This window comes from Denitrificimonas halotolerans, from assembly GCF_034259425.1.
Lineage (GTDB): Bacteria > Pseudomonadota > Gammaproteobacteria > Pseudomonadales > Pseudomonadaceae > Denitrificimonas > Denitrificimonas halotolerans.
In genome coordinates, this window is sequence record NZ_JAXIVU010000002.1 from 115,343 (window position 1) to 173,013 (window position 57,671).

At 44.4% G+C, this 57,671-nt stretch carries 51 protein-coding genes and 1 tRNA gene (2 of these 52 running past the window's edge); 35 read left to right on the plus strand and 17 right to left on the minus strand.

Annotated features, from left to right (window positions below; all coding sequences use genetic code 11):
• The 6 genes from TOI97_RS02395 to TOI97_RS02420 form a co-directional block, all read right to left on the minus strand.
• Positions 1-156, minus strand: the 5' portion of a protein-coding gene (locus TOI97_RS02395; RefSeq protein WP_321552535.1) for an adenosine deaminase. It extends 795 nt beyond the left edge of the window; only the first 156 of its 951 coding nucleotides appear in the window; the start codon lies at positions 154-156; its stop codon lies beyond the left edge, outside the window.
• Between the two features lie 73 nt (positions 157-229).
• The gene (locus tag TOI97_RS02400; protein ID WP_321552536.1) at positions 230-1,024 is read right to left on the minus strand and encodes a thymidylate synthase; all 795 of its coding nucleotides are present in this window, start codon (positions 1,022-1,024) and stop codon (positions 230-232) included.
• The gene (gene lgt / locus TOI97_RS02405; protein WP_321552537.1) at positions 1,021-1,818 is read right to left on the minus strand and encodes a prolipoprotein diacylglyceryl transferase; all 798 of its coding nucleotides are present in this window, start codon (positions 1,816-1,818) and stop codon (positions 1,021-1,023) included. Before lgt ends, TOI97_RS02400 begins: the two co-directional genes overlap by 4 nt.
• A 9-nt stretch (positions 1,819-1,827) precedes the next feature.
• Positions 1,828-2,613, minus strand: a complete 786-nt coding sequence (locus TOI97_RS02410; RefSeq protein ID WP_321552538.1) for a sulfite exporter TauE/SafE family protein — start codon at positions 2,611-2,613, stop codon at positions 1,828-1,830.
• 74 nt (positions 2,614-2,687) lie between these two features.
• Positions 2,688-3,185, minus strand: coding sequence for a GNAT family N-acetyltransferase (locus TOI97_RS02415; protein ID WP_321552539.1), 498 nt, complete (start codon positions 3,183-3,185; stop codon positions 2,688-2,690).
• A gap of 105 nt (positions 3,186-3,290) precedes the next feature.
• Positions 3,291-4,604, minus strand: coding sequence for an MFS transporter (locus TOI97_RS02420; RefSeq protein WP_321552540.1), 1,314 nt, complete (start codon positions 4,602-4,604; stop codon positions 3,291-3,293).
• A gap of 776 nt (positions 4,605-5,380) precedes the next feature.
• Between TOI97_RS02420 and TOI97_RS02425 the strand changes: the two genes are divergently transcribed.
• From TOI97_RS02425 to TOI97_RS02450, 6 genes are all read left to right on the plus strand, one after another.
• Positions 5,381-5,581 carry a hypothetical protein gene (locus TOI97_RS02425; protein WP_321552541.1) on the plus strand — a complete coding sequence of 67 codons (201 nt, stop codon included), beginning with the start codon at positions 5,381-5,383 and terminating at the stop codon, positions 5,579-5,581.
• A gap of 6 nt (positions 5,582-5,587) precedes the next feature.
• Entirely contained in the window at positions 5,588-6,061 is a 474-nt protein-coding gene (locus tag TOI97_RS02430) for an RNA-guided endonuclease InsQ/TnpB family protein (protein ID WP_321552542.1), read from the plus strand.
• 113 nt (positions 6,062-6,174) lie between these two features.
• Positions 6,175-7,122 (plus strand): glycine--tRNA ligase subunit alpha, encoded by a 948-nt coding sequence (gene glyQ / locus TOI97_RS02435; RefSeq protein WP_321552543.1) that lies wholly within the window; start codon positions 6,175-6,177, stop codon positions 7,120-7,122.
• Complete coding sequence (gene glyS / locus TOI97_RS02440) at positions 7,119-9,173, plus strand: glycine--tRNA ligase subunit beta (protein ID WP_321552544.1); 2,055 nt, start codon at positions 7,119-7,121, stop codon at positions 9,171-9,173. Before glyQ ends, glyS begins: the two co-directional genes overlap by 4 nt.
• A 61-nt stretch (positions 9,174-9,234) precedes the next feature.
• Complete coding sequence (gene gmhB / locus TOI97_RS02445; RefSeq protein WP_321552545.1) at positions 9,235-9,765, plus strand: D-glycero-beta-D-manno-heptose 1,7-bisphosphate 7-phosphatase; 531 nt, start codon at positions 9,235-9,237, stop codon at positions 9,763-9,765.
• Between the two features lie 11 nt (positions 9,766-9,776).
• Positions 9,777-10,553, plus strand: a complete 777-nt coding sequence (locus TOI97_RS02450; protein ID WP_321552546.1) for a lysophospholipid acyltransferase family protein — start codon at positions 9,777-9,779, stop codon at positions 10,551-10,553.
• Between the two features lie 85 nt (positions 10,554-10,638).
• On the opposite strand, the gene TOI97_RS13295 is transcribed toward TOI97_RS02450, so the two are convergent.
• Positions 10,639-10,806 carry a hexameric tyrosine-coordinated heme protein gene (locus TOI97_RS13295; RefSeq protein ID WP_407651306.1) on the minus strand — a complete coding sequence of 56 codons (168 nt, stop codon included), beginning with the start codon at positions 10,804-10,806 and terminating at the stop codon, positions 10,639-10,641.
• Between the two features lie 202 nt (positions 10,807-11,008).
• Positions 11,009-11,230, minus strand: a complete 222-nt coding sequence (locus tag TOI97_RS02455) for a penicillin-binding protein (RefSeq protein ID WP_321552547.1) — start codon at positions 11,228-11,230, stop codon at positions 11,009-11,011.
• A gap of 237 nt (positions 11,231-11,467) precedes the next feature.
• On the opposite strand from TOI97_RS02455, the gene polA reads away from it, so the two are divergent.
• The 4 genes from polA to TOI97_RS02475 all read left to right on the plus strand — a co-directional run bounded on the left by polA (position 11,468) and on the right by TOI97_RS02475 (position 19,604).
• Complete coding sequence (polA, locus tag TOI97_RS02460; protein WP_321552548.1) at positions 11,468-14,248, plus strand: DNA polymerase I; 2,781 nt, start codon at positions 11,468-11,470, stop codon at positions 14,246-14,248.
• Between the two features lie 318 nt (positions 14,249-14,566).
• Positions 14,567-16,750, plus strand: a complete 2,184-nt coding sequence (locus TOI97_RS02465) for a malate synthase G (RefSeq protein WP_321552549.1) — start codon at positions 14,567-14,569, stop codon at positions 16,748-16,750.
• A gap of 221 nt (positions 16,751-16,971) precedes the next feature.
• Positions 16,972-18,909, plus strand: coding sequence for a putative nucleotidyltransferase substrate binding domain-containing protein (locus tag TOI97_RS02470; RefSeq protein WP_321552550.1), 1,938 nt, complete (start codon positions 16,972-16,974; stop codon positions 18,907-18,909).
• A complete protein-coding gene (locus TOI97_RS02475) occupies positions 18,906-19,604 on the plus strand; it encodes a 3'-5' exonuclease (protein ID WP_321552551.1) in 699 nt (232 codons plus the stop codon). Before TOI97_RS02470 ends, TOI97_RS02475 begins: the two co-directional genes overlap by 4 nt.
• A 55-nt stretch (positions 19,605-19,659) precedes the next feature.
• Here the strand turns inward: TOI97_RS02475 and gshA are convergent, their stop codons facing one another.
• Together gshA and TOI97_RS02485 are read right to left on the minus strand one after the other, a co-directional pair.
• On the minus strand, positions 19,660-21,228 hold the full coding sequence (gshA, locus tag TOI97_RS02480) for a glutamate--cysteine ligase (protein ID WP_321552552.1): 1,569 nt from the start codon (positions 21,226-21,228) through the stop codon (positions 19,660-19,662).
• Positions 21,229-21,348: 120 nt separating this feature from the next.
• Positions 21,349-23,664, minus strand: a complete 2,316-nt coding sequence (locus tag TOI97_RS02485; protein ID WP_321552553.1) for a Tex family protein — start codon at positions 23,662-23,664, stop codon at positions 21,349-21,351.
• A 186-nt stretch (positions 23,665-23,850) separates the two neighbouring features.
• On the opposite strand from TOI97_RS02485, the gene ompR reads away from it, so the two are divergent.
• The 5 genes from ompR (at position 23,851) to TOI97_RS02510 (ending at position 28,916) form a co-directional block, all read left to right on the plus strand.
• On the plus strand, positions 23,851-24,573 hold the full coding sequence (gene ompR, locus TOI97_RS02490; protein ID WP_321552554.1) for an osmolarity response regulator transcription factor OmpR: 723 nt from the start codon (positions 23,851-23,853) through the stop codon (positions 24,571-24,573).
• On the plus strand, positions 24,570-25,874 hold the full coding sequence (locus TOI97_RS02495) for an ATP-binding protein (RefSeq protein ID WP_321552555.1): 1,305 nt from the start codon (positions 24,570-24,572) through the stop codon (positions 25,872-25,874). The genes ompR and TOI97_RS02495 overlap by 4 nt, the downstream gene beginning before the upstream one ends.
• Before the next feature lie 32 nt (positions 25,875-25,906).
• Entirely contained in the window at positions 25,907-26,287 is a 381-nt protein-coding gene (locus tag TOI97_RS02500; RefSeq protein ID WP_321552556.1) for an RNA-binding S4 domain-containing protein, read from the plus strand.
• 89 nt (positions 26,288-26,376) lie between these two features.
• Positions 26,377-27,270: an Hsp33 family molecular chaperone HslO gene (hslO, locus tag TOI97_RS02505; RefSeq protein WP_321552557.1), complete on the plus strand. Its 894-nt coding sequence runs from the start codon at positions 26,377-26,379 to the stop codon at positions 27,268-27,270.
• Positions 27,271-27,374: 104 nt separating this feature from the next.
• Positions 27,375-28,916, plus strand: coding sequence for a phosphoenolpyruvate carboxykinase (locus tag TOI97_RS02510; protein WP_321552558.1), 1,542 nt, complete (start codon positions 27,375-27,377; stop codon positions 28,914-28,916).
• 84 nt (positions 28,917-29,000) lie between these two features.
• On the opposite strand, the gene zwf is transcribed toward TOI97_RS02510, so the two are convergent.
• Entirely contained in the window at positions 29,001-30,425 is a 1,425-nt protein-coding gene (gene zwf, locus TOI97_RS02515; protein WP_321552688.1) for a glucose-6-phosphate dehydrogenase, read from the minus strand.
• Between the two features lie 117 nt (positions 30,426-30,542).
• Here zwf and hexR point away from each other — a divergent pair, with 117 nt between their 5' ends.
• From hexR to TOI97_RS02550, 7 genes are all read left to right on the plus strand, one after another.
• Positions 30,543-31,412, plus strand: coding sequence for a transcriptional regulator HexR (hexR, locus tag TOI97_RS02520; RefSeq protein WP_321552559.1), 870 nt, complete (start codon positions 30,543-30,545; stop codon positions 31,410-31,412).
• A gap of 180 nt (positions 31,413-31,592) precedes the next feature.
• Positions 31,593-32,369, plus strand: a complete 777-nt coding sequence (locus TOI97_RS02525; RefSeq protein ID WP_321552560.1) for an ABC transporter ATP-binding protein — start codon at positions 31,593-31,595, stop codon at positions 32,367-32,369.
• Positions 32,370-32,379: 10 nt separating this feature from the next.
• Positions 32,380-33,135 carry an ABC transporter substrate-binding protein gene (locus tag TOI97_RS02530; protein WP_321552561.1) on the plus strand — a complete coding sequence of 252 codons (756 nt, stop codon included), beginning with the start codon at positions 32,380-32,382 and terminating at the stop codon, positions 33,133-33,135.
• Positions 33,136-33,212: 77 nt separating this feature from the next.
• Positions 33,213-33,908, plus strand: coding sequence for an ABC transporter permease (locus TOI97_RS02535; RefSeq protein ID WP_321552562.1), 696 nt, complete (start codon positions 33,213-33,215; stop codon positions 33,906-33,908).
• On the plus strand, positions 33,905-34,594 hold the full coding sequence (locus TOI97_RS02540) for an ABC transporter permease (protein WP_321552563.1): 690 nt from the start codon (positions 33,905-33,907) through the stop codon (positions 34,592-34,594). Before TOI97_RS02535 ends, TOI97_RS02540 begins: the two co-directional genes overlap by 4 nt.
• Positions 34,595-35,836, plus strand: coding sequence for a methyltransferase (locus TOI97_RS02545; RefSeq protein ID WP_321552564.1), 1,242 nt, complete (start codon positions 34,595-34,597; stop codon positions 35,834-35,836).
• Positions 35,837-35,968: 132 nt separating this feature from the next.
• A tRNA-Thr gene (locus tag TOI97_RS02550) sits at positions 35,969-36,044 on the plus strand.
• Between the two features lie 239 nt (positions 36,045-36,283).
• Here the strand turns inward: TOI97_RS02550 and TOI97_RS02555 are convergent.
• Together TOI97_RS02555 and mobH are read right to left on the minus strand one after the other, a co-directional pair.
• Positions 36,284-37,231, minus strand: a complete 948-nt coding sequence (locus TOI97_RS02555) for a tyrosine-type recombinase/integrase (RefSeq protein ID WP_321552565.1) — start codon at positions 37,229-37,231, stop codon at positions 36,284-36,286.
• Positions 37,232-37,243: 12 nt separating this feature from the next.
• Positions 37,244-39,217, minus strand: a complete 1,974-nt coding sequence (mobH, locus tag TOI97_RS02560; RefSeq protein WP_321552566.1) for a MobH family relaxase — start codon at positions 39,215-39,217, stop codon at positions 37,244-37,246.
• Positions 39,218-39,388: 171 nt separating this feature from the next.
• Here mobH and TOI97_RS02565 point away from each other — a divergent pair, with 171 nt between their 5' ends.
• A complete protein-coding gene (locus TOI97_RS02565) occupies positions 39,389-39,700 on the plus strand; it encodes an HU family DNA-binding protein (protein WP_407651299.1) in 312 nt (103 codons plus the stop codon).
• Positions 39,701-39,895: 195 nt separating this feature from the next.
• Here TOI97_RS02565 and TOI97_RS02570 read toward each other — a convergent pair whose 3' ends face one another.
• Entirely contained in the window at positions 39,896-40,603 is a 708-nt protein-coding gene (locus TOI97_RS02570; RefSeq protein WP_321552567.1) for a TraX family protein, read from the minus strand.
• Entirely contained in the window at positions 40,600-40,911 is a 312-nt protein-coding gene (locus TOI97_RS02575) for a hypothetical protein (protein ID WP_321552568.1), read from the minus strand. The genes TOI97_RS02570 and TOI97_RS02575 overlap by 4 nt, the downstream gene beginning before the upstream one ends.
• 208 nt (positions 40,912-41,119) lie before the next feature.
• Here TOI97_RS02575 and csrA point away from each other — a divergent pair, with 208 nt between their 5' ends.
• The 4 genes from csrA (at position 41,120) to TOI97_RS02595 (ending at position 43,959) form a co-directional block, all read left to right on the plus strand.
• Positions 41,120-41,308: a carbon storage regulator CsrA gene (gene csrA / locus TOI97_RS02580; RefSeq protein ID WP_321552569.1), complete on the plus strand. Its 189-nt coding sequence runs from the start codon at positions 41,120-41,122 to the stop codon at positions 41,306-41,308.
• Positions 41,309-41,785: 477 nt separating this feature from the next.
• Complete coding sequence (locus TOI97_RS02585; RefSeq protein ID WP_287812005.1) at positions 41,786-42,565, plus strand: DUF4393 domain-containing protein; 780 nt, start codon at positions 41,786-41,788, stop codon at positions 42,563-42,565.
• A gap of 118 nt (positions 42,566-42,683) precedes the next feature.
• Positions 42,684-43,076, plus strand: coding sequence for a TIR domain-containing protein (locus TOI97_RS02590; RefSeq protein WP_163127622.1), 393 nt, complete (start codon positions 42,684-42,686; stop codon positions 43,074-43,076).
• Between the two features lie 10 nt (positions 43,077-43,086).
• Positions 43,087-43,959, plus strand: a complete 873-nt coding sequence (locus tag TOI97_RS02595; protein ID WP_321552570.1) for a DUF4231 domain-containing protein — start codon at positions 43,087-43,089, stop codon at positions 43,957-43,959.
• A 77-nt stretch (positions 43,960-44,036) separates the two neighbouring features.
• Here the strand turns inward: TOI97_RS02595 and ltrA (TOI97_RS02600) are convergent, their stop codons facing one another.
• Positions 44,037-45,359, minus strand: a complete 1,323-nt coding sequence (gene ltrA / locus TOI97_RS02600; RefSeq protein ID WP_321552571.1) for a group II intron reverse transcriptase/maturase — start codon at positions 45,357-45,359, stop codon at positions 44,037-44,039.
• An 884-nt stretch (positions 45,360-46,243) separates the two neighbouring features.
• Between ltrA (TOI97_RS02600) and TOI97_RS02605 the strand changes: the two genes are divergently transcribed.
• The 8 genes from TOI97_RS02605 (at position 46,244) to TOI97_RS02640 (ending at position 56,569) form a co-directional block, all read left to right on the plus strand.
• On the plus strand, positions 46,244-46,375 hold the full coding sequence (locus TOI97_RS02605; protein ID WP_256326691.1) for a hypothetical protein: 132 nt from the start codon (positions 46,244-46,246) through the stop codon (positions 46,373-46,375).
• Positions 46,362-47,687, plus strand: a complete 1,326-nt coding sequence (ltrA, locus tag TOI97_RS02610; RefSeq protein WP_321552572.1) for a group II intron reverse transcriptase/maturase — start codon at positions 46,362-46,364, stop codon at positions 47,685-47,687. The genes TOI97_RS02605 and ltrA (TOI97_RS02610) overlap by 14 nt, the downstream gene beginning before the upstream one ends.
• Positions 47,688-47,877: 190 nt before the next feature.
• Entirely contained in the window at positions 47,878-52,620 is a 4,743-nt protein-coding gene (locus TOI97_RS02615) for a hypothetical protein (RefSeq protein WP_321552573.1), read from the plus strand.
• Positions 52,613-53,476 carry a hypothetical protein gene (locus TOI97_RS02620; protein ID WP_321552574.1) on the plus strand — a complete coding sequence of 288 codons (864 nt, stop codon included), beginning with the start codon at positions 52,613-52,615 and terminating at the stop codon, positions 53,474-53,476. The genes TOI97_RS02615 and TOI97_RS02620 overlap by 8 nt, the downstream gene beginning before the upstream one ends.
• A 120-nt stretch (positions 53,477-53,596) precedes the next feature.
• Positions 53,597-53,821: a hypothetical protein gene (locus TOI97_RS02625; RefSeq protein ID WP_321552575.1), complete on the plus strand. Its 225-nt coding sequence runs from the start codon at positions 53,597-53,599 to the stop codon at positions 53,819-53,821.
• Positions 53,822-54,137: 316 nt separating this feature from the next.
• Positions 54,138-55,046 (plus strand): TIR domain-containing protein, encoded by a 909-nt coding sequence (locus TOI97_RS02630; RefSeq protein ID WP_321552576.1) that lies wholly within the window; start codon positions 54,138-54,140, stop codon positions 55,044-55,046.
• 92 nt (positions 55,047-55,138) lie between these two features.
• Positions 55,139-55,561, plus strand: a complete 423-nt coding sequence (locus TOI97_RS02635; RefSeq protein ID WP_321552577.1) for a hypothetical protein — start codon at positions 55,139-55,141, stop codon at positions 55,559-55,561.
• 429 nt (positions 55,562-55,990) lie between these two features.
• On the plus strand, positions 55,991-56,569 hold the full coding sequence (locus TOI97_RS02640) for a recombinase family protein (RefSeq protein ID WP_321552578.1): 579 nt from the start codon (positions 55,991-55,993) through the stop codon (positions 56,567-56,569).
• 248 nt (positions 56,570-56,817) lie between these two features.
• Here TOI97_RS02640 and TOI97_RS02645 read toward each other — a convergent pair whose 3' ends face one another.
• Positions 56,818-57,671, minus strand: partial view of a type III restriction-modification system endonuclease gene (locus TOI97_RS02645; RefSeq protein WP_321552579.1) — the end only. Its footprint extends 2,158 nt past the window's final position; only the last 854 of its 3,012 coding nucleotides appear in the window; the start codon falls outside the window, past its right edge — the gene reads right to left on this strand; the stop codon is at positions 56,818-56,820.

The following is a 57,671-nucleotide window of genomic DNA, read 5'->3' on the forward strand; positions in this document are numbered from 1 at the left end:
ATTAAAGTTATAGGCATTGCGTAGGGTTTCGACTGAATCCCACGGCAGGGTGATCCTGTTGCGCTCCGCCAGCTGGAACATCAATTCGGGTTCCAAGGATCCCTCTAGATGCATATGTAATTCTGCTTTGGGGAGTGTGTTGAGCCAGTCGTACATAGATATCACCTGTCGTGCTGATCTAGAAGTTGGTTAACTAGTCTTGCGTTTAAGGATCGATCAAGTACGCGGTTTAGACCGCTACTTGAGCCTTAATATGTGGGTGCGATTGATAGTTACAAAGTTCAAAGTCTTCGAAAGTAAAATCAAAAATAGACCTTACCTCAGGGTTAATACGCATGCGGGGTAAAGCAAATGGTTTACGGTTCAACTGTTCTTCGGCTTGCTCCATATGGTTGGCATACAAGTGACAGTCGCCACCGCTCCAAATGAAATCGCCCAATTGTAAATCACATACTTGAGCAACCATCATGGTCAGCAAAGCATAGCTGGCAATATTGAAGGGCACGCCTAAGAAAATATCTGCAGAGCGCTGATACAGTTGGCAGCTTAATTTTCCGTCTGCTACGTAGAATTGAAACAGTGCGTGGCAGGGGGGTAATGCCATATTATCGACTAAGGCTGGATTCCAAGCGCTCACAATTAAACGGCGTGAGTCGGGATTACTTTTGATCATGTCAATCAGCTTACTGATTTGATCGATCGACTGACCGTTGGGGCTTGGCCAGTTACGCCATTGATAACCATACACAGGGCCTAAGTCACCATTTTCATCGGCCCACTCATCCCAAATGCGTACACCATTATCTTTCAGGTATTTGATATTAGTATCACCCTGTAAGAACCATAGCAGCTCATGGATGATGGATCTTAAATGGCATTTTTTTGTTGTGACCAACGGAAAGCCGGCATTTAAATCAAAACGCATTTGATAGCCGAAAACGCTACGGGTACCGGTACCGGTGCGGTCACTTTTATTCACACCAGAGTCACGTACATGGCGCATTAAATCGAGATATTGTTTCATGCTTGTGCTACCTCTTGACGTTTATAGGCATACATAATTAAACCGATTCCACCGAGTATCATTGGGATACATAGTAGTTGTCCCATGGTTAACCAATCAAAGGCTAAGTAACCAAGTTGTGGATCGGGTACACGGACAAATTCGACGATAAATCGGAAAATGCCATAACACAGTGCGAACATGCCGGAGATTGCCATAGTGGGTCGTGGCTTGCGTGAGTAGAGCCATAAAATGACAAATAGGGCAACGCCTTCTAAAGCGAACTGATACAACTGTGATGGGTGGCGAGCTAACTGTGCAGGGTCGGTTGGAAAGATCATGGCCCAAGATACATCTGTCGCTTTACCCCAAAGCTCGGCGTTAATAAAGTTGCCAATACGGCCTGCACCTAAACCGATAGGTACGAGTGGCGCGATAAAGTCCATGAGCTGGAAAAAGCTTTTCTTATGCTTTCGGCCAAAGAGCCAAACCGCTAGCATCACTCCAATAAACCCACCGTGGAAGGACATGCCACCTTCCCAAATGCGCAAAACTAATGCGGGGTTATCAATATAAGAAGCTAGGTCATAAAACAGAACATAACCTAAACGGCCACCCAAAATCACACCAAGGGCTACCCAGAATACGAGGTCGGATAGGGTGTCTTTGTTCCAATTGACATCAAAACGCTGTAAACGACGGCCAGCGAGCCACCAAGCACTGCCAATACCAATTAAGTACATTAAGCCGTACCAATGTATTTTGAGCGGCCCGAGGGCAACGGCTACGGGGTCAATATTGGGGTAGGTGAGCATGATTGTTCCTTAATTCAGTAAAAAACTGATACCAACCGCGGTCAGTAGCAGAGCAAATAAGCGTTTAAGTAGTAGTGGTGACAGTTTATGTGCCAGTTTGGCACCAAAACGAGCAAAAAATACTGATGTAATAGCGATACCTAGCAATGCGGGCAAGTAAACAAAGCCTAGGCTCCACTCAGGTAAGAGCTTGTCATTCCAACCTGTGATAATAAAAACAATGGCGCCTGCTAGGGCAATTGGAAAGCCACAGGCGGCAGATGTTGCTACAGCTTTTTGCATGGCAATACTGCGCCACACCAAAAATGGTACGGTAATAGATCCGCCACCAATACCGAAAATCGCCGAAGCCCATCCAATGATACTGCCTGCAGCAATCAGTTCAGGTTTTTTCGGTGTTGGCTGTGTGCCTTTAGGGGTTAAATTTAAAGCCAATTGAATGGCAATAATGATGGCAAAGGCGCCGATAATTTTTTGTAGGATAGGACCTTGAATCAATGCGGCGGTCAATCCACCAATAGCCGCCCCAGCGAGAATGCCTGGGGTGAGCCAGCGAAATAAATCCCATTGTACTGCACCGCGACGATGGTGTTCACGGATGGAATTAATGGATGTAAAGCTGATGGTTGCCAAGGAAGTGCCTACAGCTAAATGGGTGAGTATTTCTGGTGCAAAACCTTGAGCGCTAAAACTAAATACCAAAACTGGCACAATAATCAGTCCACCCCCTACACCAAATAAGCCAGCCAAGACGCCAGCGGCAGCGCCGAGCAATAAGTAGAGAAGAAATTCCATTGGGGTGTCCTTGTCAGTTGTTGATGCTAGTCGAAAATAAGGCTACAGCAGATGGGTTGTAGTCACTTGGAAAGTTATAGCGATCTTTGCATGTAGACTGCGGGCACGCCATAAGATTTGAGTGCACGCTTTTGTTGTTGATTGGTCAACAGTTGAGGTTTAAAACCTATGCGTTGCCAAAAAGATGCTGAGTTTTGCATTGAGACTAAGCTGCATTGTTGCAGACTAGCTTGACGGGCCATGCTCAGTTTATGCTTTACCAGGTCTGGTCCGACTCCGCGCTTGCGCGTGTAGGGCGCAACGGCGAAGTTGTGTAAGTATAAACAGTCACTGTGATCAGGCGAGTTAAACGTATCATCGAGTGCAGTAATAGCGCCAATTTGTGGGCGGTAACTGAATAAATAGCCACAGATGCCGTATTGATCTTTGGCAACGATGGCCAAATTAGATGCCTGTTTGAGGCGCTGTGCAATCACTGTGAGACTTTCTTGTAAGTTGTCATCGTAGGCCTTGCGTTGGATGTCTAACTCTTCAGGTAGATCACAAGGTTGCATAGTGCTTAATGTATACATAGCTATCATAATAAACAAAAGGCTTATTCTAGAGTGGATTCATGACGTTGTCAGTGATAATAGCCTCCTGTGTCGGCTGCTGAGACCTTTGTTGAAATAAGCTGTTTAGTAATGCTGTTCTTCTGACTCTTCAGCGACCTCACTGAGTGGACAGTCTTGCATCTGTTCTTGCACGTGACTTTCCTCTACGCGAGGGTCAAGTGCTGCGGCAAGAGGGGAGCTGCTAATACCGTCAGGCATTGATATATGTTGCAAAGGTGCTTCATCACTGACGCAAATAGCTTCAGTTTCAGATTCAGATTGTGGGTGACGCACTCGTAAGACAATCAGGAGTGCAAGAATACTGATTGAGGCGTAGAGCATACCTGGGCCATAGTGTTTCATGATGGCACCAATCACAAGTGGACTGATACTGGCGCCAATGCCGAAGGTGGTCAGTAAGACCGCTGTAAGCGAGACCCGTTTTTCGGCTTCCACATTGTCGTTTGCGAAGGCAACGGCTAAAGGGTATAGGCTAAAGAACAATACAGCGCTCAGGCCACTGCCAATAAAAATCAGCAGAATGGGTAAGTCAATCAAAATGGCTTGAGGTAGAGCCACTATCATGAGTGTTCCACTGATAAAACGAATGAGGGTTGGACGGTCAATACGGTCAGATAGCCAGCCTAATGGGGCTTGGATGAGTAAGCTTGCTACAATGCAGACACCCATAAACAGACCGATCATCTGCGTCGGCAAACCGATACGGCTAGCGTATAAAGGCGCTAAACCATAGAAGGCTCCGACCATAGCACCTGCAATTAAACTGGTGATCATAGAGGAAGGAACACGCTGAAAGAAATAACGTGGCTCCAAGGGGGCTGGATGCAAAGGGTCAGGGTGGATGCGACGAGTGAGGGCAACTGGGACTAAACACAGCGCAAAGCACAAGCCAACCAGTAATAGCAAGGTGATACTTAGCTCAGGGATGGCAACAAGTACCAGTTGGCCCAAAACTGAGCCCAAGTAGGACGCCATCATATAGCCGGAAAATACTACGCCGCGCTCTTCTGAGGTGCTTTGCTCGTTGAGCCAGCTTTCTAGCACCATATACATGGTCATCATGCCAAGACCAACGAGGACTCGTAATCCCAACCATGCGGGCAGGTTTTCAGTTAGACCATGAACTAAAACTGCACCGGTCACAATGCCGGCGCTAGCTACGTAAGCACGAATATGGCCCACTCGTGCGATTAAGCGGTGACCGATTTTTCCACCTAAGACCAGGCCTAGATAGAAACCAGTCATCAGTGCACCGACCCAAATACCGTCAGCTCGCTCAGCAACATGCAGGGCCAAATAAGTACTTAATAAACCAGAGCCCAGTAACATCAATAATGTAGCGAAATATAGGGACTTAAATGATTTCCAAACGGACATGCGGCTACCAACTTCAAGAGTGAAACTGCGAACGGTGTATGCTTTATAACTATCAGCTTTTCATAGGAAATCCTAGGGTGCTGATGAAGTCCAAGAATGTTTAGATTGGCACATTGAGCCAGAGGTTGCACATTTGTCTAACGGGTCAGTCGTTGACCGAGCTGTTCTGTGGGTAAGCCACACTGAGCATAGGTTTGATAACTGCGGGTTTGCACTGGTGCTTGTGAGAAATAAAGAGTCATCATGGGTGCATTATCTAGCTGATGCTGTGTGCCACAACTGTTGTGGAGGTCTTGCCCCTGAGTGCGCAGTCTTCACATGAAGCACTGTTAAGTCGCGCACGATACAAGGATAAATCTAAGCCTTCAATCATTGTTTGCGCCTTGTATAAATCAGTTACATATTCAGTATCAGTATGTATGAGTAAATAGCTTGATCTGCTAGTTGCACACATATTAATAAGCGATTCATTCAAGAGCATAGTGTTTTTTGTCAGTCTGCGATATGTACTCATAAACTCAAGGCACAGGTAAAGCACTGGGGCTATATAGTCAGACACTGTTAAGGATCTTGATTGCACACGTCAAGCGCCGTATGCCATGAAACAAGAGCTGTTTGAGCTGGTGGCAGTTGAGCTTCGTTGCTTCACTCTATTGGGCTTAAGGACTTAAGGAACAGTTGAGTAGGTCTGCAGGCATGGTTGAGGTAGCATCTCACGTACGGCCAGTTTCAATGAAGATGCCCGTGGCCGCTGGTACTTTAACGTGGTGGTGGATGTGGAGGTCGAGCCAAGCAAAGGCCAAGACCGTATCGGTATTGACCTTGGTTTGACCGACACTGCCACCTGCTCGGATGGCGCAAAACTGGAAGCGGGTTGCTTCTATCGTGGCCTTGAGGAAAAACTGGCCATAGCACAGCGGGCTAGAAATAAAACCCAAGTCAAAACCCTTCACGCCAAGATTGCTAACCGTAGATAAGACGCATTGCACAAGTTCAGTCGTAATCTAGTCAACCGCTGCGGTGAAATCTATGTGGGCAATGTCAGTAGCTTAAAACTCGTTAAAACCACGATGGCCAAGTCAGTGTTAGATGCTGGCTGGGGTCAATTAAAAACAATGCTGGACTATAAATGCGCTCACGCAGGCATTGTTTTTAAGGCAATTGACGAGGCATACACCACCCAAACCTGTTCGAGTCGCGGCAGCTTGCCCGAATCGAGGCCGAAAGGTATCGCAGGACTTGGAATAAGAGAATGGACGTGCAGCGGGTGTGGTGTCACCCACGATCGCAATATCAACGCGGCACAAAACATTCTTGCGGCCGGGCATGGTCGTCTAGCAGTAGGAATCCCCCGTTCTTTAGGTTGGGGGAGGATGTCAAGAGTTGCTTTCGCGATTTTAGATTCAATATGTTTATTTGGAGTAGTGCGACATAGACTGCTAGCTACAGCACCTTAATCCTTGGCATATTAAGAATCTGTATAACCGTGATGAATGTCCGCTGCGGGAATGCCCTTGATTGAGGTATACTCCTAGACTTTCTGCCCATCTTTTAATAGTGGATATATAACGTGACCCAGACAACCGCCGCCGTGCGTACCTTTCAAGATCTGATCCTCGCCTTGCAGAGCTTTTGGGCTGAGCAAGGCTGTGTGGTACTGCAACCTTATGATATGGAAGTGGGCGCTGGCACCTTCCATACTGCAACTTTCTTACGTGCTCTAGGTCCTGAAACCTGGAACGCTGCTTATGTACAACCGTCCCGCCGTCCAACTGACGGCCGCTATGGTGATAACCCCAATCGCTTGCAACATTATTATCAGTTCCAAGTGGTGCTCAAACCCAACCCAGATAATATTCAAGAACTCTATTTAGAGTCTTTGCGTCGTATTGGTATCGATCCTTTGGTACATGATGTGCGCTTTGTTGAAGATAACTGGGAGTCTCCGACCCTTGGTGCTTGGGGGCTGGGCTGGGAAATTTGGCTCAATGGTATGGAAGTGACTCAGTTCACTTACTTCCAACAGGTGGGAGGCATTGAGTGTTATCCCGTTACTGGTGAGATCACTTATGGCCTTGAGCGTTTAGCCATGTACATTCAGGGTGTAGATTCTGTTTATGACTTGATTTGGACTGACGGTCCATTTGGTCAGGTTACGTACGGTGATGTGTTTCATCAGAATGAAGTGGAGCAGTCCACTTATAATTTTGAACACGCTAATGTTGAAAAACTATTTGAGCAGTTTGAGTTTTATGAAAGTGAAGCCAGCCGTTTATGTTTGCTCAACTTACCTTTACCAAGCTATGAAATGGTTTTAAAAGCCTCGCATATCTTTAATCTGTTAGATGCCCGTCGTGCAATTTCTGTGACTGAACGTCAGCGTTATATTTTACGCGTTCGTACATTAGCGCGTGCAGTGGCGCAAAGTTATTTAGAGGCACGTGCCAAGTTAGGCTTCCCGATGGCACCGGATGCATTACGTGATGAAGTATTGGCAAAGTTGGAGATTGAAGAATGAGTGCACGTGACTTTTTAGTAGAGCTGGGCACTGAAGAACTGCCTCCTAAAGCCTTGAAAACCTTAGCCAGTGCCTTTCGTGATGGCATTACTCAAGGTTTAAAAGATGCAGGCCTTACCCATGCTGATGTGCAGGTGTATGCTGCGCCACGCCGTTTAGCGGTTTTGGTTGAACAATTGATTGAAGGTCAAGCAGATCGCACTCAAGTGATTGATGGTCCGCCAGTGCAAGTGGCATTTGATGAAGAGGGTGAGCCGACTAAGGCTGGCCTAGGTTTTGCTCGTAAATGTGGCGTGGATATAAGCGAAGTAGATCGCAGTGGTGCTAAGTTACGCTATGAACAGCATATTACTGGCCAAGCAACTACGGTCTTGTTGCCAAGCATTGTAGAGAATGCTTTAAATGCCTTGCCCATCCCTAAACGTATGCGTTGGGGAGCGCGTAAAGAAGAGTTTGTTCGCCCAACGCAATGGTTGGTCATGCTCTTTGGTGAAGAGGTTGTTGAGTGTACGATTCTCGCGCAAACCGCAGGTCGTGCTTCATATGGTCACCGCTTTCATCACAATGCAGAAGTGGTATTGAATCAGCCAAGTGATTACCTTGAGGCCTTGCGCAAAGCTTATGTGATTGCGGATTTCAACGAACGTCGAGCGTTAATTAAACAGCGTGTTGATGAGCTTGCGCAAGAGCAACAGGGTACAGCGATTGTACCGGAGTCCTTGTTGGATGAAGTCACCGCTTTGGTTGAGTGGCCAGTACCTTTAGTTTGCTCCTTTGAAGAACACTTCCTTGATGTGCCGCAGGAAGCTTTAATTATTACGATGCAAGATAATCAGAAATACTTCTGCTTGCTCGATAGTCATGGCGCTTTATTGCCGCGCTTTATCACCGTTTCGAACATTGAAAGTAAAGATCCGCAGCAAGTGATCTCGGGTAACGAAAAGGTTGTGCGTCCGCGCTTAACGGATGCTGAGTTTTTCTATTTGCAAGACCAAAAGCAGCCTTTGTCTGCTTTTAATGAGCGTTTAGAAAATGTGGTATTCCAAGCGCAGTTGGGTAGTGTATATGACAAGGCGGTACGCGTTTCTAAGCTCGCTGCGTTTATTGCTGGGAAAATCGGTGGTAACCCACAGCATGCTGAACGTGCGGGGTTATTGTCTAAGTGCGATTTGGCCACTGAAATGGTCGGCGAGTTCCCAGAAATGCAAGGAATTGCCGGTTACTACTATGCGAAAAATGACAACGAAGCTGGTGATATTGCCTTAGCGCTAAATGAGCAATATATGCCACGCGGGGCCGGTGCTGAATTGCCAACTAGTTTAACTGGTGCTGCGGTTGCAGTAGCAGATAAACTCGACACTTTAGTGGGGATTTTTGGTATCGGTATGTTGCCTACGGGGAGTAAAGACCCCTATGCTTTGCGCCGTGCAGCTCTAGGTGTGTTGCGCATTCTGATTGAAAAGCAACTGGATGTGGATATCTCTGAGCTAGTGGCTATGACCATTGCTCAGTATGGCGATAAAGTTCAGCGCGAAGGGTTGGCGGAACAGGTACAGGAATTTATCTTTGATCGCTTGCGTGCTCGCTATGAAGATGCTGGGGTTGATGTGGCTGTTTACCAAGCGGTACGCGCATTGCATCCAATGTCGCCACTTGACTTTGATCAGCGCGTGCAAGCAGTACAAGCCTTCCGTGCTTTACCTGAAGCCCAAGCATTAGCGGCGGTGAATAAACGCGTATCCAATTTGTTGGGTAAAAATAACACAGCTCAAGCTACAGAGGTGCAGGCACGTTATTTTGATAGCCCTGCTGAGTTTGCTCTATATGCTGCATTAAAACAGGCACAGCAAGCAGTTGCGCCCTTGGCTGAAAGTCGTCAGTACAGTCAAACCTTAGCCCGCTTGGCTAGCTTACATGAGCCGGTTGATGCGTTCTTTACTGATGTTTTAGTTAATGTTGAAGAAGCTGAAATCCGTGCCAATCGTTTAGCTATGCTGGCGCATTTGCGCAGTTTATTCTTAGGTGTAGCAGATATCTCTGTACTGGATTAAGTGTGGCAGTAAACTGTGTGGGTGGGCTTAAGGTTGCACCCACATGGCTTAAGGAAAACCCATGAAACTGATTATTCTTGATCGTGATGGCGTAATTAATTACGACTCAGACAATTATATTAAAAGCGTGGACGAATGGATTGCTTTGCCTGGTGCTTTGGAAGCGATTGCGCGTTTAAGTCGTGCAGGGTGGGTTGTCACGGTGGCCACTAATCAGTCAGGTTTGGCTCGTGGTTATTATGATGTGCCTACTTTAGAGGGTATGCACCAAGTTTTACGTGATGCAGTGCAGCAGTACGGTGGGCATCTGGGGTTAATCACTTACTGTCCTCATGGTCCCGACGATGGATGTAGTTGTCGTAAGCCACGGCCTGGATTGTTGCAACAAATTGCCGAGCATTATCACACGTCGCTTGATGGGGTGTGGTTTGTTGGCGATAGTTTGCGTGATTTACAGGCTGCTGTGGCCATCAATGCTCAACCAGTTTTGGTGGGTACAGGGAAAGGTGGGCAAACACGAACGCAAGAGCTGCCCGAACACACCTTGGTATTTGCTGATTTAGCAGCGGTTGCAGATTATCTATTGAATTAAAGGTTAGCAATATGGGCGTTTTATACGGATTAAGAACGGCAGTATTTTATATCCTGCTCAGTTTAAGCGCCCTTGTTTGGAGCGTGGTGAGCTTGTTGGCTGCTCCCTTTTTATCTTTTCCAGCGCGTTACCGATTTATTACTGTAAATTGGTGTGGTTTTGCTGTGTTCTTGGCAAAGCATCTGCTGAATATAGAATATCGGGTAACTGGTATAGAAAATATACCGAGCGAGCGCTGTGTGATATTAGCTAAACATCAAAGTACTTGGGAAACTTTTTTCTTATCAGCCTACTTTCAACCTTTAAGTCAGGTGTTGAAGAAGGAGCTGTTCCGAGTCCCGTTTTTTGGCTGGACTATGGCTTTGGTTAAACCTATTGCCATTGATCGCAGTAATCCTAAGCAAGCATTGAAGCAGCTAGCTAAGCAAGGTGCAGAACGTTTGCAAGAAAATTGTTGGCTCTTAATTTTCCCTGAAGGTACGCGTGTCCCCATGGGTAAAATTGGTAAGTTTTCTCGCGGTGGTGCTTCGTTAGCAGTGAATGCTGGGTTACCTGTACTACCAATTGCTCATAATGCCGGAGCATTTTGGCCCAAACAAGGTTGGAGTAAGAGGCCTGGCGTGATCGACGTGGTGATTGGCCCTGCTATGTATGCTGAGGGTGAAGGTTCAAAAGCTATTGCTGAACTGAATCAACGAGCTTTTGAGTGGGTGGCACACACTCAGTTTGAGATTGGAGCGTTGGATGAGCAGGTATTTGCTGAAATTAAAGAAAAAGCGGCTAAATAGCACCGAAGATGTTTGAAGTGCTACATGTGGGACAACATCCTCGATGGAAATAAGCCTGATTCATTCAGGCTTATTTTTGACTGCATTAATTGTGTCTGCAATTATTGGTGGCAGCGTCGACTTGAAAATTAATGGCAACCACCTGCAATGTTGCAGTTAAGCCGTCAGCTGATTCAGCATAGTCGGTACGCAATGCATTAAGGGTATCTAAATCGGATTGGGTATATTTAACTCCACGACGATTTACGGTAATAGCTTACTCAAAGTCTTCCTTGATCAGTTTGAGTCATGAAGGAAGGAAACTGTATATCCGTCATTGTGCTATTTCTCTTTTTTGTGCTGCTTTCTAATCAAAGCGCGTTGCGCTTACGGAGGCAAAGTTAAGAATCCTGTGACAGCTGCAGTGTATAGCGCAGTACTTTAATGCGGTTTCTTAACTTAACTCAAGAAAGAGCTTAATAGGATGAGTAAGGCGTGTGCTCCGGATTGATTTCACCCGGGACTTCTTCTGGATCAACATCATTGAGCAATAGCATTTCTTTAACGATTTCAATATGTTCCAACACCACTTTATAGTGATCACCGTATTCGTACTTGGTGACTTCGATAGCGTTTGGCATATAGCTAAATGCAATTTTAAGCGCCTGTAAGGCGTCAGGGCTTAGTTTTTCGCTCATTTTAAACTCCAATACAATATGTGCTGTGTGGGGCTTGGCTGAGTTTCAATCCACAGCTATAAATCGATAGTTACTTGACTACAGCTCAGTCTAAAGTGACCGAGCTGTAACTTATGTTAAGTACCATGCTAGCAAAATCCATTCTATCGCGCAGGGCCGTTTCAGCTGTTGGGTGCTTTCACTGTTTGCCTGTATCCTGTGTGTTATCCCGTTGTTTTATTGAGGTAAATTATTCGCATGTCTCAGGCTCCTTTAGTTTTGGTTGACGGTTCATCTTATTTATACCGAGCGTTTCACGCGCTACCTCCATTGATGACTTCTACAGGTATGCCAACCGGCGCTGTTAAAGGAGTGCTCAATATGTTGCGCAGTTTGCAAAAGCAGTATCCAGACAGCGTAATTACTGTCATTTTTGATGCAAAAGGGCCTACATTTCGTGATGAGTTGTTTACTGAATATAAGGCTCAGCGACCACCGATGCCTGATGATTTGCGGGTACAGATTGAACCCTTGCACGAATGTGTAAAAGCCATGGGATTTCCATTTTTATGCGTTGAGGGGGTGGAAGCTGACGACGTAATTGGTACTTTGTCGCAAAGTAGCACTTTGGCTGAGCGCGCAGTGGTGATTTCTACGGGCGATAAAGATATGGCGCAGCTAGTCAATGGTCATGTCAGCTTGGTTAATACTATGTACAACACCAAGTTGGATTGTGAAGGTGTAGTGGAGAAGTTTGGTATTGCTCCAGAGTTGATTATCGATTACTTAGCATTAATGGGTGATAAGGCTGACAATATTCCAGGTGTTCCTGGTGTGGGTGAAAAAACAGCGTTGGGTTTGTTGGTCGGTTTGGGCGATATGGATTCGATTTATAACAATATTGATCAGGTTGCTACCTTGCCGATCCGTGGTGCGAAAACTTTAGGTAAAAAGTTACTTGAACATCGTGATGTGGCTTACTTATCACGCCAATTGGCCACCATTAAAACCGATGTTGAGTTGGATCTAAACATTGATGAGTTGCAGATGCAGGCGCCGCAAGACGATATTTTATTGGATTGGTATCAGCGTTTAGAGTTTAAAAGCTGGCAAGATGAAGTGCGTCGACGCATGGCTAAGTCAGGTGATGCTCAGGTAGCGACAGGTGCTGAAACGTCGGGGGATGCGGCTGAGAACAGTTCTGAAATAGCAGTTGTTGAAGCACATCAAACAACCTTTCAAACCATTGTGTGCGAAGCAGATTTCGCTACTTGGGTAGAGCGTTTAAGTACTGCTGAGTTGTTTGCCTTTGATACGGAAACCACCAGTATCGATGCACAACAAGCACAGTTAGTGGGGATTTCTTTTGCAGTAAAAGAAGGTGAGGCCGCTTATGTGCCACTCGCTCACAGTTATATGGGTGTACCACAGCAGTTGGATGAAAAGAAAGTTTTAGATGCATTGCGGCCGCTGTTGGAAAATCCGGAGGTGGCGAAAGTTTGCCAAAATGGTAAGTATGATATCAATGTTTTGGCTCGTTACGGCATTACAGTGCAAGGCGTGCAGTTTGACACTATGTTGGAGTCTTATGCTCTGAACTCAACGGTGACACGTCATGATATGGACAACTTAGCGTCCCGTTATTTGGATCGCAGTACCATTAAATTTGAAGACGTGGCAGGTAAAGGGGCTAAGCAGCTGACCTTTGATCAAATTGATTTAAACATAGCAGGTCCTTATGCGGCAGAAGATGCGGAGATCACCCTTTGTTTGCATAACTGCTTGTTGCAAGAGTTGCAGAAGGTACCAGCATTGCTAGATGTGTTTAACACGATAGAGATGCCACTGATGCCTGTACTGGCTCGCATTGAGCGTTATGGTGCCTTAGTTGATGCGCATTTACTGGGGCAGCAAAGTTTAGAGATTACAGAAAAGCTAGTAGAGCTGGAGCGCCAGACATTTGCGCTTGCGGGTGAGGAATTTAATTTAGCCTCGCCTAAACAGCTGGGTGTAATTTTGTATGAAAAGCTCGGCTTGCCTGTATTGGCCAAGACTGCTAAAGGGCAGCCTAGTACGGCAGAGGCGGTGTTGTCTGAGCTGGCTGAACAAGGCCATGAGTTGCCCGTCTTACTGATGGAATATCGCAGCTTAAGTAAATTGAAAAGCACTTATACCGATCGATTGCCGGAGCAAATTAATCCATTAACTGGGCGTATCCATACTAATTACCATCAGGCTGTCACGGCCACAGGGCGGTTGTCGTCAAGTAATCCAAATTTGCAGAATATTCCTATTCGTACGGCAGAAGGACGTCGTATTCGTCAAGCTTTTGTCGCGCCTAAGGGCTATAAATTATTGGCAGCGGACTATTCGCAAATTGAGCTACGGATTATGGCGCATTTAGCTCAAGATCCAGGCTTGTTGGATGCATTTCGTAATGATCGAGATGTGCATAAGGCAACTGCATCAGAAGTATTTGGGGTGGAGTTGGACTCGGTCACTAGTGATCAACGGCGCAATGCTAAAGCAATTAACTTCGGTTTGATTTACGGTATGAGTGCCCATGGCTTAGCCAAGCAAATTGGTTGTGAGCGTAGTGAGGCGCAAATGTACATGGATCGATACTTCAGCCGTTATCCAGGGGTATTGGATTACATGGAGCGTACCCGTGAGCAAGCCCGTGAGCAAGGCTATGTAGAAACGATATTTGGTCGACGTTTATATTTGCCAGAGATTAAAGCAAAGAATGCCAATATTCGAAAGGCAGCCGAACGTACTGCTATTAATGCTCCGATGCAGGGAAGTGCAGCTGATATTATTAAACGCGCTATGATTATGGTGGACCAATGGTTAGCTGAGTCTAAACTTGATGCACGGGTAATTTTGCAAGTACATGATGAGTTGGTTTTAGAGGTACGTGAAGATCAGGTGGAAGAGTTACGTAAGGGACTTTTACCGTTGATGAGTGCCGGTGCTGCTTTAGCTGTGCCTCTGATTGTGGAAGCTGGGGTTGGCGATAACTGGGATGAAGCACATTAAAATTTTTTAAACACATTGGGAACTATCTGTATTGAGGGGCGGTCAGAGTATTTGAATAGCTCATGTAGCTATTGTTGCACTCCTTGATGTGTTTATGTTGGCAGATATCTGGATCTTTTCCCCTAAAGATCTGGATTTACACTCCGAGTCTCTCCCCCTTAAGAGATTCGGAGTTTTTTTTGCTTGCAACATACGATAAAAAATACATTGTAAATTTCTCTCTGCTTTTTTTAAATTAATCATGTAGTATTTATCTGTATGCACTACATGGCCTAATGGCCGTTCTATTTGAGGCTTTCTAAGCAGAGTGAGGCAAAAATGACTGAACGCGTTCAAGTCGGTGGCTTGCAGGTCGCCAAAGTTCTATATGACTTCGTAAATACCCAAGCTATTCCAGGCACAGGCCTGACTTCAGAGCAGTTCTGGGAAGGTGCAACGCAAGTTCTAAAAGACCTTGCACCGAAAAACCGTGCCCTGCTAGATAAGCGTGATGCCTTACAAGCGCAAATAGATGAGTGGCACCTTGCACGTAAGGGCCAGGCTCATGATGCAGTTGCTTATAAAGCTTTTCTGCAAGAAATTGGATACTTGCTGCCAGAAGCAGCAGATTTTCAAGCCAGCACACAAAATGTTGATGATGAAATTGCGCGTATGGCGGGACCACAGTTAGTGGTACCTGTAACTAACGCACGTTTTGCTCTTAACGCCGCTAATGCGCGTTGGGGGTCTCTGTATGACGCATTGTATGGCACTGATGTGATCAGTGAAGAAGGCGGTGCAGAGAAGGGCAAGGCATATAATAAAGTGCGTGGCGATAAAGTGATTGCTTATGCACGTAATTTTTTAGATAAGGCCGCACCTTTATCTGCAGGCTCACATGCTGATGCAACAGGCTATCGTATTGAAGACGGTAAACTGGTTGTGAGCTTAAAAGGTGGCAGCAACACAGGTTTGCACAATGATGCACAGCTTGTAGGTTACAAGGGAGATGTAACAGCACCGAGTGTTGTTTTATTGAAGAACAATGGCTTGCACTTTGAAATTCAAATTGATCCAAAGAGTGCAATTGGTGCAACTGATGCAGCAGGCATTAAAGATGTAGTGGTGGAGGCTGCTATCACTACCATTATGGATTGTGAAGACTCCATCGCTGCAGTGGATGCTGAAGACAAAACTTTAGTTTATAAAAACTGGTTGGGTCTGATGAAGGGTGACTTAGCTGAAACAGTGACCAAAGGTGATAAAACCTTTACTCGTACCATGAATCCTGATCGTGAGTATACTGCGCTTGATGGTAGCGAACTGACCTTGCCAGGCCGTTCAATGCTGTTTGTGCGTAACGTTGGTCATTTGATGACGAACCCTGCGATTCTAGATGAGAAAGGCAATGAACTGCCGGAAGGCATTATGGATGCCTTGTTTACTAGTTTAATTGCTATCCATGATCTGAAGGGCAATACCACTCGTAAAAACACTCGCACGGGTAGCATGTATATCGTTAAACCGAAAATGCACGGTCCAGAAGAGGTTGAGTTTGCTAACGAGTTATTTGCACGTACTGAAGATGTTCTAGGTCTAGAGCGCAATACGCTGAAAATGGGCATCATGGATGAAGAGCGTCGTACTACCGTAAACTTGAAGGCGTGTATTGCTGCAGCAAAAGAGCGTGTAGTATTTATTAATACTGGTTTTTTAGACCGCACGGGGGATGAGATTCATACTTCTATGGAAGCGGGGCCAGTAGTACGTAAAACTGCAATGCGCGGTGAGAAATGGATTGCAGCCTATGAAGATTGGAACGTTGATGTAGGTTTAGCTACAGGTCTGTCTGGAATTGCACAGATTGGTAAAGGAATGTGGGCTATGCCTGACTTGATGGCGAGCATGGTTGAGCAAAAAATTGCGCACCCGAAAGCCGGAGCCAATACCGCTTGGGTTCCATCTCCAACCGCAGCGACTTTGCACGCACTGCACTACCATGAGGTTGATGTATTTGCTCGTCAAGAAGAGTTGAAGCAGCGTGAGTGTGCGTCTCTTGATGATATTCTGACTATTCCTTTAGCGCCAAGCACGGATTGGACACCTGAAGAAATTCAGAATGAATTGGATAATAACTCGCAAGGTATCCTAGGGTATGTTGTTCGTTGGGTTGAGCAGAGTGTAGGTTGTTCTAAAGTACCTGACATCAATGATGTAGGTTTAATGGAAGACCGTGCAACTTTACGTATTTCCAGTCAGCACATGGCGAACTGGTTGCGTCACGGTATTGTGACGGAAGAGCAGATTGTTGAAACGATGAAGCGCATGGCTGTAATTGTGGACCGTCAGAACGAAGGTGATCCATTGTATCGCAACATGGCTCCGAATTTTGATGACAGTATTGCCTTCCAAGCATCATTGGAGTTAGTACTTCAAGGGCGCGAGCAGCCAAACGGTTACACTGAGCCCGTATTACACCGTCGTCGTCGCGAATTTAAGGCCAAGTATGGTAGCAATGTATAAGTGCGATTCGTGACAATAAAAAACCGCCTTCGGGCGGTTTTTTATTGTCTGCAAGTTAACCCCTGTTCAGTTGCCGCTAAGCCTGTAAAATAGACAGGATTAATAAAAATAATACGCCATCGGGTTGAGTTAGCAGTCTGCAAGGGCCTGTTAGCTTATGTCTACATAAGACTTATAACTATAAAACCTTAGCATGGCCTAATTGATTAGGAGTGCGTTTCATGAGCAGAAGTGAGGCCTTTGCAAAAACAGGGCGCACCGCTGTGCAACAAAATATTCAGGGCACCTTGGAGTTTCTGCAAAAATATCCACCTTTTAACCAGATGGATTTAGCTCATCTAAGTTTTCTTGTTGAAAACTGTCAGCTGCGATTTTATGCAGAGGGCGACAGTATCATCAGTCCAGAAGATGGTCCAGTTGAGTATTTTTACATTGTTAAGCAGGGCAGTGTGCACGGTGAACGCCGTAAAGGCCAAGATGCAAGCCAAGAGACCACCTTTGAAATATCCACAGGTGAATGCTTCCCTATAGCTGCATTATTAGGCGAGCGTGCTACCCGTACTTCACACTTTGCTGCTACAGATACTTTTTGCCTGTTGTTAGATAAAGCATCTTTTGTAAAGCTTTTTGCTAAATGTGAAGTATTCCGCGACTTTTCCGTACGTGGTATCAGTAGTCTATTGGATCAAGCCAATCAGCAAGTGCAAAGCCGTGCAGCAGAGACCTTGGGTTCGCAATACTCCATGGAAACTTTGCTAGCTGATTTATCAATGAGGCAGCCGATCACTTGTCTTGGCGATTTGCCCCTTCATAAAGCAGTGCAGTTAATGCATGAGCAACAAATTGGTAGCTTAGTGATTACGGATGAGGGTTTACGTCCGCAAGGGATTTTTACTTTGCGCGATTTACGCCGGGTAATTGCCGATGCGAATGCAGATTTGCGTCAACCTATTAGTGAGTTGATGACCCTTAACCCTTTCCACCTGCCACCACAAGCCACTGCTTTTGATGCCGCGCTTGCCATGACTGAACGTCATATTGCTCATGTGTGCCTAGTAGAAGATGGGCGTTTGGTAGGTGTTGTTTCAGAGCGTGATTTATTTTCTTTGCAGCGTGTCGATTTGGTGCATCTTGCGCGAGCTGTACGTAATGCTGATTCAGTTGAAAAGTTGGTGCAGTTACGTGATGAAATTCGTTCCTTGGTAGACCGTATGATAGCTCATGGTGCCAGCCCGGAGCAGGTAACACGTTTAATTACTATGCTCAATGACCACACAGTTGTGCGTGTCGTTGAGCTTTGCATGGAAGAGCATGGTGATCCTGGAGTGGACTTTACCTGGCTTGTTTTTGGTAGTGAAGGGCGTAAAGAGCAAACCTTATACACGGATCAAGATAATGGGATTTTATTTGAAGCCAGCAGCCAAGAGGAAGCCAATGCCATACGGCAGAAGTTGTTACCACTGGCTCGCGACATTAATTTAGCCCTAGATGAGTGTGGGTTTACCTTGTGTAAGGGCAATATTATGGCTGGTAATGCGGAGCTGTGCTTATCACGTCAAGAGTGGTCGCGCCGATTCTCTAAGATGATTCGCGAGGCTACGCCAGAAAACTTATTGTACTCAACGATTTTCTTTGATTTGCGCGCCATTATGGGGCCAGTTGAAGGTTGTCAAACACTGCGCAGAGAGTTGCTCTCGATGATCCGTGGTAACGATATGTTTCAACGAATGATGGCGCAAAGTGCTCTACAAAACAGGCCGCCATTAGGTGGCTTATTCCGTGACTTTGCTTTGGATAAAAAAGGTTTAGAGAAGGATACTATTGACCTTAAAATAAAGGGATTAGCACCTTTTGTTGATGGTATTCGTGTTTTAGCATTAAGTCATGGCATCGAGAGTAGTAACACCTTAGAACGGATTCGTCAGCTGGTGAGCAAAGGTGTAATTGAGCGTCTAGACGGTGATGCTTATGCTGAGGCTTACCACTTTATTCAGTTGATTCGAATGCAACAGCATCAGCAGCAAGCGCGCAATGAACTGGCTTACAGTAACCGTATTTACCCTGATGAGCTGAATCACTTAGATCGTCGGATTTTGCGCGAGTCTTTTCGGCAAGCTCAGCGCTTACAGTCCAGTTTGACTTTTAGGTATCAACTGTGAGTTTTTTTAAATGGTTCCGTAAAGCGCCTAAGCTACGTGAAAAAGATGCTTTGCGTTTAGCTGCTTTAGCTGAGCCTGCAGTCTATGCAGAGTCATTGCAGCATCAGCGTTTTGTTGTGGTCGATTTAGAAACCAGTGGGCTGAACACCTTAAAAGATAAGATACTCTCCATTGGTGCCGTTACTATTGCTGATGGTGGGATTGCGCTAGGTGATCAGTTTGGCTGCACTTTGCGGCGAGCTAACCATGCGGTTAGCGAAAGTGTACTTATCCACCAGATTCCACCCAGTGAGGTGGCCGCGGGTATGCGTCCAGCAAAAGCACTCCTGGACTTTATGGAGTATGTAGGGGGGAGTCCCTTAGTTGCTTTTCATGCCAGCTTTGATCAGCGCATGTTGATACGAGAATTAGATGATGCTTTTTCTTATCACTTGCGCCATAAGTTTTTTGATGTGGCAGAAATCGCTCCTATGCTTTACCCAGAACATAGTATGCGTAATCCAGGGCTAGATGATTGGGTAGATTTTTTTGGACTGCAAGTTTTGCAGCGTCACAATGCCAGTGCTGACGCTATGGTGACGGCGGAGTTGATGCTGATATTGTTAAAGCGTGCTGAACAGCAAGGTATTAACGACCTAGGAGAGCTTGAAGTGCGTGTACAAAATTGGCGTAGACGGACACAGAATGCCTTATAGGCTGCATGTTAGGTTTCACTTCAGTGCCGGGCCGACACTGAAGTGAGTGAGTTTATCAAGCTTGAGAAAGGTAGTGATCCATATATTCGTCAAAGCTGCATTTATCGTGTTGTTCAAGTTGTGTTTGTGCACGGTGTGATTGTTCAGCCAATGCTTCATAGTGCGCCACTTTTTGTGCATCAAGCGGTGGATGACTTAAGGTTTGGGCATGTTGCAAGCTTTGTTTTAACGAAAACTGGCTAAAACTACATTGCTGCTCACGCATGTGAGCTAAAACCTGTGCTGAGGGAGTGAGATCAGGATTATTCATCTTATCGATCTGTTTGCGCAGGGCTTCACTATGCTCGGTGGTTGCGTAGGCCTGATCAAGCAGCAGCGCTGTGGCTCGCATTTGCTCAAGTAATTCATGCCCCCAGTCTTGCATGGTAATCTGTTTACCATTGCATTCTAGCTGCAGTTTAGGTTTGCGACCTTGTTTTACGACGTTTAAGAAATTTTTCGTAGCAGCAGGACATTCGCTGTCACTCAATAAGGGGCTGTCTTGTAGCGCACAGTACAATAAGAATGTATCTAAAAAGCGGGCTTGAGATAAATCAATGCCTAAAGGCAAGAATGGGTTGATATCAATGCAGCGTGCTTCTACATATTGAATACCGCGAGCAATCAATGCGTCTACTGGGCGTTCGTCAGCTAAAGTGACGCGCTTAGGACGCATAGTTGAATAGTATTCATTTTCAATCTGTAAAATATTGGTGTTAATTTGCAGCCACTCATCTCCTTTTTTTTGACCGATTGCTTGGTAAGCAGGGTAGGGTGTACTTACTGCGCAGCGTAAGCTATCAGTGTAACTTTGGAGATCGTTGTAGCACGGCGTAATTCCGGCTTGGGCATTGCTTTGATAGCCCAGATCGCTCATGCGTAAGCTCGTGGCGTAAGGGAGGTACAGTGTATCTTCATCAAAGACCTCTAGCTGATGTTCACGGCCGCGTAAAAAACTGATATCTAATGCCGGTGAGGCACCAAAGAGATACATTAATAACCAACTGTAACGACGAAAGTTGCGGATCAAGGCAATATAACGTGCAGACTGGTAATCAATTGTTGAGCGTTGATCTTGCTCATCGTTTTTGAGCAGCGTCCAAATTGATTCAGGAACGGAGAAATTGTAATGAATACCGGCAATGCACTGCATGGTTTTACCATAACGCACGGCTAAGCCTTTACGGTATACGTGCTTTAATTGACCTACATTTGAAGTGCCGTATTCACCGATAGGAATCAGCTCTTCTTTGGGTAGGTGGCCGGGCATAGAAGGGCTCCATAGCACTTCCTGATCAATGTGTGTAAGAGTAAAACGGTGGATATCATCAAGTTCAGCTAAGGTTTGTGCTGAGTCGTGATGAGGCTCGGTAATAAACTCTAATAAAGCTTCAGAATAGTCTGTGGTAATGCTGCTGTGGGTTAAGGCAGAGCCAAGAGCTTTAGGGTGTGGGGTTAGGGCTAGGCGGCCATTGCGCTCAACCCTTAAGCTCTCACGCTCAATGCCATGCAGGCAATGCTTGAGCTGGGCTAAAGCTTCGGGCTGGCTGAGCAGCGCCAGACGACGAGAATATGTATCGCTCAAGTGAAATTCCTCAATAGTGCATTACGCCAATATGGGGGCGTCGATCGGTGAGTACAAGGCGCATGCTGAAATTTAGTTGAGCATGCGCTTTTTTATCTGTAGATGGAGTGGTTTTATCCGTTACTTTTTCTTTAGTTTTTTTGCATTGGCAAAGAGCGCAGCCATGGCACCGTTACTTGCTGCAGGTTTGTCTTGTTTGGTATGACGTTCACTGTGAGGCGTATTGCGTGTACGTTGTTCGCGGGTTGGTGCTTTTGGTTTTTCGCCAGGCACATCACTCATGCGCATGGATAAAGCAATGCGCGCCCGTGGAATGTCCACATCCATCACTTTAACTTTAACAATATCGCCAGCTTTGACCACTTGGTAAGGGTCTTTAACAAAATTTTCGGACATCGCTGAAATATGTACTAAGCCATCTTGGTGTACGCCAATATCAACAAAGGCACCAAAATTTGTGACGTTAGTAATGACACCCTCTAAGCTCATGCCCAGTTTCAAGTCTTTTAAGCTTTCTACGCCTTCTTGGAAGGCAGCGGTTTTAAATTCTGGACGAGGGTCGCGCCCAGGTTTATCCAACTCTTGCAAAATATCTGTGACGGTTGGGAGGCCGTATGTTTCATCGGTAAATTGTTTTGGATCCAGTTGCCTTAAAAAAGCGGAGTCGCCTATCAATGAGCGAATATCGCGCTGAGTGTCCTGTGCGATACGGGTGACCACAGGATAGCTTTCAGGGTGTACACCGGAACCGTCCAAAGGGTTTTCACCGTTCATGACGCGTAGAAAACCAGCGGCAAGTTCAAAGGTCTTTTCGCCCAGGCGTGGTACCTTCTTAAGCGCAGTTCGGTTGGCGAACGCGCCGTTTTCATCACGGTAAGCAACAATATTTTTGGCTAGGGTGGTATTTAAACCTGAGATGCGTGCTAAGAGCGCCGAAGAGGCTGTGTTGACGTCCACACCAACGGCGTTCACACAGTCCTCTACTACGGCATCCAAAGAACGGGCTAACTGGGCCTGTGAAACATCGTGTTGGTATTGACCAACGCCAATGGCTTTAGGGTCGATTTTTACCAATTCGGCCAGAGGGTCTTGTAAACGGCGGGCAATGGAGACAGCACCACGTAAAGATACATCTAAATCAGGGAACTCTTGAGCTGCTAGCTCTGAGGCTGAATACACCGAAGCACCAGCTTCGCTGACCATGACTTTGTTCATTTTAAGCTCAGGTAAAAGCTTGACCAACTCGATTGCTAGGCGATCAGATTCACGGCTACCTGTACCGTTACCGATAGCAATCAACTCAACTTGATGCTTTTTGCATAGTTGAGCCAAGGTGGTAAGGGTTTCGTCCCATTTGTTGTGTGGAGCATGAGGATAAACGGTAGCGGTGTCCAACACTTTACCTGTGGCATCAACCACAGCAATTTTGCAGCCTGTACGTAAGCCCGGATCAATGCCAAGGGTGCAACGTGGACCGGCCGGTGCAGCCAACAACAAATCATTGAGGTTGCGCGCAAAAACATGAATAGCTTCGCTTTCTGCCGCTTCGCGTAATTGGCCGAAGAGGTCAGTTTCTAAGTGACTCGAGAGTTTTATGCGCCAAGTCCAACGTACGACTTCCGCTAGCCAAGGGTCCGCAGGGCGATCGTGATTTTTGATATCAAAATGCTCAGCAATTACAAATTCACAAGGGTGCATGCGGTTAGGTGTAGCATCACCTAGGGTGAGACTCACATTCAAAAAGCCTTCGTTGCGGCCCCGAAAAATCGCTAATGCACGGTGCGATGGTACAGCATTGAAAGGTTCGTCATGTTCAAAGTAGTCAGTGAATTTGGCTGCTTCTGTTTCTTTGCCTGCGATCACTCGAGCACTTAATAATGCATCTTGCTGCAGCATGCTGCGTAAGCGTTGTAATAAAGTAGCATCCTCAGCAAAGCGCTCCATTAAAATATATTTTGCACCTTCTAACACCGCCTTTTCATCAGCAAAACCGGATTCAGTATCAATAAAGCGTGTGGCTTCTGTGTGTGGGTCGTAGCTGGGGTCGTTAAATAATAAGTCTGCTAGCTCACCTAAACCTGCTTCTAGGGCGATTTGGCCTTTAGTGCGACGCTTCTTTTTGTAGGGTAGATAGAGGTCTTCCAAGCGGGTTTTGGTATCAGCTTGAATAATGGCTTGCTGGAGCTCAGGTGTTAATTTACCTTGCTCTTCAATAGATGAAAGTATAGATGTACGGCGTTCATCCAATTCGCGTAAATAGCGTAAGCGTTCTTCTAAATTACGTAGTTGTGTGTCATCTAAACTGCCGGTGACCTCTTTACGATAGCGCGCAATAAAAGGCACTGTAGCGCCTTCATCGAGTAAGGCAATGGTGGCGGATACTTGCTGGGGGCGAACACCGAGTTCGGTGGCGATACGAGAACTAATGCTATCCATTGGGCTACCTGAGTCAGTTAAAGAGGCAGGCAAGACCTGCAGTAAACAGCCGATTATAGGGGAAATTACACAGCAAACCAGTGCTGTCACCACTAAGAAAGATTTGCTAACAATGCCTAGCGCGCATGAATGCTAGGATTGCGGCATACTAACGGACATATATATTCATTGAATAGGTAGAAAAGCATGAGCGTATCTGAAGGAGAGAAAATCCTTGTTGTTGACGATGATGAGCGCTTACGTCGTTTGCTTGAGCGTTTTTTAACTGAGCAAGGTTACCGTGTTCGCAGTGTAGAAAATGCTGAGCAAATGGATCGCATGCTGGCACGTGAACTGTTTAATTTAGTTGTGTTGGATTTAATGATGCCCGGCGAGGATGGTTTATCAGTGTGCCGTCGCTTGCGCGAAGGGAACAATCAAGTGCCTATTATTATGTTGACAGCTAAAGGTGATGAGGCCAGTCGAATTCAAGGTTTGGAGTTGGGTGCTGATGATTATTTATCTAAGCCATTTAACCCACGTGAGCTGTTGGCGCGAATTAAGGCAGTCTTACGCCGACAAACGGCTAATGTGCCCGGAGCTCCGGGGAGTGAAGAGTCTAGCGTCAGTTTCGGTGAGTATAGTTTGTCGCTAGCGACCCGTGAGCTGCGTAAAGGTGATCAAGTGCACATGCTGACCACTGGCGAATTTGCGGTATTAAAAGCCTTGGTGGAGCACCCACGTGAACCGCTAACCCGAGATAAGTTAATGAACTTAGCACGAGGGCGTGAGTGGGATGCTTTAGAGCGCTCTATTGATGTGCAAGTGTCACGTTTGCGGCGCATGATTGAGCCAGACCCATCGAAACCCCGCTATATTCAGACTGTTTGGGGTGTAGGTTATGTATTCGTACCTGATGGTAAGAAATGAAAACCTCCCCTTTGTATCCACAAAGCTTCTTTGCACGCACTTTATGGATGGTGTTACTGGCAGTGCTTTTTTCTAAAGCACTGACTTTGATTTACTTGATGCTCAATGAAGATGTGCTCGTTGATCAGCAGTACAGTCATGGTGCTGCTTTAACGTTACGTGCATATTGGGCTTCTCCCGAGGCTGAGCGACCGGCTATTGCCCAAGCAGCAGGTTTACAGCGGGTTCATGAGTCAGAAGTACCTCTAGGGGAAAAACACTGGCCTTACAGTGAGATTTTCAGCGAACAAATGCGAGCAGAATTGGGTGCCGATACTCGGGTGCGCATTCGAGCAAAAAATCCCCCCTCATTGTGGGTTTACGCACCCAGTTTAGGTCCAGATTGGATTCGTGTGCCGCTGTACCCACACCCTTTACGCGGGCAGCGAGTATGGAATTTAGTGGCTTGGTTTTTAGGAATTGGACTGTTATCCACTGGTGCTGCTTGGATCTTTGTTAGCCAACTTAGTGCGCCATTGAAGCGTTTGGTGATTGCTGCGCGTTTATTTGGACAAGGGCGTAGTGTGCGTTTGCCAGTGGATGTGGACACTGCCAGTGAAATGGCAGAGGTGTACCGAGCTTTTAACCAAATGGCCGATGATGTTGAGCAAGCAGGGCGTGAGCGAGAGTTGATGCTTGCTGGGGTATCTCATGACTTGCGTACGCCGCTGACACGTTTACGTTTATCACTGGAATTTCTCGACACTGATAGCGAACTTACGGCTGATATGGTGCGTGATATTGAGGATATGAATGCGATTTTAGATCAGTTTTTAGCCTTTATCCGTGACGGCAGTGATGAGCCGATGGAGAATTGTGATCTCAATGAATTGATTACTGCTGTGGTTGCCCCATATAACCACCAAGGGCATGACATTCGAGTGTGTCTAGAGCAGATTCCTTCGTTACCTTTGCGGCGTGTTTCTATTAAACGTTTGTTGGTGAATTTGTTAGAGAATGCTTTACGCTATGGCGGTGAAGGTATTGAAGTTGCCGCTTCAGTAATGCGTGAGGGGCCAACACCTCATGTCATGATCAGTGTGCTGGATCGTGGTGAAGGGCTCGATCCAGAGGATTTACAGCGTATTTTTAATCCATTTATCCGTGGCGATCAGGCTCGAGGTGGTCAAGGTGCTGGTCTTGGGCTTGCTATTGTGCGGCGTATTGCTGCTCAGCACGGTGGCAAGGTTGAGTTGCATAATAGGGCTGGAGGTGGTTTAGAGGCTCGTGTGCAACTACCTATGGCGGCACCTCACAGGTGAGCTGCAGAACAGGATAAAGGTAAAAGTAAGTTATGACAGAAGAAAAAGTTCGGCTAGATAAGTGGTTATGGGCAGCGCGCTTTTTTAAAACTCGCGCCTTGGCTAAAGATGCGATTACTGGTGGTAAGGTGCATTGCCGCGGAGAACGCTGTAAGCCATCAAAAGAGCCGAGAATTGGCGAAGAGTTAATGATTCGTGTGGGGTATGACACCCGTACTGTCGTGGTTGAGCAGCTGAGCTCAGTGCGCCGTGGTGCGCCGCAAGCACAGATGCTGTATCGCGAAACGGCAGAGAGTATTGCTGCGCGTGAAGAGGCTGCCGCATTACGTAAGGCAGGGGCATTAGGGATTCAGACTGAAGGCCGGCCCAGTAAGAAGCAACGCCGCCAAATTCATCGTTTCCGAGAGCAGTAAGCGAGTGGCTATCGCGCTAGGCTGTATTTAAATCAGTTCATTTTTTCGACTCGGTTTATACTGAGCTGTTATTTCTTTTATGGTGTTATATGGCAGATTTTGATTTTACTCAGCGCTTTATTTTTGAAAATAATGATGTGCGTGGTGAGTTGGCAAGTTTAGAGGAAAGCTATGCCCATGTGTTGGCTAAGCATGATTATCCAGAGCCGGTAGCGACTTTGATTGGCGAGCTCATGACAGCGGCAGCTTTATTAGTGAATACGTTAAAGTTTGACGGTGTGTTGGTCTTGCAAGCACGTTCCAGTGGCTCTGTGCCGTTGTTGATGGTTGAGTGCACCAGTGACCGAGAACTGCGTGCTATTGCCCGTTATGAAGTTGAAGACATTAGCAGTGCTTCGACGTTTAAAGAAATGATGCCAGATGGCGTTTTAGCATTAACGGTTGATCCTAAAGAAGGTCAGCGCTATCAAGGTTTGGTTGCACTAGATGGTGAAAGTTTAGCTGAGTGCTTCAGTAACTACTTTGTGAACTCAGCACAGTTACCGACTCGTTTTTGGCTGTATGCAGATGGGCAGCGTGCGCGTGGCATGCTATTGCAGCAGTTACCGGCAGATCGTTTACCTGATCCTGAGGAGCGGGAGGCAAGTTGGCAGCATGTCATTGCTTTAGCTGCTACTTTAAGTGCTGAGGAGTTACTAGGGTTGGATAATGAGACTATTTTGCATCGTCTCTACCACGAAGATGCGTTGCGAGTATTCTCCAGAACAGATGTAAGGTTTCACTGCAGCTGTACTCGCGAGCGTTCAGAAAAGGCGTTAATCAGTCTTGGTCTTGACGAGCTGAAGTTGTTGCTCGTCGAAAAAGCAGGCAGTATCGAGATCGATTGTCAGTTTTGTAATGAACGCTATGTATTTAACGAAGACGATATTATCCAAATGTTCGCTGAACAAGATGCGACTAGTGCCTCGAGCACAGTGCATTAATTGCGCAACTCTGGCATAATCGCGTGCACTTTTTCATTGTAGTGCTTTAGTTTAAAGGGCTACAAAAATCTTTGGAGGACTCGGCTCGGGCCGTTGGGGAACTCATGACGCAAGCAAACAACGCTGTGTATACCGATATTAGTGCTGCTCAATTAATTGAAGAGGCTGTTCGCCGTGGTGAAGGCAAACTAGCTGTAAATGGTTCACTGGTGGTCGAAACTGGTCACCGTACTGGTCGCTCACCGGCTGATCGATTTATCGTGCAAGAGTCTAGCACTGAGAATCAAATTGCTTGGGGCCCGATTAATCGCCCGATTGCACCCAGTATTTTTGATGCGCTTTGGACTCGTGTAGAGGCTTATGTGGCTGAGCGCGAAAGCTTTGTATCACATGTTCATGTAGGTTCTGATCCACAGCATTACTTGCCAGTTAAAATGACAACAACTACAGCATGGCACAACCTGTTTGGCCGTTGCTTGTTTATTACGCCTGATACTTTTAACCCGGCAAACAAGGGTGAGTGGCAGATTATTAACGCCCCATTCTTTGAGTGTGTGCCTGAGCGTGATGGGACGAACTCTGATGGTTGCGTCATGATTAACTTTGCAGCCAAGAAAGTTTTGTTGGCAGGTATGCGCTACGCAGGTGAAATGAAGAAGGCGATGTTCTCTGTGCAGAACTTCCTTTTACCTGCGCAAGACGTTTTACCGATGCACTGCGCAGCAAACGTTGGAGAAGACGGTGATACCACCTTGTTCTTCGGTTTGTCTGGTACAGGTAAAACCACATTATCTGCTGATGAAAGCCGTTATCTAATTGGTGATGATGAACACGGTTGGGGTGTGGGTACTGTGTTCAACATCGAAGGCGGTTGCTATGCAAAATGCATCGACTTGTCTGAGAAGAATGAACCAGTTATTTGGAAAGCCATTAAGTTCGGTGCAGTTCTGGAAAACGTTGTGCTTGATGAACAGCGTGTTCCTGATTACACGGATGATAGCTTAACGCAAAATAGCCGTGCCGCTTATCCACTAGTAAACGTTGAAAAGCGCGTCCTTGAAAATCGTGCAGGTGAGCCTAATGCGGTCATTTTCTTAACCTGTGACTTGACTGGTGTATTGCCACCGGTATCGATCCTGAACAATGAGCAGGCAGCTTATCATTTCTTGTCAGGCTACACTGCTTTAGTGGGATCTACTGAAATGGGATCAGGCTCTGGTATTAAGTCGACTTTCTCAACGTGCTTCGGTGCACCATTCTTCCCGCGCCCCGCAGGTGAATATGCTGACTTATTGATCAAGCGTATTAAAGAGTTCGGCTCAAAAGTCTACTTAGTGAACACAGGTTGGACAGGCGGTGGTTATGGTGTTGGTCAGCGCTTTGATATTCCAACAACTCGTGCAGTGATTGCGGCTATTCAGGGTGGTACTTTAGTCGGTACAGAAACAGAGCATTTGCCTATTATTAACTTGGATGTACCAAAAGCTGTACCGGGTGTTGATAGTAACTTGCTGAATCCTCGTAACACTTGGGCTGATAAAGATGCATACGACGCGGCGGCTAAAGAATTGGCTGCTAAGTTTATAGAAAACTTTGAGAAGTTTGATGTGTCTGACGCGATTAAAAATGCGGGGCCACAACTGTAAATTTCAGTCGTTGTGTAAAAAACCGCTCATCATGAGCGGTTTTTTATGCCTGTGAAGTATGTGCTTGAGGCATCAGCTTGAGTGCTAGTCTAGCCACGCACGGTTATGTTTCTCCAATAGGCTGTGTGCCTGCTCAGGGCCATTAGATCCAGCGGGATAGGGGCGAGGACGCTGATAGTGCTGTTGCCAGCCTTTTAAGATCGGGTCAACCCACCGCCATGCAGCTTCAACTTCATCGCGCCGCATAAAGAGAGTGGAGTCATTTTCTATTACATCCAGTAATAAGCGTTCATAGGCCTTCCAACGCCGGCTATCTTGAAAAAACTCTGCTAAGTTGATATCGAGATTGACAGGTTCTAAGTGCATGCCTTTGCCAGGTACTTTAGCCATTAACTCAAGGCTGATGCGCTCTTCGGGCTGGAGGCGAATGAGCAGTAAATTAGCTTGGCTGTCGTTAAATAAACTGTGTGGTACAGGTTTAAATTGAATGGCTATCTCTGAGGTTTTTTTAGCGAGACGCTTACCTGTGCGTAAGTAAAAAGGCACACCTGACCACCGCCAGTTATCCACCTCTACTTCCATTGCGACAAAGGTTTCTGTATCGCTGTCGCTGTTCACTCCTTTTTCGAAGTAATAAGCAGGAGCGTTATGTCCACCCACGTGGCCGGCTGTATATTGACCGCGCACAGTTTTATCTTGGACATCAAGCCCGCAGATGGGCTTGAGTGCTTGTAAAACTTTTACTTTTTCGTTGCGTACGGAGTCAGCATCAAAACGTACAGGTGCTTCCATTGCGATTAAGCAAAGTAATTGTAATAAGTGATTTTGCAACATGTCGCGCATGGCACCTGCAGCATCATAATATGCACCACGGTTTTCCACTCCAATGGTTTCATTGACGCTGATTTGTATATGATCTATGTGAGCAGAGCGCCAAACAGGCTCAAATAAAGCATTGGCAAAGCGTAGAGCCATGAGGTTTTGAACTGTTTCTTTGCCCAAATAATGATCAATACGAAAGACTTGCTCTTCAGCAAAGGCAGTCCCAATGGCAGCATTAATACTTAATGCAGAATCAAGTGAGTGACCAATGGGTTTTTCCACTACAATACGTGTATGCGGACCGGCTAATCCATTGATGGCCAAGTTAGAAGCAATACTGGCAAACAGATGTGGCGCGGTAGCTAAGTAATGGATGTAAGCGTGCTCTGGACTATGCTTTAAAAACTCTGTAAGCCGGTTAAAGTCAGCTGCCTGGGCAGCATCTATGGCGAGATAATCGAGACGTTTGCTAAAGCTGAACCAAGTATTGTCGTCAAAGTCTTTCTTTTCAATTTGCGCACGACAGTGGCGTTCTGCGAGAGCAATATAATGTTGACGCGCTAAGAGCTTACGCGAGATGCCTATAATGCGCATTGTTTTAGGTAGGCGATGCTCACGGTGTAGATGATAGAGTGCAGGCAGCAATTTATGCAGGGCTAGATCACCAGTACCGCCAAACACTAGCATGTCACAAGGCGTGCTCAAGGTTGCTCTCCTATGGAAAAACGTGCGAATAAATGATTGTTGTAGTATAACTACAAAATAGCTACATAACTGTGGCACTAGCTAAATGAGTTTAACATTGTGAATTTGTTACAGCACATCACCGAATCTCTTGAGTCACTGCGCAAATCAGAAGTCAAAGTAGCGCAGTATGTTTTATCTGATCCAGCTGCGGTTATGCACAGCTCGATGTCTGATCTTGCCGCTGTTGTTGGGGTGAGCGAGCCGACTATCGTACGTTTTTGTCGCGCTGTTGGTTGCTTAGGTTTCCAAGATTTAAAACTACAACTTGCACAAAGTTTAGCCTCGGGAGCCAGTTTCGGTCAGTTTGCTATCAGTGAAGAGGATACTGTCACTGACTATGCATTAAAGATTTTTGATACTACTTTGCATACTTTGATTGATGTGCGCGAGCACCTCAACATTGAAGCGTTAGAGCGTGCAATAGCCATTATTGCAGAAGCTAAACGAGTCGAGTTTTATGGCTTTGGTGCTTCTGGAGCCGTGGCAGCAGATGCTCAGCATAAGTTTTTCCGTTTGTTGCTAACAGCTGCTGCTTATAGTGATCCGCATATGCAAGCCATGTCAGCTGTAACTTTGCAGCCGACGGATGTGGCGATTTGTATTTCTCAATCAGGTCGTTCTAGGGATTTATTAACCACTGCTAATTTGGTGCGAGAAACAGGTGCTTTTCTGATTACGTTGTGCCCAAGTAACACGCCTTTGGCAGATTTATCAAGCATTAACTTGGCCATTGATGTACAAGAAGATACCGAGATTTATACGCCTTTGACCTCCCGTATCGCACACTTAGTAGTGATTGATGTGTTGGCCATGGGGGTAGCTATGTCGCGTGGATCTTCACTGGTTAGCCACCTGAAAAGTGTGAAGCGCAGTTTACGGCGCTTACGCTTGTCACCTAAGACTACTAAGTCATCTGATGAAGCATAAGGCTCAATGCGTCTTATGCTTTTAAAATGAGCCTAAAACTGGCACTATCGCATCATCATTATTATTCACTGCTTAGCTACCCAGCTTAAATTTTGCTTATTAAGTTGGGTTTTGTCTGTTGCTCGTAACAGGGCGCATATTTGCTATAAGCATACTCTTCGTTATAAAAGAGGATATTTTATGGCTGAGGCCATTCCTGCCTTAGAAATACGCGATCTGCATAAACGCTATGGCGATTTAGATGTGTTGAAGGGCATTTCTTTAACTGCACATGACGGCGATGTGATTTCAATTTTGGGGTCTTCGGGTTCGGGTAAATCAACGTTTTTACGTTGTATTAACTTGCTAGAAAACCCACACCAGGGACAGATTTTCTTTTCCGGTGAAGAATTACAGTTAAAGCCAGGTCGTAATGGAGAGTTGGTTGCGGCCAGTCATGAACAAATTAATCGCCTACGCACACAAGTGGGTTTTGTTTTTCAAAACTTTAATTTGTGGCCACACATGACTGTGCTCGATAATGTGACTGAGGCACCGCGCCGAGTGTTGGGTTTAAGTAAAGATGAAGCTATTGCAACTGCTGAAGTGTTGCTTGCTAAAGTTGGTATTGAGGATAAACGTCATGTATATCCGAATCAGTTGTCGGGTGGTCAGCAGCAGCGTGCGGCCATAGCACGTACATTGGCTATGCAGCCTAAAGTGATTTTATTTGATGAGCCAACCTCTGCTTTAGATCCTGAGATGGTGCAAGAAGTACTGGGTGTGATTCGTGCTTTAGCTGAAGAAGGCCGCACTATGTTAATGGTGACTCATGAAATGAGTTTTGCTCGACAAGTGTCCAGTGAGGTTGTATTTCTACATCAGGGTGTCATTGAAGAGCAAGGTACACCGGAGCAGGTGTTTGATAATCCGCAGTCAGAGCGCTGCAAACAGTTTATGTCTAGTCATAACCAATGAGGCGACAACTATGAAAAATTATAAAAAAATACTCTTAGTGGCTGCGGCCAGCTTGTCATTCGCTACAACAAGCTTTGCAGTAGAAACGCTTAAAATTGGTACTGAAGGTGCTTATCCTCCGTTTAATCTCATTGATTCTAATGGTGAGGCAGTTGGTTTTGATCTTGATATCGCTAAAGCATTGTGTGAAAAAATGGACGTTGAGTGCAGTGTTGTAACATCTGACTGGGATGGCATTATTCCAGCGCTCAATGCTAAAAAGTTTGATTTCTTAGCAGCGTCGATGTCCATCACAGAGGAGCGGTCGCGTGCAGTTGATTTCACTGATCCCTACTACACTAATGGTTTGCAGTTTGTTGCACCGAAAAGCAGCGACTTTAAACTCGATAAAAAGAGTATGAAAGGCAGAGTGATAGGTGCACAACGTGCCACTATTGCAGGTCATTGGTTAGAGGATAATTTTGGTAAAACTGTTGATATTAAATTTTATGATACCAATGAGAATGCTTATTTAGATTTAGAGTCAGGACGTCTTGACGGTGTTCTAGCGGATAAATTTGTAAACTGGGAATGGCTGCAAAGTGAGGCAGGTGCAAACTTTGAGTTTAAAGGTGACCCCGTTTTTGATAATGACAAAATTGGTATCGCTGTGCGTAAAGGTAATAATGAGTTGCGTGAGCGCCTAAACACAGCGCTAAAAGAAATTGTTGAAGACGGTACTTATAAAACGATTAACGATAAGTACTTCCCATTTAACGTTTATTAATTTAAAGCGTTCGCTGTAAAAAACCGCCACTAATTTTGTGGCGGTTTTTCCTTGCACACGCCACACAAGTGTTTCTCATGACTTTTGAACTCTATGGTTTCGGCCCAGCGCTTTTAGCTGGTGCTTGGATGACGATTAAGCTTGCCCTGTGCTCGTTGGTTTTAGGCCTAGTGTTAGGTTTGGGTGGCGCACTAGCAAAAACATCTCCTTATCGCGTATTACGCTGGCTTGGCGATGCCTACTCAACCATGGTGCGTGGTGTGCCTGAGTTATTGTGGGTGTTATTAATCTATTATGGGTCTGTAAACTTTGTCCGTACCCTTGGGGAGGCTATTGGTCATCCTGAGATGGAGCTGACTGCTTTTGCAGCAGGTGTTATTGCACTGGGCTTGTGTTTTGGTGCTTATGCTACTGAGGTTTTTCGTGGTGCTTTATTGGCAATTCCGCGGGGGCATCGCGAAGCGGGTTTAGCACTGGGGTTATCGCGCACACGGATTCTCTTTCGTCTCGTATTGCCGCAAATGTGGCGTATTGCTATTCCAGGTTTGGGTAACCTTTTCATGATTCTGATGAAAGATACTGCGCTGGTATCTGTTGTTGGTCTTAATGAGGTGATGCGCAATGCACAAGTGGCGGTGACTGCTTCAAAACAACCATTCACTTTCTTTATGGTAGCTGCTTGCATCTATTTGGCTTTAACCATGGTGAGTATGCTGATCTTATACTTTCTAGAGAAGCGCGCTAATCGTGGTTTTAAAAGGAGTGCAGCATGAATTGGGATGTAATTATTAAGTGGCTGCCTAAGTTGCTGGAAGGTGCTTATCTAACTTTAGAATTGGTAGCCATTGCAGTAATAGTGGGCTTGCTGTTGGCAATTCCTTTAGGTATGGCTCGTGCTTCGCGTCATTGGTATATGCGAGTGTTGCCCTTTAGTTATATTTTCTTTTTTCGTGGTACGCCTTTGCTGCTGCAGTTGTTCTTGGTTTATTACGGTTTAGCTCAGTTTGATATCGTACGGCAGGGGCCTTTGTGGCCTTATTTGCGCGACCCTTACTGGTGCGCAATTATTGCGATGACCATGCATACAGCGGCCTATATAGCGGAGATTATTCGCGGTGCTATTCAAGCTGTCCCGCCGGGCGAAGTTGAAGCAGCGCGCTCTTTGGGTATGAGTCGTGGTCAAGCAATGTGGCATATAGTTTTGCCGCGTGCTATGCGGATTGGCTTACCAGCTTACAGTAATGAAGTCATCTTAATGCTGAAGGCAAGTTCGTTGGCCAGTACCATCACTTTACTTGAGCTGACCGGTATGGCGCGCACTATTATTGCCCGTACTTATTTACCCGTAGAGATTTTCTTTGCTGCAGGTCTGTTCTATTTAGTAATGACTTTTATATTGGTACAAATCTTCCGATGGTTAGAGCGTAAACTGCGTGTGGATGCGTTGCAGGGCCGTTAATTGCACAATTTTGAAACAGCTATTTTAAGTGCAGAAGCGCTGCGCGAACGTTTTTTAGCGCTAGATACTTTTCTCTTTTCTCAGCGAAGTATTTGGTGTGATAAACCGTTTGTGCAGAAGCATTTAAGTTGGGAAGACAAGTATCCTGAATTAGCAGCTTGGTTACGCAAACGCAGTCTCGCCGAGGCTGAGGCTTTTCATGGAGATCCAGCATCTATGCTTGCGCCCAATCCTTTTCCTTTATGGGCGATGCAAGCTGTAGAGTTGTCTCGTATCGGTTGTTTCCAACCGGTGGTTTTGAGTGAGCGACCACGGCGTATGCAAAGCGGTATCGCGGAGCGCAAGTGGCAACAGATTGAAGCTTTTTCTAGTGCGATTCACAGTGGTGCTCGACAGTCTTTTTCGCGCTGTCAGCGCTGGCTGGATTGGTGTGCAGGTAAAGGTCATTTAGGTCGTTATTTAGCTTGGCCCAATACGCAGTTAAAAAGTTTGGAGTTTGATCCTAAGCTGGTTCATAGCGGCCAAGCCATGAGTCAAAAATACCTTCCGCAAGCACAGCATATCTTGTGTGATGTGATGACGGCAGCAAGCACACAGTTTTTGCGAGACAGTGATGGGGTAGTGGCTTTACATGCTTGTGGCGATTTACATACGCATTTAGTACGGCAGGTCAGTGCTCATAAGGTCAATGCCTTAGCTTTAGTGCCTTGTTGTTATAATCGAACTGTTGCACAGTCGTATCATCCGTTATCAAGCATGGGACGGAAGTCTCAACTATCTCTAAGTCGTGATGACCTAGGATTACCGTTAATGGAAACTGTTACAGCAACAGCTCGAGAACGGCGCTTGCGTGATCAGTCTATGGCTTGGCGCTTAGCCTTTGATCAGGTCCAGCGTGAGGCGAGAGGAGTGGATGAGTACCTGCCAACGCCTCCTTTATCTTCTAAGTGGTTTAATAAATCTTTTGCTCAATGGTGCCAAGATTTAGCTGCTTTAAAGGGATTGTCTCAGCTACCAAAGCAAAACTGGCAGCAGCTTGAGGCGTTAGGTTGGCAACGATTAGCTGAGGTGCGTAATTTGGAGTTGGTACGTAGTTTATTCCGTCGTCCGTTGGAGTTGTGGTTGATTTTGGATCAAGCGTTATTTTTGATGGAACAAGGTTTTTATGTAGAACTGGGTGAGTTTTGTGCTCAAACACTGACCCCGAGAAATTTATTACTGTTAGCGAAATCTATTCAATAACGCGCAAACATCGATGGTTGTTGCTTTGTAGAGTTTTTTGGTGAGCGATATGATTGTTTTTGAAAATAATTCATTTAATTTTTTCAAAAAAAGCTTTACAAGGTGTCTGGTTTCTATATAATAGCCGCCATTGCCGGTATAGCTCAGTCGGTAGAGCAACTGACTTGTAATCAGTAGGTCCCGAGTTCGACTCTTGGTGCCGGCACCAAATTACAATCTGAGTGTAGACATAAAAAAAGCTTTGTGGTCTACTTTCAGCCAATAACCTGCAGGTCTCAACGTTATGGATGGCCGTCCAAACGTTAAAAATACAGGCCTAAACCTCACGAGGTTCTTCGCACCTCGATGTTTGTACAGGTAGAATAAGCGCCCTATCAGCTTGATGTCAAATTAAATGCTGATAGGGCGTTTTTCTATCTGCGTCTTTTTAAACGCTAAAACTATACATCATTTTATTAGTTTTGGCATCGTATTAAGCAAATCTCGCATATCCTCTAGGTCTGGCACCACATATTCAAGTGTGGTGCGGATATCTTTGTGGCCAAAAATGGCCTTCACAAGGTGTAAGTTTTTCTCTGGTTGCCTCATGAGCTTGGTTCCCAGCGTGTGTCTGAGACGGTGAGGAGAGGCTGGAAAATCGAGACGAGCAGAGAGTTCTCGAAAGGCATTTGAAATATTTGAGTCCTGCATTGTCTTGTATTTGTACCTGTTTGTTCCGAACCGAGTGACGTTGAATAGTTGGTCATCGGGTTTAAAGCGCATTTCTTTTGCTTTGGCCTGCAAAATGCCTAGCGCTTCTACCAGGCCATTAGGGATTGGAATGATGTTCTCGCTGTGTGCTTTCGAACCCTGGATGCTTAAAAAGATTGTTTGATCCCCAAGGTTCACATCTTTTAGGCGGATATTGAGCAGCTGATTGCGCCTCATGCCTGTGTAGTACAGCGTTTCAAACACAACGCTCCAAAACCAGGTGGGGTGGATTCTACCGCTATAACGGTTTTCGTTTTCTTCGTGTATGAGCTCAGAAAATACTTTGTGCGTTTTCGCAATTTGCTCGTCTGAAAGTGTCTTCTTTCGTTTTCCAGGCGTGCGAACCTGCAGCGTCTTGAAGTGATTCTCAGGCCAATGCACCAAGCCTTGCTCAAGTGCAAATGTGAGCACCGCCCTCAGCTGTCGGCAGTATGAGTTCCAAGATGTAGCAGATAGTCCATTTACTCTTAACTCACGATCCCTCCATTCCAGCAAGTTATCTCGCGTTACTTGTTTAATGGAGTTCACGCCTAGTTTGCTCATGCAGCTGGTAAACTTCTGCATTGCCTGGCTGTAGGACTTCATTGTCCGAGGGCGCAAGATTTTTTCTTTGAAATAATGTTCTAAAATTAATTTATCAACCATGGGTACTTCTCGTCAGTTATTGAATTCCGATTTCAGTGTGACGAAGGGGTTATCCTGTGGTTGGAACGTAAATATTACATCAGTTGGTATTAGATATCCGTTGAGAGTATTTCCTTTGACGCGGGGGCCACGCACGGTGCATTGCCAGATATTGAGATCATCTTCCCGCTTGATGTGCAATTGCAGGCGTTCAAAAGACCGTTGCACCCAAATCCAGTTTTTGACAGTTGTGTCCGGGTTGAGCTGCTGAAGTTCTGGGTGCTGGTCGGAAAATCGCTGAAAAATACCTGGTGTTACCAAGAATGCTTTGCCGTCCACAGTATGAATCTGTGCCCGAGAATCATTAATGTAGATTGAGCGCGAACTTACGGCAGCTTTGATCCAGTCAATGAACGATTGGCCAAGATTTTCAGGCGTGAGTTGACTGCCAGGGATCTTGGCAGGCACTTGTTTAGGTTTAGGTGATGCTTGCACTATTGCTGCTGGTTTAGACGGTTTTTCCGAGGTTGCTGGTTTAGCTGGTTGGGTAACAGCATTAACTGGTTCAGTAGATGGTTTAATAACTGGTCCAGTTTCTTCTTGTTCCGAGTTGACTGCTTTTTCAGTGTCAGGAATTGGTGTGGTTAAATCTTCAGCAGTGTCCATGCCGAGGAGTGAAAGAATATCGTCAATGCCGTCGTCTACAACTGGGCTCTCAGTTGCAGTCGGTGAGCTCATTTGAGGTGCCGGGTGTTTAGCTGGCTGGACAGATGGTGATGCAGGTTTTTTAGCTTCATCGTTCATTACAGGAGATTCGGAGGGCGAAACTGGCTTGTCATCCCATGTGATTGTGCCGGTAAATGTTGGTGGGTATTCCTCATTGCCGTATATCAACGAAGGCTTAACACGCAAAAAAGTAAACTCTTGCTCCCAGGTACCGTCGATAACTTTTGCTTTCCAGATTGCGTTGCCGTCTGCGTTTGGCTCAATGAGCCGGTGGGATTGCAGCTCATCAAACAGTGATGAGTTTTTAGATGGCACCTTGTCCACGCTTTGAGAAAGCAAGAATGCTCGGAGCTTATCGGCAACCACCTTGCTTACAAGCCACAGTCCATCGGCAGTTAGCCAGCATGCTGCGCCGGGCATGTTCATTTTTAGTCTATGCTCATCATCTTTAAGTAACTGACGCAGGCCACGTATTAAATGTGATTGCAGTGTTGTAGGTGGGGCCTGTAGTGCTTTTTCAGGATTAGCACCGATATTCATGGCGGTAGATGTACGGTCTGCTTTGGAGACGATTTCACCAAGGACACCTGCCTCAGTGTAATCACCTGATAATAGATACAGTAAGCTGCCCCAAAGAGGTTGATTTTTGCTGATCCAGTCCATCACCTCGGTTCCCAATACTTGGTGAACCATCACCGCTGCTGCAGCATTATGAAGTTTGTAATCACGGCCTGGAATGTATTTGAAACGGTAGGCTTCTCTTAATGGACCGTGCCAAGGGTGCCATGGTTGACCGTTTTTAGTTTCCACTCTGATATCGCACAATAGTTTGCCGGTGTCGTGCATGAGTCCACCATAGGCAACCCCAGCAGTCCAAACGTCGGCATGAGCGGCTTGCTCTTCCGGTGCTGCACCAACGGGTAATAAATAACTTTGTCGCAATCGTAACGCATACAGAACAAGCTCTAACCCATGATCAAGCATGCCGCCAAGGTAGCTGTGGTGATGAGACTCACTGGCTGGAAGCTCTTGTACCAACTCTGCATATCGAGCAATAGGGGCTTGATACAGTCTAGTAAACGATTCGCGTGATACGGAGGTTTGTTCCCAAATTCGATCAAGAATGACCTCTCTACGATGCCCTGAAAGCAATTCCTTGGCACTCTTGGGCATGATGAAGCCATCTGCGCTAGATTCTGCTTTTGACGTTGTTGTAGGCCGATTGATGGAGGCTATTTTGGACGGCTCTTTTTTAAATAGCCTCATGAAGGTAGATTTCAATTGCTGAGCTCCGGACGGATTTGCTGATCAAATCACTATAAAGCTTCGTTTGTAGCCTGTGTGTTATAAGCCGACATAGCCTATTTCGGGTTTGTTGTTGTATGAAGACCTCCCTTGGTCAATGATGAGCTATCGGTATTTGAAATCAATAAGTAGTGGAAGGGGTGAGTGATGAAAAACATAAATCGTGCGGAGCTGGTTGAGCGGATGTCAGCGCTGACAGAGCAAAGCAAGGCAGCAACTGATCTTGCCTTGTGGGCTTTTATTGAGAGCGTTCAAGAGATCGTGGCTGATGGTGACAAGGTGACGCTGGTAGGCTTTGGTGTATTTGAATCGCGGACTCAAAGCGCACGGCCTGCCCGTATTGGGCGCAATCCGCAAACAGGAGAAGATATTGAAGTTCCAGCAACACCTGAGACAGTGCTACCTCGCTTCCGACCTGGCCGGAAGTTCAAAGATCAAGTGCGTGCTAAACATGGCTAGACGTCCAGCGGGCTGGCTGTAAGGGTTTTATATGAAGACCACTTCAAATTCTGCAAACAAAAAACCTAAACGCTCTAGCTCAACTTTATCTCGGAAAAAAGATCCTAGGTTACGCAAGGGCTATAAAGAGATTCAGCTTGAGCTTTCGCTCTAGGTTAATGTTACTCATAGGCATTGAGGGGTAATCTGCCTGCTTCAGTAGAAGGCAGTTCTTATCAGGAATAGCGCTACCAAATGCCCTGGATAAAACCAGTAAAAGAACCACTTCATGCGTGGTAAGCGAATGTTTTGGCAAGTGACAATCGCTAGGTAAATGATGGGTAATGCGAGCAGTGTTGCTAGGCTGTCATTCATTACGCACAGTAGTCCAAACAGCCCCGACAGCAGTACCTGCAGGATAGTGCTTTCAACGGCAGAAATGCCTGAGAATAATCGCCAGACTACGACCACTAGCGCCGGTCCAAGCCAGAGATAATCCACCAAGCCACCGACCACTACAAACAGAAGTAGTGCTGTCTTTCGGGAGGTAACTGTCCAGCGATTGTATGTAGGCAGTGAGAGCAGGTAGACGATTGTGGTGGCCAAGCTCAGTGTGAACAGAATGTTCAGCGGCCACCAGTGCTGCAGTCCGCCACCTAAGATGATGTACACAGGTGTTGCCACGATACCGAACATTAAAAGCCGAAGCATAATCTTGGGTATTTTGCCCGATGGAATCCGAGCCAAGTTGTAGCCGAGAGTCAGCGCAAATAGAGGGAATGCAATCCGTCCAATTTCAAACAATATTTGGTTGTAGTCAGGGTTTACTAAGGCGTTGAAGTGATCAGCCAACATGGCCGCAATGCCGATTAATTTCATTGCGGTCAGGCTGTTGTTTGAAATACGCAATCCGTTAAGGGTCACTCCAAAAGCTTCCCTAGCCAGTTAGGGTCGAACTCGCTGTGTTTCATTAAGCCTAGGTATGAGGCAGATATTAAGGCTGCTGTATCTGGATCTGCATTTTTGTAGTGTTTAAGCATCTTGTTTTTTGCAGCGGTGATCACATGTGTGGTGACTTTTTCTTCCATCAGGCCGACATATATTGACCCTTTTGCGTCTTTTTCGGCATACATAAAAGAAAGGTAGTAATAATGCAGGGGAGCATCAGCGGTGCTGTCGATTGAATCTTTGATTGCCTGGTCAGGCATATCAGGGTCATGTGTTTTTCTCATTGAGTTACACCTTGAATTAACGGTCATGCTTTTACTGGGCTTAGCCACAGATTTTTTAGGCATCCTAGGCATTATCTGCTTGACGAACTGTGTTGTGGGTTGTTAAACCGATACTAGCTTTTTCGGTTTGTTTCGCTCGGCAGATTTTGATAGGTTTGCCTAAGCACTTGTTTGGTGCCTATGCAATTTAATAAAAAGGAGAGTAAGGATGCTTATTTTGACGCGCAGCCAAGGTGAGACGATTTGCATTGGTGACGATATACGGATTACGGTGCTAGGCACCAACGGCGGCCAGGTACGTTTAGGGATTGATGCACCCCAGAATGTTGAGGTGCATCGAGAGGAAATCTACCAGCGAATCCAATCGGAAAAACGGGCAAGAGAGCAGTCTGAGTGAATGTTCATAAGAGCACCGTCAACGCATCATAGTTAGCCGAATAATGCTTATAGCCTGTAAGCTACTGACTGTCATCATGATCAATCCATGTTCGCGTACAGTCGTTGCATACAAATGGACTGTTAGACATGAAACGCTCCTTGTCTTGCAACTGTCTGCCTATACAGCCTATTCTCGCTGGGATTTGTAAATGTGCTTGTTTTCACGCCTTGCGATGCTTACTTACCTGTAGAGTTTTAATTTAATACTATATAAATCAAGCAGCTATAAATTATGTAGGCAAGATAGTGTGCATGGCGCAATCAGGATAGGCGGCATGCTCGATTTGTAATAAGGGAGTGTCTTGTGTTTTTACAGAAAGTCTTTTAAATACAGATATTTATATTAATTAACAGTAAGCAGCTATGGGTGACAAAACGAGCATGCATACTAATAAGCTGTTATGTACTACAGAATTCCGTAACTGGGGAATAAATAATGAGTTTAGAGGATAAGATAACCGATGAGGCGGCAAAACTTGCACCAGAGGTTTACAAAGATCTAGTTCAGCCCGCAGCTAAAGAAGTTGGCGTGGTTGCAGGGCGCTCCGTCAAAGCTTTGTTGTCCCCAGTAAGAGGATTTCTCTGGGGGTGGGAACAAATTGAAAAACTTGTAGTGGATGGTGTCAATAGAAGGCTTGAAAACATACCCGAAGACCAGCGAAAAACGCCAGAGCCGGAAATTGCAGTTCCGCTAATCCAAGCCCTCAGCTATACCGCACAGAATGAGACTTTAAGGGAGATGTATCTAAATTTGCTTGCCAATTCCATGGACTCATCGATGGACAAAACTGTCCATCCATCTTTTGTTGAATTAATCAAGCAAATGAATAGTACGGATGCAAAGGTTTTCGAAAAGTTGTCCAGTGTTAATGGTTACCAAAAGGCTATAAATCCTAACATTGCTATAAAAAATCAAGGAAAAATATTCATTGATGCTACTCCTGAATGGTTCGTTGGCTGGAAAATAGACGGATTTAATATATTTGAAATATCCTCCAGCATCATCCGGCTAAGTAAGTTTGGTCTGGTCGAGCTTATGTTCGATAGAACCGCTGGAAAAGACTCTTATGATGAGCTAAAGGCGCACGAGGAACTAACTGCAATACTGAAAAGATATCAAGCTGCTAATCTAACTATTGAGTTGGAGATTACAGCTATGAACAGCATTTTGTATGTGAATGAGTATGGAAAGCAATTCAAAAATGCCTGTACGTAATGTACATAACAATTGCATGTTGCCGGACTGGTTTTACGCTACGCTACAAACCAGCCGCAAATACGGGCGTTATACCTCAGGGCCACACGGCTCTTTTTACACATGGAGATAGATTGAAATGCCAAACGTAGTGTTTTTTAGCTTCAAGGAGCAGGATCGAGGAGTAGTGCTTACCATAAAGGGGCGTGCAGTCAATCCCCGTTATTCCGCACTAAACTTCCGCGTTCAGGATTTGTTGAAGCGATGGCAAACAGAAAACGAAAGCGTGATTAAACAGGCGATATCAAAAAGCATTACCGGCACATCAAGAACTATCGTCTTCGTCGGCGCTGATACTTGGAAGAGCTACTGGGTTCCTCATGAAGTACAGATGACATTGGATCGAGGGAAGCCAGTTTACGCGATCAGACTCAATGGTGTTCAAGGTTCAATACCCAGTTGTCTGACTAAGAACGGTATAAAGGTGCATCCGTGGAGCGAAGCCAACTTGCAAGCCTTAGCTACGATGTAGGAGTCCGGTCTTGGAACAGAAGGATTATCCCGGTTTATACAGAGCAGCAGACACTGCTTCAGTGACGGCCCAGTCTGCTTATTTACGCTCCTTCCAGTGGCATATTGTAACCCTCATTACGGGTGCCGCGCTTGCGGTGAATCCTGCACCTACTGCGTTGTATTCGCTGATAAATGCGGGTGTTTTTTTGGCTGCTTTAGGAATATCAGTGCTGATAGCTTCGAAGCGTTACGAAAAATCTTGGTACAGTGCGCGAGCAGTAGCTGAATCGGTGAAGACCTCAACTTGGCGGTATATGATGAGAGCCGAGCCGTTTTTAGACGCTGCTTCAGTTGGGGAAGTAAATAATGTTTTCCGTCGATTGCTTGAGGGAATACTTTCCTCAAACAATCAGATTGGTGATTTGCTTGGTGGCGATGATTGCGCCCGGGACCAGATCACACAGTTCATGCGGGATACCAGGGCGAAGCCTATCGAAGAAAGGCGACAACTTTACCTAACCAGCAGAATTGGAGAGCAAAGGAAATGGTACGCTGCGAAGTCAAAGTACAATAAGAAGCGGAGCACACAATTCTTTGTTCTACTTGTAATACTTCAGGCTGTTGCTGTCGCTTTCGTCCTGTCCAGAATTGCATTCCCAGAATGGCAGATTTGGCCCACGGAAGTTTTTGTGGTTGCTGCCGGTTCCGTCACTGCCTGGATGCAACTGAAGCGATTTCAAGAAATCGGGACGGCTTATGCGCTGACAGCACACGAAATCGGGATAATTGAAAGCAAAATCACTGAGCCTGATACTGATGAACTGTTCTCTGACTTTGTGAGAGATGCAGAAAATGCGTTTTCTAGAGAGCACACTCAGTGGATAGCCAAGGTGGAACATTAGGTATAATCGGGTAGCCGAGGGTTTCTAGCCCTCAGCCCCCACAACACCCTGCATGCGGCTCCGCACAGGGCGTTTCACTAAGAGTGGTGAAGCTTAATCCAACCATCGCGCAATGCGTACAGACCCTGAGATTTTAAGTAAGCATTTGATAATGCCTGATTAATTCCCGGAGTTTTAGAGCTGAGCCATGGGCCTTTGCTGGTAATACCGCATGCAACTGCAGCTTGTACATGAACACCCAGCCGCATTAAGTTTCTTACTTTAGTGCGTGGCTTGCGCCACTGTCGCCAATAGGCCATTCGCACCCTGCGCCGGATCCAATGATCCAGCTCAACGCAGTGCTGATAGCCACTGGCAATACCAAAGTAGTTTATCCAGCCGCGTAAATATTGGCTGATCTTAAATAGCTGGTATTTCATTGACACGCCCCAGTTGCGATTCGTGAGTTTGCGAACATTCTGCTTAAACTTCTGCAGCGTTTTCGGATGCCAGTGAATGCGGTTTGCCTTGAACGTAAAGCCCAAGAATTGGCTTTCATTGGTTTTAACCACACGACTTTTGTCAGTGTTGACCACTAACTTTAAACGGTTTTGCAAGTACTGACTGATACTGCGCAGTACGCGTTCTCCAGCTCGCTGACTCCTCACTACAATTGTGAAATCATCCGCGTAGCGGGCAAACTTATGACCGCGTTTTTCAAGTTCTTTATCCAAAGAATCGAGCATGATATTCGCCAGTAACGGCGACAATGGCCCACCTTGCGGTACACCCACTCGACTCTCACCTTTGAACTGATTATCGATAAACCCAGCTCTCAGGTAACGTTTAATCAGTCTAAGCAGACGTTTGTCTTTCACCTTGTCGCCAAGGCGCGTCATCAGTAGATCGTGATTAACTCGGTCAAAGAACTTCGACAGATCAACATCCACCGCGAAGCGGCGTCCTTCCTTGATGATGCTCTGTACCTGCTTAACCGCTTGCTGCCCATTACGACCTGGACGGAATCCAAAACTGTGTTCAGAAAACTCAGGGTCGAAAATAGGTGTTAATACTTGGGCAATGGCTTGCTGGATAACGCGGTCAGTAACGGTTGGAATGCCGAGTTGGCGGGTACCACCATCCGGTTTATTGATTTCAACACGCCTTACCGGTGAGGGTTGATAACAGCCTGTTACCAGTTGTTGTTTCAACGCTTTCCAGTGACCTGACCTTACCCAAGCGGGGAATTCATCGATGGTCATACCATCGACGCCAGCAGCCCCTTTGTTGGCTCGAACGCGTTTCCATGCCGCAGAGAGGTTATCTTCCTGCAGCACGTGCTCGAATAGATCGTTGCTAAAGGCTGGCTTCATATCGCTACGCTGAGTCACGTCATCGCCGGACGGCGTTCGTGTGTTCAAGTGTGACAAGGCTCCTCCTTTGTTCTTAATGTTCAGGCCTTCACCGTGTCCCAACCATTACGATGGGCGTTTGGCTACTATGCCGTCTGCTGACTTCTGCTTAATCACTCACAGAGTTGCCTCTGTTCGCGCTATCGGTTTGCATCTAATTCGCTCTCCAAGGTCGATACATTCCTTAGAGCCAAGGCACTTATTAACCAGAGCCTCACTGGTGGATTACCGATCGCTTGTTAAGCAGATCTCCCCAGATAAGAGCATGTACTGTCACTGCACTGCTGCATCATTTACGGTGGCCGTTAGATCACATGGCTTCGTTGTCTTGTGCCAACTCGCCTTCAGCCTACGCCTCATATGATGTTTTTATTCATCAGCTCGCAGCTTTGCGTCCGGCTTCCTTCAGACAGTTCCTCGCGGAGCTGCCCTTGCCATTCGCTAGTGGTTAACATCTAATAACGATTATAAATCGCTAAGGATGGTGACCTTCCTACAGAGGACTTTCACCTCATTAGTTCATGCCCATGCTGGGCGTACACAAAGCAGTCAAGCCGACCGCCTACGGCGGCGGCTTACTTTTGACGTGTGTGCCGGGCATGGCACTTAACTAGCGAGGTGCAAGTCCTCGTGCCAGGTATTCGCAGAGCCGAAGGTTAGCGAAAGGACAAGGGCGTTGTCGCGAGGCAGGGTCTGAAGGAAGTCCAACGCGAAATCGCGGGGCGATGAACAAGAACTCAATATGAGGTGTGACATATTCGGGGCCAGCGGGCACGTGACTGCTAAGCCCTCCATCTGCATCTGGAATATGTTTTATAAATTGAGCGTCTACGCGAGGAAAGTTAAGTGTCTTACCCCGGGAGGTCTGCAGTGTGTTGAAGGAGCAACTGACAATGGAGCAATCGATTGTGACCGCATTGCAGAAATCAGCAGAAGGCATAGTAGGCTGCACTCTTGCAGCTGAAGGCCTGAACAAATCACGGAAAGTACTCGCTGGGGAAGTGTTTCTGAATGGCACCTGTTAAGCAGTTATCACTGCCTCTGGAAAGTGCAGAGGGTGAATCAGAAATGGGAAACCCAGTTGAACCAAAATCCACCTTTTGTTCATCATTGATTGGCCGTGTAGTAGATAGGAATAATCTACTGCGCGCGTTGAAACAAGTTCGCCGCAATAAAGGTGCTCCGGGCATCGACGGCATGAATGTTGATGACCTCCTTGATCATCTTAAGCAACACTGGCCGCAGATTCGGCAACAACTCATCGACGGGCACTACAAGCCCAAGCCGGTTAGACGTGTTGAAATTCCAAAGCCAGATGGTCGCAAGCGCAAGCTGGGCATCCCGACTGTATTGGATCGATTTATACAGCAGGCCATTGCTCAGGTGTTGCAAGAAGAGTGGGATGCTGATTTCCATGATCAGAGTTATGGTTTTCGACCCAATAGAAATGCACACCAAGCCATGCGCTACGCACAAAACACAGTACGGCAGGGCTATAGCTGGACTGTTGATTGTGACTTGGAAGCTTTCTTTGATGGTGTAAACCATGACTTGCTTATGGAACAGCTCAAAGCAAAACACCAAGACCGACAATTGCTTAGGCTGATCAACCGCTATCTAAAAGCGGGAATCCAGATAAATGGCGTAACACAAACCAGTACCGAAGGCGTGCCACAGGGTGGGCCGTTGTCACCGGTACTCTCGAATATTGTGTTGAACCAGTTGGACTGGGAGCTAGAACGTCGGAAGCACCGTTTCGTTCGCTATGCTGATGACTTTGTTGTGTTTGTTAAAAGTCGAGAAGCGGGTGAGCGCGTAATGAAAGGTCTGCAGCGCTATATTGGCGACTCGCTACGGCTCAAAGTGAATACCCAAAAGAGTGCAGTAGATCGGCCATGGAAACGAACCTTTCTTGGCTTTACGTTCAGTCAACGAGACCAGAGAATCAAGGTGGCAGATAAATCGCTACTGAAGCTCAAAGCTACGGTTAAATTGCTGAGCCGTCGAACAAGAGGCCATTCACTCAAACACATTATCGCAGAGCTAAGAAAGTCCCTGCTTGGTAGGAAAGCGTACTTCGACATAGCTGAAGTGCTGAGCCCTCTGCGTGATGTGGATAAATGGATTCGACGACGATTGCGTAGTTATATTTGGAAGCAATGGGGGCGCAAAGGCTATCGGATGCTTAGGCGCTTGGGTGTTGATCGATGGCTGGCATGGAATACTGCTAAGTCGGCTCATGGCCCGTGGCGATTAAGCGCAAGTCCAGCCCTTTACCGAGCGCTACCAAACAGATACTTTAAGAACTTGGGGCTGCCAGAACTGGCGGCCAGATGAAATTTAAAGAGATTTGAACCGCCGTGGTACGTAACCCGTATGCCCGGTGGTGTGGGAGGAGAGACGTCGTGAGGCGTCTCCCTATCCCGATTAGCTTCAAATTGCTAATGGAACATCATTATATACTCAAGGCATAGAATGGTTCGGGTGAATTCATTATTGAAATCAATTAGAAAAGGCGAGATGGGTTTTGAGTTTAAACAATGCACATGAAGGTTATGATTACCAAGATTTAATAACAAGCTACTTTGTTTTAAAGGAAATTTTAGATGGTAATCTTGATATTATTTTTTCAGTTGATAAAAAGAATACTACAGGAAATACTCCTGATAGATTTGATGATTTAGTTATTATTAATGGTTCTGATATACAACGTAAACAAATCAAATACAGTAATGAAGCTACCTCAAAAGTACTAACAAAAGATTATCTTTCAAGTGATAGTCATTATTCTATTGCCCTTCACAAATTGTTTGAAACATGGAAAGAACTTAAAACTCCTACTACTGAATTTAGATTATGTTTAGCATGGGAAGAACCAGCTAATGATGATATTACAAGAGTATTAGAGTTACAGACTGAGAAGTCGTCATTTAATGATTTTCCAACAAAAGTTTTTAAAATTAATCTTGATCGTTTATGGGAAGAGTCTCCAGAGAACTTTAATCGTTGGGATAGCCTTAGTCGTTACGTAAGAAATAACAATACTGATAGAAATGAATTTAATGAATTTTGTAATTCATTGCTGATTGAAGTGGGTTTACCTAAGGCGAGTTTGAAGTTTAATACGCCAAGTGAGCTAGAATTTATATTAATAGAGCAAGCGCAACGATTAGGTATAGGGAAATACCCAAATGATGATGTTTATATTTCTGATTTTTTAGTTCGATTAGCTAAATTAACTGGCGCATATAGAACAGGTTCCATTCAAGTCTCAGCAAAAGACATACTTTCTGAGCTACGAGTAAGAACAGATTTTGGCAGCATAAAACAAAAATTTGAAATTGATCAAAACAAAAACATTATTTCAGATGAAAAAAATAATTGGTTTCTTGATAAGGTTGTTACTAACAAAAAAACATTGTTACTTGGTGAGCCTGGGGCGGGAAAGTCTTGGTTTTTAACAAACTTTATTGAATTCTTAAGTAAAATTGACCGTGTTGCTATAAGACACTATTGCTTTACAAGTACGGAAGACTCTTATTTTGAACAACGAGTTAGTTCAGATGTATTCTTTGGTAATTTGATAAGTGATATTGAAAGATACTTTCCACAAATAAAACAAAAAAAACAGCAACTATTTGCCTCTAATTTAGATGAACTAAATTTAATGCTTTCAGCTATTGAAACACCAATAATAATAATAGTTGATGGTTTAGATCATATTAATAGAGTCTTACAAACTTCAGCTACTTTATCTAAAGAAAAGACAAAAATTATTGGCTACATATCAAGGATTAAGCTGCCCACTAACATTAGTATTGTTTTGGGGTCTCAGCCTGTAGATGAGGTAGAGGAGCTAACAAACAAATTTGAATTTATTAAAGTAAAATTACCCGAATGGAATATTTTAGATACGGAAGAACTGGTGAAAAGGTATGGATATGAAGATGTTCAAATTGATGATCAAAATCTATCTATACTACTTCATGAAAAAAGTGAAGGAAGCCCCCTTTATTTGACTTATATACTAAAGACTCTCTGTGAACATCATTTAATTACAAAAGAGCTGATAGAGAGCTTGCCTAAATATGACTTCAATCTCAAAAACTATTATGAATATCTAACAAATCAAATTATTAACAACACAACCTCTGAAATTTTATCCTGTCTCGACTTCTCCGTGAGTAGAAAAGAATTAAAGGAAATAATACCTATGAAGCATCATTTTAATGCTGATATTAAAGTGTTATCTCCTGTTTTATCTGAGAACAGTTCAAGAGGAGGGATAAAGTTATATCATGATAGTTTTAGGCGATTTAATATTGAGAAACTATCATCTATTGCTGATATCAATGAGATATACGCATTCATAATAAAGTGGCTAAGTAATAATGGTTTTTACTCAAATGACAAGTCATACAGGTATTTACTAAATTATTTAATTCGTTCAGCGCAGTATGATGAAGCGAGCAATTATGCAGATAACAATTTTTTATCAAAAAGTTTATATTACGGCCATTCAGAATCACTGATAAAAAATAATTATAAAAATTTTTTGCATATTGCCGAAAAATCTCATGATTGGTCTCTTTTTATATATGCGGCTGAATTGAATAGAGCCATTTCAACAACCAATTCTGAAGAGCATCATAGCCAATTTTTAGAAAATTTTGAGCTATACTTTGAAGCAATTTGCTCCATATATGGGAGTGAAAAAGCTAACGCACTTTTATTTTTTAATGGAGAAAAGAACTTTAGTGATAGACATACCGCCAAAGGATTTAAAACATTACAAAAATATGGTTATTCACCATCTTGGAAGGAAGTTCAGGGGTTATTTGAAAATGGCGTCGCGTTAGAAGATTTTGAATATTTCATGTGTTATCAGATTCAAGAGAATAATGATTTGAATGAAATTTTCACTTCACTTTTAACAGAAGAATACTCAAATTACCTCCGAATTTTTGTTACTGAGCTTTTCAGTCACAAAGGTTTTGATGCAGTAGCAAATTGTTATGAAAACATTAATAATGATTGCGATGAATCTATAGCTCGTAAAATTAACGCCGCTTTAGATAGAGTAAACAGTGATAAAAAGCTTCCTGTTACAGAGGAAGTTCAATCTTGTAAACTGAAACCTTTGAATCTAAATTTCACTAACGATTACATTAAAGAGGATGAACTGTCTCATTTTTATTTTAATGTGACACAATATTTGCACGCAGATATAGAGACTCTAATAGAGTTCGAAAAAGGAATACCATCAAGTAACTTTTTTTACAATTGGCTAAAGTATTTTATCAGGTTATTGCTTATCGAGCATAAATCTTCCAGTTCAAACATAGAAAGCGATATTGTTGATAATATAAAATTTTTAGCAAGTGACACTTCTCCCTATAAAGGAACTCCAAGAGCTATAGATTTTACCTACAGAAATGGTGGCTTAATTGACCAAACAATTTCACAAAGCCTAAGGCATGTTAAATCACGGAAAGCTTGGGAAGAGGTGATTAAAGAATTAAATAAAATTCCGTATTCGACTCTTTCTATAATCGAAAGTGAATTCTTAAATGAAAATAATATCCATTATATTATTGATAGCTATGAACTCTTTGAACAATCTGACGATGAAAATTATAGTCAATATGCTGACTATTCATTTAAAAAAGCTATCTATTATGGAAAGATAGAAGAGTTAGATAAAGCAAAGGAAGAGTTAAGAAAAGCACTCAAGTTAATAACAAGCTACACATTTCGAAAAGATACAACCCTCAGCGAAATCATTGACCCACTACCTGCTATCAATCGATTTAATTCAGAGTTCGCCCTGCAATATTCAAAAAATCTAAAATACTTGACTGATGCTGTAATGAAACATACAGAAGATGGTAAGGATACTAGATGGTTGACTATTAATTGGTTTGAACAGCTACTAAATGTCGATTATAAATTGGCTTCCTTGTATTTAGTTAATGAGCTTTTAACAAACGAGTATTTTTGGAAGTTAGATTACATGTATGTCTATTACTTACAAGAAAGTCACGATGTTGATCCTATAATTCTTAATTTTCTTTATAAATTGTCTCCGACAAATAATAGAGATAACTATCTTAATGGTTTTTTGGATGTAATTACCAAGCTAGTAAATATAGATGAAAAGCTAGCAAAACTATCTTTAATTAACTTGTCTGCCAGAGATTGGAATGACTCTTATAATACATTAAACAGTTCAACAGAAGCTAGGCTTAATGAATTATTGGAGCAATTTGGATTAAACAATTATTTTCCTATTAAAAGTTCAAAAAAAGAAGCCGTGAGTCATTCTTTTAATGACCAAAAGTTAGCAGATATATTAACAAAACAGATTTGTAGAGAAGCTTCTCTGAGATTGAAAAATCGAGCTGAGTTAATAAATTATTATGATAAGAAAGACAGATTATCTGATGAAGACTTTAATTTTCTTTATTTTTACCTGCAAGAGAGTAACCATGAAGAATTCGCAAAGGAGCTGTTGATTTCAATTATCAAAAAGAGGTTTCCAAGTGATGTCGAAGAACATTATAAAAAAACAAGTTCGTTAATTGAACTATTACCTTTAACTGAAGAAACTAAAATTTTTCTTTTTGTCTATAACTTTGTCTATTCAAAGGATGGTTGGTATTCAAGCTTTGTTAATAAAGAATCATTAAATAAAGCAATAAAACTTAATCAAGAAAAGTCATTAATAACATTAGCAAAAGCACTGCGTGAAATATTTACTACTTCTGGTTTTTTATATAAATATACCGCTAATATAATCATTGCATTCGAATATGCAGGCCTAAGTGAAGATGCAATTTTATCTATGTATAAAAGGAGTTTTGATTTTATCGAAAATAGATTACCTAGTACGAGTGATTTTGCATGGGATAATGTTGAGAGCTTAGAATTATCAGAAATGAATAATGATGAACTTGCTGTTGTACTTATTCTTAGTAAATCGAAAAATTTAGATGCCTTTGTTCAAAAGGAAATCATTGTAGCTATCAGCTATATTTTGAGACATGATGAATCACTATTGATAAAACCGTTCAGATGGTTATTTAATAATATAGAGAGTTTCAACCAACTATTTGTTGCAAGTGTACTAGAGTTATTATTGCTTGAAATTGGTAACCATCCTTTACTGTTAGACAGTCTTAAAGATAAATTTAGGAATACACTTCAAATAGATAATTTGTATATCCACAATAATCTTCAAGATATTTTGAATGGTTCTTATCATGAATAAGCAAATTTTAGATAGGATAAGTAGGAATAAATATATTGTCTATTTAGATAATATTGGTATTGATATTGATGCGATAAAAAAGGAAATAACAAAAAATATTAGCGAAAACGAAATAGAAATATTCTTCAATCGCTCTCAGCAGCGATTATCTCCTAATGTCTACCTCGATAGCGTAGTCTTTATGTGCGTATGTAAATATTTATACAGCAATTATAAAGGCTCAATGATTTTTGAAAATGAAACAAAGCTAGATATAAAAACAATTATTGCTACATCACACTCCTTAATCCAAAGACCCAACATACCAAAACCTTATGATGTAAAGGTAGGCTTTAAAGAACCAGGCCATGAAAGTGATTTTAGAGTAATATCAAGGTTTGAAAGAGAACTTAGTGAAAATCATTATGGAGAAAAAGGGCAAAACACAGGAAGAGTAATATTTGAAGGTTTGCTTCCATATAAAATAGAAATAAATCCGTTGATTGATAAGTTTCCATCTAACCAAATTTGGGAAAATAGTTACTATGTTGGAGAGCCTTTTATACAGGGCTTTAATGCAAGTGTTGATAGCATCGAATCACAATATGTTTTATGGATAAATAGCCAATTGTTAAATATGCTTGGGCTAAGATTGGATAATTACAATAATGGGCTAAGAGCTTTAAATAGTAATAATGAAGTCGTTTTGATATTTAGGTGCTGGAGAGATCAGTTAATTGGTAACGGAGCTTCATTTGTAGGGGTGGGTTCTAATATCGCTAAATTAGAAGGTTGCGACTTAATATTAAGAGAGGATTATTTTAATAAGCTAAAAAAGATAGTTCCTAATGTGGTTTATTATACGGAAGTACTTTAACATGCTGGAAGCTAACAAATCAAAGCACTCGGACATGGTAAAGCTGTCATCTTTTTTGTTCCAAAAAAGATGACAGCTTTACCAAGCCGGTGTTTGAAGCATTAGGCAATACGAGGGGACATGGAAAAATTAATATCACTCCACAAGCACTGGCTCAATGCAGATGCTGTAAAAGAAGTCGTTGCGACTGAGATCGGGGGTGATCATGGCCTTCCGGAGGGCTTGGCGGAATTCGCAGAGCTTCACTCGTCATTTGCAAGGCTATCTGTGCTTTACGGGCTGATCTACGTCGTAATAGAAGGTTACAAGGAGCTTAAATGTACCAACCCAAAAGTGGATGAGTGATAAGGCCTGACTTTCTCAAGAAGACTTTGTAGACGCACTTCGACTTTTTAGAAACTCCATATTTCATTTTCAGAAGGACCCTATACCCGAAAAAGCAATGAAATTCCTAGAACTTCCTGAAAGTGAAAATTGGATCAGAGCGTTACACCTAGCTTTTAAAAAGTTCTTTGAGGCAGAGCTGCCAATAAAAGAAATGATGGATCAACTAAATGCCTAACAAAGCCAGCCAGAGGGACCAAAAAACCGCCGCTTCGCTCTGGTTTTTCGGCCCCTGCTGGCGGCGTTATGCCATATCTAACAAGGCAATGGAGTGGAAATGTCGATATCAACAATTACAAGCTCAATAAATAGATTACAAAAGGAAGTCGCTGATCTTTATCATAAAATCAGTTTAGAAACCAAAAAAGAGTCCGAATGTGGTAATAAAATAGGCCAAGTAGAAAGAAGTATTACTAAAAACACTAACGTTACTACCTTAAAAAGCAAAAGTGCTGAAATCCAAAGGAAACAAGCAGAAATAGCTAAAATTCAGGTTAAAAAAGCAGGTCTTCATAGAAAGCTATCAGATAGTGAAGGAAAGTTGTTGAAGTTCAAACAAGACTTGCTAAAGGAAGAAGAGAAAGAACGTAAGAAGCAAGCTGCCATATATGATAGAGAGCGAAAAAAAATAGCTGCCTTAGAAAAGAAACAGCAGAGAGAACAATTAGCATATCAACGTCAATTACAGGCTGAGATTAAGCAAACTGCTAACATGGTGACTTCTGTTGAAAATACTGTAAATACGTCATCGTTAGAGTCAAGCGATGTTGAATTTGACTTGTTTATTTCGCATGCGTCAGAAGATAAAGATGAGTTCGTTAGGCCCCTAGCTGAAACACTTGAAAATATAGGTGTAAAAGTTTGGTACGACGAGTTCACTCTTAAAGTCGGTGATAGCTTGCGAAAGAGTATTGATCAGGGGTTAGTTAAATCTAGATTTGGAACCGTTATTTTATCTTCTGCATTCTGTGCCAAAAACTGGACACAATATGAACTTGATTCGATGGTCGCTAGAGAAATGAATGGGCATAAAATGATATTACCTATCTGGCATAAAATTACGAAAGATGAAGTGATGAATTTCAGTCCAGCATTAGCAGATAAGGTCGCGTTGAATACATCATTACAGAGTATTGAAGAAATTGCTGGTGAGCTTGCTGAAGTCATTTTGAGCACAAAGGCATAACAAGCGCATGTTGCCGACTGGTTTTCCGCTGAGCTCCAAACCAGCCGCAAATGTAAGCGTTAGCATCAAAAACACTGAGGAGGTACAGTCTAGTGGCCGGGATTTACAACGGAATACAGTTCAGAACGCGGCTTGAAGCCGTATGGGCCGCCTTCTTTGATTTAGCTGGGTGGCAATGGTCGCCAAATCCGGTCTCAATCGAGGATTGGAAGCCAGACTTTAAAGTTACCTTTGAGTGTGGCCACTCTGAGTGCAACGGCAGTCATACACTTCTGATTTCAGTATTGCCGGTAAAGTCTCTAGAGAAACTTGCCGGGCATCCTGCTTTGTCTTACCAATTTACAGTGCCAAATAGTGATGCTGATGGTGGCGCATTGTTTGGTGATAATCCAGCCGCCACAGAATGGGTTATTGCTCACGGGGCTGGTGGTGGCTCTGAAGACCTATACTTTCGTGTTAGTAACGCTGATGTGCTTTGGAAACAAGCACTCAACAAGGTGCAGCAGTCATGCTAATAGGTTAGCCAGCTTGCATGCGGCTTCGCACAAGGCGTTTCACTAAGAGTGATGAAGCTTAATCCAACCATTGCGTAATTCGTACAGACCCTGAGATTTTAAGTAAGCATTTGATAACGCCTGATTAATTCCCGGAGTTTTAGAGCTAAGTCGCCAGGCCCAAGATGGGCTTACCACCGGACGCTTACGAAGATTCGTAGGCAGGGCATTCTAAAGTCAAAACCGGCTAAATCGAGCGCATCATTCAAAATCGCGTGACCAGAATAATTTCTCCTTCGAATGGTTGCTTATTATTACAAATGAACAGGCTGTAAAGATAACGACCGTTTTATGTACAACTTTATTCAGTGTTAAAATCCGTCTCAATTCGTTTGTTTTGTGTAAAGAAATTATGTAAAGTTATCAACGTATAGTAAAGGTGCGTTTGTTGTGCATATAGGCTACGCAAGAGTTTCAACCCAAGACCAAAATACAGATCTCCAACTTGATGCGTTAAAGCAAGCAGGCTGTGAGCAAGTGTTTCATGAAAAAAAGACAGGTAGCACCCTTCAGCGGACAGAGCTAGATGCCTGTTTACGCGCTTTGCGTAAAGGTGACACCTTGATTGTTTGGAGATTAGACAGGCTTGGACGTTCGTTAAAGGACCTTGTGGAAATAGTTAATGGGCTTGAGGAAAGAGAAATAGGATTTAAGTCTCTAACTGAAAGCATAGATACAACCAGTGCTGGCGGGCGGCTGGTGTTTCATTTGTTTGGAGCCTTGGCTGAGTTTGAGCGCAATTTGATTTCGGATAGAACAAAGGCTGGGTTAGCAGCAGCCAGAGCTAGAGGCCGCAAAGGTGGTCGTAAGCCGAAGATGACAGCGGCAGACATAAAAAAAGCAGCGGCCATGTTAAAAGACCCATCAATTACTAAGACGGAAGTTGCTAAGCATTTCGGCGTATCAAGAGTAACGCTGAACGCCTCACTAACAAGAGAGGGTTATCCAGCAAACCCTGCTCAACTATAGCAAGCTCACGGCGCACTCTTGAGCGGCGCATTGGCAAGTGGAGTTACTCTTGCGTAGCGGCCAGGCCCAAGATGGGCTTACTCCGTACGTTTACCGTTGGCGAGTAAATTTCAGATTTTACATAAACCACAAAATATTCAGAGCAGGAAATGGCTATCAAACATATAGCCAAATCAAGAAGCCGGCAAATAGCCGGCTTCTTCTAACATATAGTTAAATTTTACTGAAAGCTCATATTAAGCAATCCATTACACATACTCCCCCGTAAAGTGATCAAAACCATTGCTAACAGCAAACTCAACCTCATCACCTAGAGCTTTGAAATGTGCTCTACCGCAGTCAATCTTGGCTTTTTCAGCAGGGCGCAGAGCATCCGTAAACAAGCTACCTTTAGTTTCCACAACAAAGTACAGCTTGTCTTTGCCATCCACCTCAATTAACACAGCCCAGTCAGGGTTGTAGCCGCCTAGCGGGGTGTCAATTTTGAACCAGCCCGGCAGTTTGGCATACAACTTAATATCGTCACTGCGTTCAAAGGCGCTGGCAAACTCGAGCTCAACATCTGAGTCATAGACCACATGATCAAATACGGACTTCTGGCTCGCCACCATATTTTGTTGTAGATAACCGAACAGCTCACTATCGTGGAATAGCTCTTGCGCGTAATACTGGTCATCACCAATTTTGTGATAGGTAATGCCATCCACAACAAACAAACGCATCTGGTTCTTAATGATGCTGGCAACCTGCTCGATGAATTTTTGCGGGTTATTTTTGAAAGATTCCAAACGACCGCTATCGTTAATAATTTTCACAATAGTACGACGGGTTAAATTGGTTTCGTTTTGCAGGTAAGTAATCAGATCAGGCAGCTCAAAGGCACGCGATTCATAGATGTTAGCGGTTTCTTGTACGTGTTCAGTATGAACACCGCCACGGTTAATCTCTGTAGTGGCCTTACGGTAAATAAAGCGTGCTTTACCGACCTGGAGGTTGTTTTTAATCTCTTCAGAGCACTTGGCAGTAAGCGCATCCACATCAAAGTCGACGCGGAAAGTGGTGCGGTACTTAATACGATCCCACAGTTCCTTAAACTCAGGGC

Excerpts from the sequence above, each read along its gene's own strand:
- TOI97_RS02400 (WP_321552536.1), bottom strand. The coding sequence starts at position 1,024 with ATGAAACAATATCTCGATTTAATGCGCCATGTACGTGACTCTGGTGTG.
- lgt (WP_321552537.1), bottom strand. The coding sequence starts at position 1,818 with ATGCTCACCTACCCCAATATTGACCCCGTAGCCGTTGCCCTCGGGCCG.
- TOI97_RS02410 (WP_321552538.1), bottom strand. The coding sequence starts at position 2,613 with ATGGAATTTCTTCTCTACTTATTGCTCGGCGCTGCCGCTGGCGTCTTG.
- TOI97_RS02415 (WP_321552539.1), bottom strand. The coding sequence starts at position 3,185 with ATGTATACATTAAGCACTATGCAACCTTGTGATCTACCTGAAGAGTTA.
- TOI97_RS02420 (WP_321552540.1), bottom strand. The coding sequence starts at position 4,604 with ATGTCCGTTTGGAAATCATTTAAGTCCCTATATTTCGCTACATTATTG.
- glyS (WP_321552544.1), top strand. The coding sequence starts at position 7,119 with ATGAGTGCACGTGACTTTTTAGTAGAGCTGGGCACTGAAGAACTGCCT.
- gmhB (WP_321552545.1), top strand. The coding sequence starts at position 9,235 with ATGAAACTGATTATTCTTGATCGTGATGGCGTAATTAATTACGACTCA.
- TOI97_RS02450 (WP_321552546.1), top strand. The coding sequence starts at position 9,777 with ATGGGCGTTTTATACGGATTAAGAACGGCAGTATTTTATATCCTGCTC.
- TOI97_RS02455 (WP_321552547.1), bottom strand. The coding sequence starts at position 11,230 with ATGAGCGAAAAACTAAGCCCTGACGCCTTACAGGCGCTTAAAATTGCA.
- polA (WP_321552548.1), top strand. The coding sequence starts at position 11,468 with ATGTCTCAGGCTCCTTTAGTTTTGGTTGACGGTTCATCTTATTTATAC.
- TOI97_RS02465 (WP_321552549.1), top strand. The coding sequence starts at position 14,567 with ATGACTGAACGCGTTCAAGTCGGTGGCTTGCAGGTCGCCAAAGTTCTA.
- TOI97_RS02470 (WP_321552550.1), top strand. The coding sequence starts at position 16,972 with ATGAGCAGAAGTGAGGCCTTTGCAAAAACAGGGCGCACCGCTGTGCAA.
- TOI97_RS02485 (WP_321552553.1), bottom strand. The coding sequence starts at position 23,664 with ATGGATAGCATTAGTTCTCGTATCGCCACCGAACTCGGTGTTCGCCCC.
- ompR (WP_321552554.1), top strand. The coding sequence starts at position 23,851 with ATGAGCGTATCTGAAGGAGAGAAAATCCTTGTTGTTGACGATGATGAG.
- TOI97_RS02495 (WP_321552555.1), top strand. The coding sequence starts at position 24,570 with ATGAAAACCTCCCCTTTGTATCCACAAAGCTTCTTTGCACGCACTTTA.
- TOI97_RS02500 (WP_321552556.1), top strand. The coding sequence starts at position 25,907 with ATGACAGAAGAAAAAGTTCGGCTAGATAAGTGGTTATGGGCAGCGCGC.
- hslO (WP_321552557.1), top strand. The coding sequence starts at position 26,377 with ATGGCAGATTTTGATTTTACTCAGCGCTTTATTTTTGAAAATAATGAT.
- TOI97_RS02510 (WP_321552558.1), top strand. The coding sequence starts at position 27,375 with ATGACGCAAGCAAACAACGCTGTGTATACCGATATTAGTGCTGCTCAA.
- zwf (WP_321552688.1), bottom strand. The coding sequence starts at position 30,425 with ATGCTAGTGTTTGGCGGTACTGGTGATCTAGCCCTGCATAAATTGCTG.
- TOI97_RS02525 (WP_321552560.1), top strand. The coding sequence starts at position 31,593 with ATGGCTGAGGCCATTCCTGCCTTAGAAATACGCGATCTGCATAAACGC.
- TOI97_RS02530 (WP_321552561.1), top strand. The coding sequence starts at position 32,380 with ATGAAAAATTATAAAAAAATACTCTTAGTGGCTGCGGCCAGCTTGTCA.
- TOI97_RS02535 (WP_321552562.1), top strand. The coding sequence starts at position 33,213 with ATGACTTTTGAACTCTATGGTTTCGGCCCAGCGCTTTTAGCTGGTGCT.
- TOI97_RS02540 (WP_321552563.1), top strand. The coding sequence starts at position 33,905 with ATGAATTGGGATGTAATTATTAAGTGGCTGCCTAAGTTGCTGGAAGGT.
- TOI97_RS02555 (WP_321552565.1), bottom strand. The coding sequence starts at position 37,231 with ATGGTTGATAAATTAATTTTAGAACATTATTTCAAAGAAAAAATCTTG.
- TOI97_RS02565 (WP_407651299.1), top strand. The coding sequence starts at position 39,389 with ATGAAAAACATAAATCGTGCGGAGCTGGTTGAGCGGATGTCAGCGCTG.
- TOI97_RS02575 (WP_321552568.1), bottom strand. The coding sequence starts at position 40,911 with ATGAGAAAAACACATGACCCTGATATGCCTGACCAGGCAATCAAAGAT.
- csrA (WP_321552569.1), top strand. The coding sequence starts at position 41,120 with ATGCTTATTTTGACGCGCAGCCAAGGTGAGACGATTTGCATTGGTGAC.
- TOI97_RS02585 (WP_287812005.1), top strand. The coding sequence starts at position 41,786 with ATGAGTTTAGAGGATAAGATAACCGATGAGGCGGCAAAACTTGCACCA.
- TOI97_RS02590 (WP_163127622.1), top strand. The coding sequence starts at position 42,684 with ATGCCAAACGTAGTGTTTTTTAGCTTCAAGGAGCAGGATCGAGGAGTA.
- TOI97_RS02605 (WP_256326691.1), top strand. The coding sequence starts at position 46,244 with ATGGAGCAATCGATTGTGACCGCATTGCAGAAATCAGCAGAAGGCATA.
- ltrA (WP_321552572.1), top strand. The coding sequence starts at position 46,362 with ATGGCACCTGTTAAGCAGTTATCACTGCCTCTGGAAAGTGCAGAGGGT.
- TOI97_RS02620 (WP_321552574.1), top strand. The coding sequence starts at position 52,613 with ATGAATAAGCAAATTTTAGATAGGATAAGTAGGAATAAATATATTGTC.
- TOI97_RS02625 (WP_321552575.1), top strand. The coding sequence starts at position 53,597 with ATGGAAAAATTAATATCACTCCACAAGCACTGGCTCAATGCAGATGCT.
- TOI97_RS02630 (WP_321552576.1), top strand. The coding sequence starts at position 54,138 with ATGTCGATATCAACAATTACAAGCTCAATAAATAGATTACAAAAGGAA.